Origin of the sequence: Microbacterium murale (assembly GCF_030815955.1) — a bacterium.
GTDB classification, from domain to species: domain Bacteria; phylum Actinomycetota; class Actinomycetes; order Actinomycetales; family Microbacteriaceae; genus Microbacterium; species Microbacterium murale_A.
This window is the reverse complement of sequence record NZ_JAUSXK010000001.1, coordinates 2,373,471-2,431,141: the sequence shown is the minus strand read 5'-3', so window position 1 is coordinate 2,431,141 and position 57,671 is coordinate 2,373,471. Positions and strand designations below refer to the sequence as shown.

Genomic DNA, 57,671 nt, shown 5'->3' with positions numbered 1-57,671 from the left:
ACCTCCGCGACTTCTCGACCTGCCGAACGGGGCTGGTGGTGCTGCACCCAGCCTCCGATGCCGGGCGACGCGTGACGGTGACTCACCCGGACGGCAGGACGGAGCAGACCGCCTTCCCCGTGCGCATCAGCCCGCACCAACCCATCATGGACATCCGTGCACTGGAGCTTCACCTCGCAAGCGAAACGGATGCCGCGACCGCACTCCGTTTCGACGGTGACGTCTTCGAGATGGAGGACCAGCGCAACTGGTCGGATGCCTCGTTCAAGACGTACAGTCGTCCACTCGGCCTCCCCTACCCGTACCCGCTGTCGGCGGGAGAGCGCGTGCAGCAATCGATCACGGTCGAGGCCGTTCGGACGCCGAGCGCCGAGCATCCGGCACCGCAGGAGATCTCCCTCGTCGAAGGCGGGCCATTTCCTGCGGTCGGCGTCGAGGCTTCGACCGCGCCGGATCCCGGACGCCATTGCGCCGATGGCCGCTTCCGTGTCGTCGAACTGAACCTGACCACGCCGACCTGGCCTGCGGCGCTTCTCAGGGCCGCCGCGGATGGGCTGCCCCTGGATGTCCGTCTCGTGATCGGCGAGGAGCCGAAGCCCCTGGCTGATGCCGCGAACGCACTCGCCACGCACCGGCTCGTGGCTGTCACGCCGTTCGACAGCGTGCTGCACGTGAGTGACGAACGCACCGTCGCCAGTACCCGAGCGGCGCTCGGCACGGCGGGCGTGCGCACTCAGCTCAGGGGCGGTGCGCGATCGCACTTCACGGAACTGAACCGTGAGAGGGAGCGCATCCCGAACGACCTCGATGGCATCGCTTTCACGACCACGCCGCTGTTCCATTCGCTCGATACCGAACAGCTCGTCGAAGCCCTGCCGATACAGCGCCTCATCGCCATCCAGGCCGTCGAGATGGCGGACCGGCGCCCCGTGCACATCGGCCCCGTGTCGTTGCGCGCTCGATTCAACAACGTGGCGACATCTCCGGAGCCGGCGCCGACGCTGCCGGATCTGACCGAGGGCTACGGGGCGCAGTTCACCGGCGGGGAGGACGCACGACAGAACTCCACCGAGCTCGCAGCCTGGACGATTGCGAGCGCCGCGGCCCTCGCTGTCCCGGGTGTCGAGAGCCTGTCCTGGTTCGAGACCTGGGGGCCGCGCGGCCTGCGCGATGCGACCGGGGCACCGCATCCTGCCGCGCAAGCCGTCACCGAGCTGGCGATGCTCGAGGGGCGGACCCTGCTCTGGGGGTCGAGCCCGGACGGGCTGCTCTGGGCGATCGGCGCCAGAGCAGACGACGACGACGTCGTGCTCGTCGCGAACCTGGACCGGATGCCGAGGGAATTCGCCGTCGCAGCGGCCGGGCGGCCGACGCTGCGAGGTTCAGCCGACGCCGGCTCGTGGCTGCGTCTCGCGGCGACTACCGGAGCACGCGCGACCTGACGGTATTCCGCGTCAGCTCGCGGTCGACGCGCGCACCACGAGCTCGGGCCGGAAGCGGACATTGCGCTCGTAATCGCCGTCCGGGTCGTCGATGGAGCGCAGCAGGAGGTCCACCGCGGTGTGCCCGATCAGGCGTGCCGGCTGACGGATCGAGCTCAACGGGACGACGGTCGCGGAGGCGAAGTCGATGTCGTCGTAGCCGATCAGGGCGATGTCCTCGGGCACTCGCACCGTACTGAACATGGAGAAGGCCTGCAGCAGTCCGACCGCCAACAGGTCGTTCGCCGCGAAGATCGCTTCCGGTCGTGCCGTGCGTTCGACGATCTGCTCGCCCGCCGTACGACCGTTGAGCACTGTCAGCCCAGGCATCTCGATCACCTCGAGGCTCGCTCCCGGCGTCTCCTCGACTGCTCGCCGCGCTCCGCGCAGGCGGTTCGCGACCTGCACGGTCGATGACGGTCCCCCGACGAAGGCGATTCGGCGCCGACCGATGTCGATCAGATGGCGCACGGCGACGTATCCGCCCTCGACGTCGTCGACAGACACCGAGCAGAATGTGCTCCCCGGCAGCTCATGGTCGACGAGGACGACGGGGATGCCGGCACTCTGCACCCGTTCGAGCTTGTCGATGAGATCGGATGCCGGGCTGATCAGCAGTCCGTTCACGCGCTGCTCGCGGAACAGATCGAGATAGCGGTCCTCGCGGGAAGGGTCCTCATCGCTGTTCCCGAGAAGCAGGGACAGCCGTTCCTCCTCGGCTCTCTCCTCAGCTCCTCGAGCGACGTCCGCGAAGAACGGGTTGCCGGCGTCCGGCACGACGAGGCCGATGCTCCGGCTCCGTCCTGCGCGCAGCTGTCGGGCGGCATCGTTGCGGACGAAGCCGAGGTCTTCGATGACCGCGAGCACGCGTTCGACGGTATCCGCGGCGACCTTGTCACGTCGATTGAGGACGTTCGAGACTGTTCCGACGGACACGCCGGCGGCTGCTGCGACCTCGCGCACACTCACTGCCACCAGCTGCTCCTGCTCTCGGGGGGATCTCGGAGAGTGTACGACATCACCGGCCGCCTCCCGCGCTATCCGCGAACCACGGCGGGAACCCGAACCGTCCAGCGATGGGATCCGGATCCGACATCATGCCGGGTGCCGTCAGGCAGCACCACCTCCGCATCGGTGTTCGCGGGGACGACGGCCTCGACCGTGATGGCGTCGCCGTCGCGCTCCCATCGCACGCTGGCGCGCCCGTACGGAGTGAAGTGCGCGGCTTCGGCGAAGTCGAACCCCTCGAGCGGATGCGGGGCGATGCGCAGCCGCGCGTACCCTGGTGCCGCCGGTGCGAGCCCCGCGACATCGCGATGCAACCAGTCGGCGATCGCACCGAGCGCGTAGTGGTTGAACGAGGTCATCTGGCCGGGGTTGATCGTCCCGTCCGGAAGCATCGAATCCCACCGCTCCCAGATCGTCGTCGCGCCCATCGTCACCGGGTACAGCCACGACGGATTCTCGGTCTGCGTGAGCAGCAGCCGAGCGGTATCGAGGTGCCCGGTGCGTGTCAACGCATCCTGGATGATCGGCGTTCCCACGAATCCGGTGCCGATGCGGTGACCGCTCAGTTCGGTGAGCTCGGCCAGCCGATCGCCCAGCACCTGCTGCTCGTCCTGGTCGACGATGTCGAACACGATCGCCAACGAGTACGCGGTCTGCGCATCGGAGAGCATCCGACCGTCCGCCGTGACGTATGCGGCGAGGAACGCCGCGCGCACCTCCTCGGCGATCCGCGCGTACTCGGCTGCTTCAGCATCCTCGCCGAGCAGGGTCGCAGCCTTGGCGACGAGATCAGCGGAGCGGAACAGATACGCGGATGCCACGAGGTCGGGGTCGGTCTTCGCCTCAGCAGGTCGCTCCGGCGGAGCATCCGGATCCAGCCAGTCCCCGAACTGGAACATCCCCTCCCAGAGCCGTCGGTCTCCGGCGAGCGCGAGGATCGCGTCGGTCCAGCCCTTCATGCTGTCGTACTGGCGGGCCAGCGTGTCGACATCGCCGAAACGTTCGTGCAGCACGGTCGGCACGACGGTCGCGGCGTCCCCCCAGGCTGCCGCCGGACGGGCGGCACCGAGGACGTTGGGAACCACGAAGGGCACGATCCCGTCGACCTGGTCGAGGGAGAGATCCCGCAACCACGAATCCAGGAACCCCCGCACGTCGTAGAGGAAGCTCGCCGTCGGGGCGAAGACCTGGATATCGCCCGTCCAACCCAACCGCTCGTCCCTCTGCGGGCAGTCGGTAGGCACGGAGAGGAAGTTTCCTCGGAGCCCCCACAGGACGTTCTCGTGCAGCTGCCGCACCAACTCGTGCGAGGTGTCGAACCAGCCGGTGCGCTCCATATCGCTGTGGATGACGACCGCTGTGACTCGCGCGGGGTCGAACTCGCCGGGCCACCCGTCGATCTCGGCGTAGCGGAAGCCATGGAAGGTGAATTCCGGCTCCCACGTCTCTTCGCCCCCTCCGGCGAGCGTGTACCGATCTGTGGCGGCGGCGGCGCGAAGCGGGCGGGTGCCCAGCTCGCCGTGCTCGAGGACCTCGGCATGCCGCAGGGTCACGACATCCCCGGCTGCGCCCTTCACCTGGATGCGCAGCCGACCGACGAGGTTCTGCCCGAAGTCGAGGACGGTCTTGCCCGCCGGGGTGGTGATCACCGCTGCGACCGGGCGTTCTTCGATCCGGCGTACGAATGGAGACACGCGGGCCTCCGGGACCGGCAGGTCGGCGACGATGGCGACGGATGCCCAGGCGCCGGCCTCGAAGCCGCTCTCGGAAGGCGTGCGCCCTGCCGCGTCGCGCAATGCGCGGCGCGCGTCATGCGCCTCCCCCGCGTAGAGCCCGCTGGAGATGATCGGCCCCGGCGTACTCACCCAGTCAGCATCGGTCCGCACCGTCTCGACCCGACCGTCCGCGTACTCGATCAGCAACTGGGCGGCGAAGCGCGGCTGGTCGGAGTACACGATCCGGGCCTCATCCCGGAAGCCGTAGCGCTCCGTCGCCCACGCCCCGGCGATCCGCACCGCGATCGCGTTCACACCATCGACCAGTCTGGATGTGACGTCTGTGCTCTCATGCACAGTGCGCTGATCGAACGGCGTCCAGCCGGGTTTGAGCACGTGGTCGTCGACGTCTTCGCCATTGATGGCAGCCTGATAGACGCCGACGGCGGTGGCATAAAGGGTGGCCCGGCGCACGTCGCCATCGACGGTGAACTCGCGCCTCAGTACGGCGGCCTCCGCTTCGACGGCCGGTTCGAGGACGGCGATCGTCTGCGCGTCCCATTCACCGTCGGCGAGGAACCCGGCGACGATGCGCCGCGGCGCGCTCCACTCGGATGCGATGCCGTCCTGACCGGTGACCCGCACGCGCAGCTCGACCTGCTCACGTGGCAGCAGCGGTCGGAACGGCCACGCCACACGGACGGAATCACGCCCGGTCACGACGTGCGTCTGCACCTCGTCCGCCTCGCCGCGCAGTTCGAGTTCGGCGGCGGCCTGCAGCCACCCGCCGCTCACGCTCTGCGTCACCCAGCCGATGGCCGGCTTCGGGTCCGCGACGCTGTCGCTTCCGTAAGGCGCGTCGACACTGATGCGCTCGATGACCGGTGCGGTCATGGTTCATTCTCCTCGTCGTTCATCCCTGCGCGGCGACCGCGGGTGCGGTCACCGTGATCTCGTGCGTTCCGCTGCCGAGCGTCTCGGGTGCCGGAGCGCCGTCGACGGTGACGACGGATTCTGATGTCGTCGGCAGATCCAGCAGCGCGTTGACACCGAACGGCACGTCGAGCGTCGCGTGCAACGCGCCGTCGTCCAGTCGCCAGTCGATCGCCAGACGACCGTAGGCCGTGTCGACCGAGGCCGCAGCATTCTCCAGTCCGACGGCGGGCCGCGGTGCGATCCGTGTCACTCGATAGCCGGGCTCTGCCGGTGCGAGACCGCCGACGGTCCGGTAGACCCAGTCGATCATCGCGCCGTAGGCGTAATGATTGAACGACAGCATGCTGCCGCCGCCCTCGCTGGATCCGGCATCCATGTCCCCGGCGTGGATCCGCCCATCCGGGAGGATCGCGTCCCAGCGCTCCCATACGGTGGTCGCGCCGCGGTCGACCTGATAGAGCCAGCTCGGCGCCTCACGGCGCAGCAGCATCAGGAAGGCCTCGTCGAGGTGACCGGAGTTCGACAGGGCGAAGAGCACGAGGGGCGTGCCGAGGAAGCCCGTCGATATGCGGCCCGCCTCTGCCCGCACGTTCTCCGCCAGCCGGTCAGCGATCGCGGCACGCTCAGCGTCCGGCGCGATCCGGAACTCCAGCGCGAGCGCCGCCCCGGTCTGCGTGCTGATCGCATCGGCGCCCCACTGCTGCCAGGTGACCTCAGCCACCCGATCGGCGAGCGCGTCGTACTCGGCGGCGCGATCCGGATCGCCGACGAGCCGCTCCGCGCGCGCCAGGAGCCGAGCGGAGTGAACATAGAACGCATTGGCGACGTAGTCGCTCGAGACCTTGGCCTTCCACGGCTGCGCGCCCGGCGCGTCGGGGTCGAGCCAGTCACCGTACTGGAAGGGCTCGGTGGGGAGCACCACATCTGCGCCGGCACGGCGGCGCAGATGCTCCACCCAGCGACGCATGCTGTCGAGCTGCTGCACCAGTGCCTCGGTACTGCCGGTGGACTCGTAGACGGCCCACGGCACGATGGTCGCAGCATCCGCCCAGCCCGCGCGTCCCATGTTGTCCACGGTGGGGCCGCCCATGCGCATGTCCTCACGGCGGATGATGTCCGGAACGACGGATGCCACGCCGCCCTCATCGGTCTGATCGGCTTCCAGATCACGCAGCCAGTTCAGCCAGAATGCTTCAGCATCCATCAGCGTGCTCGCGGTGGCGGCGAACGCCTGCGCGTCACCGGTCCAGCCCAGGCGTTCGTCGCGTTGCGGGCAGTCGGTCGGGACCGAGAGGAAGTTGTCGCGCTGCGACCAGAACACGTTCGAATGGAACTGGTCGAGCGCGGGCGACGCCGAACGGAACGAGGAACGCGCGGGCAGATCACTGGAGATCGCGACCGCCGTGGCAGACACGACCTCTGCCGCGCCGTGGACCTCTGCGTGCTGGAATCCGTGGAAGGTGAACTGCGGCTCCAGCGTGTGCTCGCCGTCGCGGTCCAGGGTGTACTCGTCGGTGGCCTTCGCGCTGCGCAGGGCGGCGGTGTGCAGATCGCCGGACGGCTCGAGGATCTCGGCGTGCTTCACGGTGATGACATCGCCCGCGGATCCACGGACCACCAGTCGCACCCAGCCGGAGACGTTCTGTCCGGCGTCGAACTGCACCGTGCGTGATCGGTCGGCGCCCTCTCGCTCCGTGCGCGTCATCTCCCGCTCGGCGACGATGCGGATCGGCGGGGCGGAGCGCGGCTCGAACCGCGAGAGGTCGGACTCGATCACCTCGGCCGTCTGCCACGCGCTGTCGTCGAAGTCCGCACCGTGGACGCCGATGGGCGCCTCGCGGAGGTCAGTGGTCGTGCCGTCGTAGATGCTCGCGGAACGGATCGCCCCGAACCCACCCCGCCATGTCTCATCCGTCGCCGCATGGATGCCGAGCTCGGAGTCGATCTGCGCGATCGCTCCTGAGCGGTCGCCGTAGATCCCCGTGCGGTTCGCGAAGCCCATCCGGCCGCGGTACCAGCCATCGCCGACGACGAGCACGATCGTGTTCTCACCCTCGTGGAGGATGTCGCTGACATCGACCGTGTCCAGCAGCACTCGCTCCTGATAGGAGGTCCACCCCGGCGTGAGGACGGCGCTGGTCGCGCGTCGACCGTTGATCCAGGCATCAACCAGGCCCAGTGCGCTCAGACGCAGTCGTGCCCGCTCCGGGACGGTGCCGATCGTGAAGGTGGTGCGCAGCACGGCGCTCGCCCCCTCCACCGCGGTCGCGATTCCGATGACGGCGGCGCGGATGTCGGCTGATGCGGCTCCGGTCTCGACGATGAGCGGTTCACTCCACTGGGTCCACCCCGCATCCGTCGCCACCCGCACGGCGAAGCTGTGCTGTTCGCCCGGCTCGAGGTCTCCGACCGGTACCGCGACCGACTCCGCGCCGACGACGATGTCGCCGGCGACGAGATCGACCCCGGGCTGCCCCGTGGCGAGCTGGTACGCGACCTGGCCCGCCCCCGGGCGGGTACTGGCGGAACGCCAGGTGAGCCGGAGGCCGTTCCACGGAACTCCCAGCAGTCCATCGCCGTGCTGAGAACGCAGGCCGGTGACGACCGTGTCGGTGTCGAGTCGCGTGCTTTCCGGGGTCGCCGTCATGGCTGGTTTCCTTTCGTGCGTGCTTCATCGCAACACGCGTTCCAAATCCTGAAACGATTCACGACGAAATGTCAAGAACTATTTAAAACGGTTCAATCGACATGCCGTCAATCCTTCCGCGTCCGCGATGACATCTCGGAAGAACCTCGGCTGACACCGTTGACTCTCGACCGAGATCGTCGTACCGTACGGGAAGTTGAATGGATTCAATGCATCTCCTTCAACCGTACATGGCCTCATAGCCGAGGTCGCAACCAGGAGTCAGCTTTTACATGGAGGTAAAAGGATGAACAGCACCCGTACCCGAAGGGTTCTCCTCGCCGCAGTCGGCGTCGCGGCCCTTGCCCTCCCGCTCGCCGCCTGCAGTTCCGGCGGCGACGGCGGCGGTGAAGGCGGCACCGAGATCACTTTCCTCGTGCCCAACGCCGGCACCAACGTCGAGTCAGCCGAGGCGATGATCGCCGCCTTCGAAGACGAGAACCCGGACATCACGGTCAAGGTCGAATCCCAACCCGCCGGCACCGAGGGCGACAACCTGATGAAGACCAAACTCGCGACCGGAGAGATGTCCGACGTCTTCTGGTACAACTCAGGATCCCTGTTCCAGGCGCTGAACCCCGACCAGAACCTTGCGCCACTGTCGGACGAGTCCTGGGTCGGCGACATGCAGGAAGGGATGGCCGCGGTCGTCTCGACGGACAACGGCGTCTACGGCGCGCCGTTCGGTGCCACGCAGGCCGGCGCCGTGGTCTACAACAAGAAGATCTACGCGGACCTCGGGCTCGAGATCCCCACATCCTGGGACGAGTTCGCCGCCAACAACGAGGCGATCAAGGCGGCGGGCATCGCCCCGGTCATCCAGACGTACGGCGACACGTGGACGAGCCAGTTGTTCATCCTCGGCGACTTCGGAAACGTTCTCGCGCAGGACCCTGAGTGGGGCGAGGAGTACACCGCGGGCGAGCGCAAGTACGTGGACGAGCCGGCATCACAGGGCTTCCTCAACCAGCAGGTCGGCTTCGAGTCCGACTGGTGGAACGAGGACTTCGCATCCGCGCTCTACGACGACGGAGCGCGGATGGTCGCCACGGGCGAGGGCGCGCACTACCCGATCCTGACCGGCATCGTCTCGACGTTCCAGCAGAACTTCCCGGATGAGCTGGAGAACATCGGCGTCTTCGCGCTGCCCGCGCAGAAGGCGGAGGACACGAAGCTGACGGTGTGGCTGCCGAACGCCGTCTACATCCCGAAGACGACGGAGGGCGACAAGCTCGAGGCCGCGAAGAAGTTCGTGGCGTTCATCAACTCCTCGGCAGGCTGCGACGTCCAGAACACGGCCATGGTGCCTTCCGGCCCCTACGCGATCGACTCGTGCACCCTGCCCGACGACGTCCCCGGGCTTCTGAAGGACATGCAGGTGTACTTCGACGAGGGCAACACCAACCCCGCCCTCGAGTTCCTCTCCCCCATCAAGGGTCCGAACCTCGAGAACATCACGGTCGAGGTCGGCAGCGGCATCCGTCCCGCCGAAGACGGCGCCGCACTCTACGACGAAGACGTGAAGAAGCAGGCCCAGCAGCTGGGACTCGACGGCTGGTGATCACCCGCTGATCTCGAAGGTGTGGGCGGGCATAGAGCTCGCCCACACCCCGCCAATCGCTTCACTGATCGGAGAGACTCATGACAGCAATCGCAGCACCGCCTGCAGCCAAAGCCGCGCCTCGCGGGCGAAAGGGCATCAGGAGCTCGTATCCGACGTGGTTCTACATCCCGTCGGCAGCGCTCTACATCGTCCTCTTCGCCGTCCCGACCTTCGCCTCGTTCTACTTCAGTCTCACCCGCTGGTCGCTGTTCGACATCGAGTTCATCGGGTTCGACAACTACGTGCAGTTCTTCACCGAACCCATGCTCATCCAGGGCTTCGTGAACACCTTCGTCTACGGCTTCGTCACTTCGGCGCTGAAGGTCGTTCTCGGCCTCGCGCTCGCGCTGCTGCTCACCGGATCGATTCTCGGACGCGGATATCTCCGGTCCACGATCTTCTTCCCCGTGCTCGTCTCGACGGTCGGCATCGGCATCGCCTTCAAGGTGCTGATGGATCCGTTCGACGGACTCATCAACCAGACGCTGGCGACGCTCGGCATCCAGGGGCCCGGATGGCTGACCGATCCCGCATGGGCGCTGCTGTCCGTCGCTCTCGTCGACGTCTGGAAAGGCGTCGGCATCGCAACGCTGATCTTCATCGCCGGGCTCGTGGCCATCCCGCAGGAGTACTTCGAAGCCGCCAAGGTCGACGGGGCGAGTGCGTGGCAGCGGTTCAGGAACATCACGCTGCCGCTCGTGCAGCCCGCGACGGCGACTGTCATCCTGCTCTCCCTCATCGGCGGCCTGCGCTCGTTCGAGCTCATCTGGGCCATGACCAAGGGTGGCCCGGGCTTCACGAGCGACGTGATCGCGTCGGTGATCTACAAGCAGTACCAAGCCGGGTTCTACGGGCTGTCCACTGCGGGCAACGTCGTGCTGTTCCTGGTCGTGACGGCGATCATCGTGCCCATCCAGTACATCCTGAACAAGAGGCAGGTGGAGCAATGACTCTCACGAGAGCGATCACAACGGCCGGCTCGTCGAAGTCGAAGATCTCCCGTGCCGGACGTCGCCCGATGACGGCGCGGCGCTTCTTCTCACGCTATGTGGTCGGCATCATCGCAATCCTTGCTTCGATCATCATCTTCATCGTCCCGTTCGCGTTCATCTTCCTCACCGCTGTGAAGAACCCGGCCGAGGCCTCTCTGTTCGAGTTCTCGCTCCCGGCTCAGGGTTGGTTCCTCTGGGAGAACATCGTCACGGTCCTCGAGACGCGGGACTGGATGCTGGTGACGGCGTTCATCAACTCCACCGTGCTCACGGTCGCGAGCGTGGCGATCATGGTCGTTTTCGCCGCGATGGTCGGCTACATCCTTCAGCGCCGCAAGTCCCGCTGGAACCATGTGATCAACGTGTTCGTGCTGGCCGGCCTCATCGTCCCGCCCGCCGTCGTTCCCACGATCTGGGTCCTGCAGGGCATCGGGCTGTTCAAGACGATGCCGGGAATGATCCTCATCGAGGCGACGTTCGGTCTGAGCTTCTGCATCCTGCTGTTCCGCGCGTTCATCTCCACGATCCCGCGCGAGCTGGATGAGGCGGCCGTGATCGACGGCGCCGGCCCGTTGCGGCTCTTCTTCACCGTGGTGATGCCGCTGCTCAAACCCGTCGCCATCACGGTGATCGTCGTGCAGTCGGTCGCGGTCTTCAACGACTTCACCGGTCCGCTGTACTTCCTGCCGGGAGACGCGAACGCCACGGTGCAGCTGACGCTCTACAACTTCCAGAGCCAGAGCCTGAGCCAGTGGAATCTGCTGTTCATGAACATCCTGCTCATCACGATCCCGCCGCTGGTGATGTACATCTTCTTTAACAGGCAGATCGTCGCGGGCATGACCAGCGGAGCAGTCAAGGGCTGAGTGGTGTCAGAAGTACTCGGCCGGGACTGTCCCGCGCAGCCACGCCAGCTCATTGTCGCGGATGAAGATCGAGAGGGATTCGTCGCGGGACTGTCCTCGGCCGAGCCACTCGTCGAGGACGGCGAGGAGCGCGTTCGCGGTCGCGATGCCCGGCTTCTCCAAGGCCTCGTCCCACGCGACGACGAATTCCGCGGGGCTCGGCACTTCGCGGACCAGCTTGTGGATGTACTTCGGCCCCGGCATCAGCCGGTGCGCCGACGCCAGCGCGGCGCGCGCAGCGGCGAGCAGGAGATGCAGCGAGGCGTGCTGGAGCAGGAACAGGTCACCGTGCTCGTCCGCCTGCCGGAGGAAGTAGCCGCCGTGCAGGTGCGCCTGCGCGAGGTGGGAGCGGATGCGCCCGGCCCAGGCCGCGTCGTCGAGCACGCTGATCGCGGCAACGAGATCCGGGATCTCGTCGGCACGACTGTATGCGACCCTGGCGCCCGCGAACGAGGCGCGCGTCGGATCGTCAGCTCTGAGGACAGCAGTGCGGAGGTAGTCGAGATCGCAGAGCTTCACGTCGATGTACGAGCCCGGGTAGTCGAGACCCTGACGATCGATCCATGCCCATCGGTCGACGGCCGTCGAGCATGCGAACGCCTCAGCCGTCACCACGAGGTAGACATCGACATCGGAGTCCTCGCGTTCGACCCCGCGGGCGAGCGAGCCGATCAGAACGACACCGAGTGTCTCCGGGTCTTCGGCGACCTGCTCCACGTATGCGGCCAGCGCCCGCTCCTGATGTTGCACACCCGCTCCTTCGCGTCGGCTCGAAGACGAAAAGATTCCGCCCGTCGGAGTGAAACCGTACCGCGACCGTCGTCAATGTTGCGCACGACGCCTCATCGATCTATTGTTGAAACGATTCACGCAACCCATTCGGACCAAGGAGCACGTCACCGATGACAGCCGCCACCCGCGTGTGCTTTCAGCTGAGGGTCCGCCCAGAACTGCTCGACGAGTACCTTGCGCGCCATTCCCCCGTCTGGCCCGAGATGCTCGCCGAGATCGCCGTATCCGGTCGCCGCAACTATTCGCTGTTCCTCGGCGACGGCGGCACCCTGGTCGGCTATTACGAGACGGATGACGACGCGGCCGCACAGGACTACCTCGCACGGTCCGAGATCGCCACCCGCTGGGAGGCGGAGATGGCACAGTTCTTCGTCGATCTCGAAGGCCGGCCCGATCAGGCGGCATCCCCACTCACCGAAGTCTTCAACCTCGCGGATCAACTGTCCGCCACCACCACCGAGGTCGCCGCAGCGACCGCGTTCGACGAAGGAAGCAGTGCATCGTGACCACCCTCACCCCCGCCATCCTCTCGGAACTCGAGAAGCAGTCCATCGAACTCCCCTCGTGGGCCTTCGGCAACTCGGGCACCCGCTTCAAGGTGTTCGGCACACCCGGCACCCCGCGCGACCCCTGGGAGAAGATCGCGGATGCCGCGCAGGTGAACAAGTACACCGCGCTCGCACCGGCCGTCGCTCTGCACATCCCATGGGACCTCGTCGACTCCTACGACGACCTCCGCAAGCACGCGGAGGATCTGGGCGTCGCACTCGGCACCGTGAACTCCAACACGTTCCAGGACGACGAGTACAAGTTCGGAGCGCTCACGCATGAGGACGCCGCGGTCCGCCAGAAGGCGATCGATCATCACCTCGCGTGCATCGACGTCATGGATGCGACCGGTTCCCGCGACCTGAAGATCTGGCTCGCCGAAGGCTCGAACTACCCGGGCCAGGCCGATCTCCGCGGCCGTCAGGACCGCCTGAACGAGTCGCTCCAGAAGATCTACGCGCGCCTCGGCGACGACCAGCGCCTGGTGCTGGAGTACAAGTTCTTCGAGCCCGCTTTCTACCACACCGACGTTCCCGACTGGGGAACGTCATACGCCCAGGTGAGCACGCTCGGCGACAAGGCGATGGTGTGCCTCGACACCGGCCACCACGCTCCAGGCACGAACATCGAGTTCATCGTCATGCAGCTGCTGCGCCTCGGCAAGCTGGGTTCATTCGACTTCAACTCCCGCTTCTACGCGGACGATGATCTGATCGTGGGCGCTGCCGACCCGTTCCAGCTGTTCCGCATCCTGTTCGAGGTCATCCGCGGCGGCGGCCTGAACAACCCCGACGTGGCGTTCATGCTCGACCAGTGCCACAACGTCGAGGACAAGATCCCCGGCCAGATCCGCTCAGTGCTGAATGTGCAGGAGATGACCGCCCGAGCACTGCTCGTCGACAAGGATGCTCTGACCGCAGCTCAGAAGTCGGGCGACGTGCTCGCCGCCAATGCCGTGTTCATGGACGCGTTCTACACCGACGTCCGTCCGGAGCTCGCCGCATGGCGCGAGTCCCGCGGCCTCGCCGGCGATCCGATGGCCGCATACGCCGCTTCCGGGTACCAGGCGAAGATCGCGGCCGACCGCGTCGGTGGCGTTCAGGCCGGCTGGGGCGCCTGACCCGATGAGCGCACACATCGAGGTCGCCGAACGCGAGCTGGATGGCCCGCACGGTTCACTCCGGGTCCGCACGTACGCACCGTCCGCAGCCACCGGGCCCGGCCTGGTCTGGGTGCACGGCGGGGGGTTCGCCGGTGGCGAGCTCGACATGCCGGAGGGCGACTGGGTGAGCCGCTCGTTCGCCGAGCGCGGGATCGCCGTCGTGAGCGTGGACTACCACCTCGCTCCGACGTCGGCCGTGCGGAACGACCTGCTCGGCCTACCGGGCCGCGGCGGCGTGCACTACCCGGTGGCGCACGATGAGATCGTCTTCGCGTTCCGGTGGGCGCTCGGCTCCGGTCTCGCCGACGGCGCGTGGGCGCTCGGCGGCGCGAGCGCGGGCGGGAACCTGGCCGCGGGCGCCGCGCTGCGCCTGACGCATGCCGGCGGCCCGGCGCCTGCTCTCGCGGTGCTCGCCTATCCGACCCTCCACGCGGTGCAGGATGCCCCGGATGCCGTGATGCGGGCACTGCTCGATGCCGATCCGGAGTCGGACCGCTTCGGACCTGACGCGGTGCTCGGTATGTACGAGAACTACCTCGGCGGACCCGCTCAGGGTGCTGACGTGTACGCGATCCCCGGCACCGCTTCCACCTCCGAGCTGACCGGGTTCCCGGCGACGATCATGATCAACGACGAGACCGACGAGCTCCGCGTGTCCGGCGAGGCCTTCGCCCGTGCGCTCGACGCCGCCGGTGTCGAGGTCGATGTCTCCACCGAACCGGGCACGACCCACGGGCACCTCAACCGTCCCGAGCTGGCGTCGGCCACGGCATCCATCGATCGGTTCGCCGACCGCATCCGTCGCCTTCCCCACAGCCCCGTCACCGCGCCTGCGGATGACGAGACCCTCGCTCATTGAATCGACCCAAGGACCACGCATGCCTGAATCCACCGCAGCCGCCCTCATCGCGCGCAGCAACCGCCTCGGCGCAGATCCGAAGAACACGAACTACGCCGGCGGCAACACCTCAGCCAAGGGCACCGAGACCGACCCTGTCACCGGCCAGCCCGTCGAGCTGCTGTGGGTCAAGGGCTCCGGCGGAGACCTCGGCACGCTGAAGGAGCAGGGCCTCGCAGTCCTGCGACTCGACCGCTTCCGCGCCCTCGTCGACGTCTACCCCGGAATCGACCGCGAAGACGAGATGGTCGCCGCGTTCGACTACTGCCTGCACGGCAAGGGCGGCGCCGCACCGTCCATCGACACCGCCATGCACGGACTTGTGGATGCTGCACACGTCGATCACCTGCATCCCGACTCCGGCATCGCTATCGCCACGGCCGCCGACGGTGAGGAACTGACCGCGAAGATCTTCGGCGACAAGGTCGTCTGGGTCCCGTGGCGCCGCCCCGGCTTCCAGCTCGGCCTCGACATCGCGGAGATCAAGAAGGCGAACCCGCACGCGATCGGAACGATCCTCGGCGGCCACGGCATCACTGCATGGGGCGACACTTCCGAGGAGGCGGAAGCCAACTCGCTGTGGATCATCGACACCGCCGCCGCCTACATCGACGCGAACGGGAAGACCGACCCGTTCGGCGGCGTGCGGGCGGGATTCGAAGCGTTGCCGGCGGAGGAGCGGCGCGAGCGCGCGGCCGCGCTCGCCGGTACGATCCGCGGCATCGCGTCGACGGACAAGCCGATGGTCGGTCACTTCACCGATTCGGACGTCGTGCTCGACTTCCTGGCATCCGAGAACGCGCCGACCCTGGCCGCGCTGGGCACCAGCTGCCCCGACCACTTCCTTCGCACGAAGGTCAAGCCGCTCATCCTCGACCTTCCCCGCACGGCGTCCGTCGACGAGCAGATCGCGCGCCTGCACGAACTGCACACCGAGTACCGGGCCGGCTACCAGGCGTACTACGACGCGCACGCGACGGCCGAGAGCCCGGCGATCCGTGGCGCCGACCCGTTGATCGTCCTCATCCCCGGCGTCGGCATGTTCTCGTACGGTGCGAACAAGCAGACCGCACGCGTGGCCGGCGAGTTCTACGTCAATGCCATCAACGTCATGCGCGGTGCGGAGGCGCTCTCCACGTACTCGCCCATCTCGGATGCCGAGAAGTTCAACATCGAGTACTGGGCGCTGGAGGAGGCGAAGCTGCAGCGGATGCCGAAGCCGAAGTCGCACCAGGGCCGCATCGCGTTCGTCACGGGCGCGGCATCCGGCATCGGCAAGGCCATCGCCACCCGTCTCGCCGCGGAGGGCGCGTGCGTCGTCGTCGCCGACCTCGACCTCGAGAAGGCGCAGGCCGCCGCCGCCGAACTCGGGGGCACAGACGTCGCGATCGGCGTCGCCGCCAACGTCGCGGATGCTGACGCCGTGCAGGCAGCGCTGAACGATGCCGTGCTCGCCTTCGGCGGCGTGGACCTCGTCGTCAACAACGCCGGGCTCTCGCTGTCGAAGCCGCTGCTGGAGACCACCGAGAAGGACTGGGACCTGCAGCACGACGTCATGGCGAAGGGCTCCTTCCTCGTGTCGAAGGCCGCTGCCAAGGTGCTCATCGACCAGAAGCTCGGCGGCGACATCATCTACATCTCCTCGAAGAACTCCGTCTTCGCCGGGCCGAACAACATCGCCTACTCGGCGACCAAGGCCGACCAGGCCCATCAGGTGCGTCTGCTGGCTGTTGAGCTCGGCGAGTTCGGCATCCGCGTCAATGGCATCAATCCGGACGGCGTCGTGCGCGGCTCAGGCATCTTCGCCTCCGGCTGGGGCGCGAACCGCGCCGCGACCTACGGCGTCGAAGAGAAGGACCTCGGCCAGTTCTACGCGAACCGCACGATCCTCAAGCGCGAGGTCGTGCCGGAGAACGTCGCGGATGCCGTGTATGTGCTCACCGGCCCGGAGCTCAGTCGTACCACCGGCCTGCACATCCCGGTCGACTCCGGCGTCGCGGCAGCGTTCCTGCGATGACAGGGAGCGTCCGCGCGGTCGCGGCAGTCGACCTGGGCGCGACCAGCGGACGCGTCATGATCGGGCGCGTCGGCGACGACGCGCTCGATCTCGAGCTCGTCACCCGATTCCCGAACGGGCCCGTCGAGCGCGAAGACGGCCTGCACTGGGATTTCGACGCGCTCTACGGCCACATCTTGGAGGGCCTGACTGCGGCGGTGAGCCGCGAACCCGCGATCGAGAGCATCGGCATCGATTCCTGGGCCGTGGACTACGGCCTGCTGCGCGACGGCGAGCTGCTCGCGCAGCCGTTCCACTATCGTGATCCGCGCTCTGAACAGGGCGTCACCGAGGTGCACGAGATCGTCCCGTTCAGCGAGCTGTACCAGCGGAACGGACTGCAGTTCCTGCCGTTCAACACGCTGTACCAGTACCGCGTCGATGCACGTCTCGCGGACGCGGACGCTGCTCTGCTCATCCCGGATCTGATCGCATACCTTCTGACCGGTGCTCGTGTCGCCGAGCGCACGAACGCCTCGACGACCGGCCTGCTCGGTGTGCGCTCCGGCGAGTGGGATGCCGAGCTGGCACATCGCCTCGGCATCCCGACCGCAGCGCTCCCGGCACTGGTCGACCCCGGTTCGGCGATCGGGAGGCTGAGCCCTGAACTCGCTGCACGCATCGGCAAGGATCTCCCCGTCATCACGGTCGGCTCGCATGACACGGCATCCGCCGTCGTCGCCGTGCCGATGGTCTCGCCGAACGCGGCGTACATCTCCTGCGGTACGTGGGGTCTCGTCGGCGTGGAGCTCGCCGAACCGGTTCTGACGGATGCTGCGCGCGAGGCGAACTTCACGCACGAACTCGGCGTCGACGGACGCTACCGCTTCCTCCACAATGTCACCGGGCTCTGGCTGCTCAGCGAGACGGTCCGGGCATGGGAGGCGGAGGACGGCGCGGCGATCGATCTGTCCGAACTGCTGAGCTCCGCGTCCGCAGTGACCGGCGCGATCGCCCTTTTCGACGCCAACGACTCGTCGTTGAGTGCTCCCGGCGACATGCCTGCGCGCATCGCCGCGTTGCTGCGCGCTCAGGGCTCGGACGTACCGGAGAGCCGAGCAGCATTCGCCCGCACGATCGTCGAGTCGATCGCCGCCGCCTTCGCCGCAGCGGTTCAGACGGCGGCCGATCTCTCAGAGCGCGAGCTTGACAGCATCCATCTCGTCGGCGGCGGGTCGCTCAACCGGTTGCTCTGCCAGGCGACCGCGGACCGCTCGGGTCTTCCCGTTCTGGCCGGCCCCGTCGAGGCGACCGCGCTGGGCAACGTGCTCGTTCAGGCTCGCGCCCTCGGTGCCGCGCCCGCGACGCTCGAGGAACTCCGCGGGCTCGTCGCACGGACACACGAACCCGAACGCTTCGATCCGCGCTGACTCGTCCCTCTGCCAGACCCGTCAGTCGAAATGCACGGATGGCGGGCGAGATGCACGGATGGCGGGCGAGATGCACGGATGGCGGGCGAGAAACCGTATTCTCGACCGCCATCCGTATTTTCGACGGCCATCCGTACACGGAAAGGGCGCCCGGAGCCGAAGCCCAGGGCGCCCGATACTGAACTCAGTGAGAGCCGACTCAGAAGTCGAAGTCGCCGATGTTGTCCGCGTTGAACTCGAACGGGTCGCCGAGCAGAACGGTGCCGTCCGCGCCGACGGTGTACTCACCGAGGTCACCCGCTTCGAAGGTGTCGCCCTCGGCGCCGGTGATGTCGCCCTGGATGAGTGCGGCAGCCGCGTAGGCGGACAGGTAGCCGAGCTCCTCCGGGTTCCACAGCGCGAACGCGGTGACGGTGCCGTCCTCGACGTATTCGCGCATCTGGTTCGGCGTGCCGAGGCCCGTCAGCGCCACCGTGCCCTTGTAGTCCGAGGTGGAGAGGTAACGTGCAGCAGCTGCGATGCCGACCGTCGTGGGCGAGATGATGCCCTTCAGGTTCGGGTGCGTCTGCAGCAGTGCCGCCGTCTTGTCGAACGAGGTCTGATCGTCGTCGTCGCCGTAGACGGTCTCGACGAGCGTGATGTCAGGGTACTCACTGGCGACATACTCCGTCATCAGGTCGATCCAGGCGTTCTGGTTCGTCGCGTTCGCCGATGCGGAGAGCACCGCGACCTCGCCTGCTCCGCCGATCTGATCGGCGATCAGGTCGACCTGGACCTTGGCGATGCCCTCGGCATCGGCCTGGTTGATGAACAGGTCGCGGCAGTCGGGGTTCGTGTCGGAGTCGAACGTGACGACCTTCACACCGGCGTCGCGTGCCTCATTCAGTGCGTCGCAGATGGCCTGAGGGTCGTTCGCCGAGACGACGAGCGCCCCGACTCCCTGCTGAGTAGCGGTGTTGATGTAACTCACCTGGCCGTCAGGGGTCGCCTCCGCAGGCCCGACCTCGGCGAAGGTGCCGCCGATCTCCTCGACCGCAGTCTTGCCGCCCTTGCTCGAGGTGTCGAAGTACGGGTTGCCGAGGTTCTTCGGCAGGAATGTGATCGTCAGGTTGTCCGAACCGCCCTCTGACCCGCCGCCATCGCCGCCGCCCGTGCCGCCTCCGGTGTCGGCGCAGCCGGTCAACACGAGTGCCGCGGCGACAGCCACAGCAGCGAATGCAGTGACACGCTTGCGTGAAAACTTCATTGTTCTTCCTTTCGTGGAATTCACCGCAGACGGATGCCTGCGGCAAGAGGCTGCCTCATGGTGCGGAAGAGGCTGCAACGCGTGGTCGTGGAGGCCCGGCCTTCGAGCGCAACCGGTGCGCCCAGGCGAGCAGGCTGGCTGCCACGACGGAGAACACCAGCAGGCCACCGGTGATGATGTTGATGACGTCGGACGTGACGCCGGCCAGGCGCAATGCGCTGGAGAGCACGCCGATCAGCAGGACAGCGGCGACGACGCCGTGCAGCTGCCCTCGCCCGCCGAACACCGACACCCCGCCGAGCACGACGGCTGCGATCACCTGCAGTTCGAGCCCGGTGGCGTTGTCGCCTCTGGCGCTGCCGAACCGCAGCGTATAGAAGATGCCGGCGAAGGCGGCCACGGCACCGGCGAGCACGAAGAGGATGAACTTCGTCCGCTCGACGTGCACGCCCGAGAACCGGGCGGCGTCCTTCGAGAGTCCGATCGCGTACACTCCACGACCGAATGGCGTGAAGTGCAGCAGGATGATGAAGATCGCCAGCAGCACGAGGAACGGGATGACGATGTAGGGGATCGTCGTGCCGGCGATCTTCGCCTTGGCCAGGTCCTTCCAGACCTCGGGGAAGTCCGTCACGGCTGTCGTGCCGAGGAGACCGACCGCGAGACCGCGGAACAGTGCGAGCGTGCCGATCGTCACGGCGAGTGACGGCAATCCGACGACCGTGACGAGGAAGCCGTTGACCGCGCCGCCGATGACTCCGACGGCGAGGGCTGCGAGGGCCGCGATCTCGAACGGTGCTCCCGACTGGGTGAGCACGCCGGTGACGACGCTCGCGAGGCCGACCATGCTGCCGACCGACAGGTCGATCTCGCCGGTCACCATGATGAGCGTCATCGGCAGTGCGATGAGCAGGATCGGAGCGATGTCCAGGAAGAGGTAGTTCACCGTGACCGGCTGCGCGAAGCCCTTCAGCGTGACGGATGCGACGAGCACGACGAGTACCAGCAGGGCGATGATCGCCATCTCACGGGTGATCAGGATGCGCCGCCAGAGCGGCCTGTCGTAGTCACGGATGACGCGGGCGGTGGCCGTGGATGCTGTCGCGGTCATGATTCGTCCCTCGCCTCGATGAGCCGCCGTTTCTGCCGGACCGCGAGCACGCGGTCGAGCACGATCGCGCCGATGATGAGCACGCCGACGACGGCGCGCTGCCAGAAGTCGGGGATGCCGAGGATCGGCAGAGCCCGGTTGATGGTCATCAGGAGCATCGCTCCGATCGCGGCACCCCACACCGTGCCGACGCCGCCGGTGATGGCGATGCCGCCGATGACGGCTGCGCCGACCGCATCCAACTCCCAGCCGGAGCCCGCCTGCGAACTGATCGAGCCGTAGCGGGCGGCATAGAAGACGCCGGCGAGACCGGCGAGTGCACCGGAGAGGACGAAGGCGCTGAGTACCCGGCGGGTGACCTGCAGACCGTAAAGCTCCGCAGCAGCCGGATCCGAACCGATGGCGTAGTACTCCCGGCCACCCCTCGTGTTGCGCATGTACCAGGCGGCGAGGGCGAGCACGATCACCGCGATGATCGTCAGTACTGGAATCGTGAGCACCTGCTGGGTGCCGAGGCCGAGGAACTCCTTGGGCATGTCGGAGGCGTTGATCCGGTCGCTGCCGGTCCACAGCACATTGATGCCTCGATAGGCATACAGCGTGCCCAGCGTGATCACCATCGCCGGGACCTTCGCGAAGGCGACGAGCGCGCCGTTGATGAGCCCGAGGAGCGCACCGAAGACCACTGCGGCGATGACGACGAGGACGATCGGGATGCCCGGCACGTCGATGAACAGCCGACCGGTGAGGTAGGCGGTGAGTCCCATCACCGATCCGACAGAGAGGTCGACGTTCCGCGTGATGATGACGATCGCCTGGCCGACCGCGACGAGCATGAGGATCGAAGGCGTGAGCAGCAGGTCGCGCCACCCATCAGCGCTGAACAGGAAGTTCGGGTTCTTCACCGTCGCGGCGATGACGACGACGACGAGGGCGGCGAGGATGCCGAACTCACGAGCGCGGCCGACGCCGCCGAGTGCGTGACGAAGACCGGATGCCGGTGCCTGTGCGGTGGTGGTCACGAGTGCAGCTCCGTTGCGTGTGTCGCGGCGAACATGACGTTCTCGCTGGTCGCCTCCGCGCGCGAGATCTCCGCAGTGATGCGGCCCTCGCGCATGACCAGGACGCGGTCGGCCATTCCGAGGACTTCTGGCAGCTCGGAGGAGATCATGAGGATGCCCATTCCTTCCCCGGCGAGTTGGGAGAGGAGGCGATGCACCTCGGACTTCGTGCCGACATCGATGCCACGGGTCGGCTCGTCGATGATCAGCACCCGCGGGTTCGTGGCGAGCCACTTCGCCAGGACGACCTTCTGCTGGTTTCCGCCGGAGAGGGTCGCAGCGACGGTGTCGAGGGCGTGGGTCTTCACCTCCAACCGCGATGCCCACTCACGGGCGGCCCGATTCTCGATGCCAGTGGTGATGAGGCCGAACTTCGCGAGCTGGCTGCGGATCGCGAGAGTGATGTTTCCACCGACGCCGGCATCGACGACGAGTCCCTGCTTGCGACGATCCTCCGGCACCAGCGCGAGCCCCGCCCGCATGGCCCCGGTGGGATTGTGGCGCGGAACAGCTGCTCCCAGCATCCGCACTTCGCCCTCACGATAGATGTCGACGCCGAACACGGCGCGCGCGACCTCGCTGCGGCCGGCGCCGACGAGCCCCGCAAGGGCGACGATCTCACCCGCTCGGACCGTGAAGGAGATGTCGTGGAAGATGCCGGGGCTCGTCAGGTGCTCGACCTCGAGCAGCGCGTCGCCGATCTCGGCTTCCTGTTTGGGGAAGAGTTCGGTGACGTCGCGTCCGACCATCTGATGGACGAGTTCTTCAACGGTCGTGTCGGCGATCGCCGTCGTGTCGACGTATGCACCATCGCGCATGACGGTGACGGTGTCGCAGAGATCGAAGACCTCGTTGAAGCGATGGGAGATGAACAGTACGGCCCGTCCCTCGTCGCGAAGGCTCCTGGCCACGGCGAACAGCCGCTCGACCTCGACGCCGCTGAGCGCCGCGGTCGGCTCGTCCATGATGAGCACGCTCGCATCCAGGGAGATCGCCTTGGCGATCTCGATGATCTGCTGATCGGCGATCGAGAGCCCCTCCGTGATCCGCTCGGGGTCGAGACCGACGCCGAGTCGCTGGAAGATCGCCTCGACCTCGGTACGCATCGCCTTGCGATCGATGCGTCCGAACCTCCCCGTCGGCTGGCGCCCCATGAAGATGTTCTCCGTGACGGAGAGATCGGGGAAGAGCGTGGGCTCCTGGTAGATGACCGCGACGCCGGCGGCCTTCGACTGAGCGGTGCTGGTGAAGTCGACGGACTCCCCGTGGAGGCGGAACTCACCGGAGTCGCGCCGGTACAGCCCGGCCATGATCTTCACCATCGTCGATTTGCCCGCGCCGTTCTCACCGATCAACGCGTGGATCGAGTGGGATCGCAGAGTGAGATTGGCCGAGCGCAGAGCGACGACAGGTCCGAAGGACTTGACGACACGATGCAGTTCCAGTGCCGTGTTCGGCGAGCTGCGTGTCGGGGCTTCAGCGGCCACAGGCGCACCCTCTCCTTCGAGGTCGGACGGTTTCGGTTCGATATGAACCATGCATGAATCGATTCAGGTTGGTTCAGGCTAGTGTATGTGAGAACGATCAGAGGTCAACAGCGAGTGACTCAATCGTGATCCGCCCGGTCGTTGTCCACCCAGTGTCGAGAGGAGAAGCCAGTGCCCGTGAGCATCCGTGATGTCGCGCTGCGCGCCGGCGTCTCCGTCGGCACGGTCTCCAACGTCCTCAACCGTCCCGAAGAGGTCTCCGCCGATTCGGTGCAGCGGGTGAGTCAGGCGATCGAAGAGCTCGGGTACGTACGCAACGATGCCGCCCGCAAACTGCGCGCCGGCATCAGCACGACAGTGGGATTCGTCGTCCTCGACGGACAGAACCCGTTCTACAACGACGTGGTTCGCGGTGCAGAGGACGAGGCCACCCGCCACGGCATCGCGATCCTGTACGGCAACACCGATGAAGACCCCTCACGCGAGAAGATCTACCTCGATCTGTTCCGGGAGCAGCAGGTTCGTGGACTGCTCATCGCGCCCTACGGCGACGTGATGACGCAGCTGCGCAGCTTCCGCTCCTCGGGCATCGCCACCGTGCTCGTCGACCGTTTCAGCGCCGACAGCGACTTCTCGTCGGTGTCCGTCGACAGTGTCGCCGGAGGTCGCCTAGCGGTCGAACACCTGATCGAGACCGGCCGGCGGCGCATCGCCTTCGTCGGCGGCCCTTTCGACATGCGGCAGGTCACCGACCGACTCGCCGGCGCCAGAGCAGCCGCCGAGAATGCGGCCACCCGCGTCGACCTCGAAGTGATCGCCACCGCAGCGATGACGGTCGAGGAGGGTGCGGCGGCGGGCAATCGCATCCTCGCGCGACCACGCCGTGAATGGCCGGATGCCCTGTTCGCCTCGAATGATCTGCTCGCCCTCGGGCTGCTGCAGTCGCTCGTCTCGGGAGGGCGGATGCTGGTGCCGAACGAGATCGCGATCATCGGATTCGACGACATCCCCTTCGCCGCCGCAGCCGCAGTGCCGCTGTCGTCGATCCGTCAGCCCAGCCGGATGATCGGACGCACAGCGCTGCGGATCGTGCTGGAAGAGGCGGCCGATGTCGCCAGCATCCCCCGTCAGACGGTGTTCCCGCCGGAACTCGTGATCCGTCGCTCGACGACCGGCTGACTCACCCCTTCACCGCGCCCCCCATGCCGACACCGTTCAGGAACAGGCGTTGGAAGACGAGGAAGAGCGCGATCGGGATGATGGTCGAGATCGCGAGAGCGGCGAGGAAGACGTCCAGTTCGATGAACTGCTGGAGCGCGGGTAAGCGGACGGACAGCGGCTGGATCGCGGGGTCGGGCAGCACCAGCATCGGCCAGAGGAAGTCCTTCCACGCGCCGATCACCGCGAACACGGACACCACACCGATGATCGGCTTCGACATCGGCAGCACGACGGACCAGAACAGCCGGTAGTTGCCTGCGCCATCCATGCGCGCCGCTTCGAACACCTCTCGCGGGAGCGAGTCGAAGAACCTCATCACGAGCAGCACGTTGAAGGCGTTCGCCCCCGCCGGCAGCCACACCGCCCAGAACGTGTTGATCAGGGACTGCCCGAGCAACGGCGGGTCGACGATGGTGAGGTACAGCGGCACGAGCAGCACGATGCTGGGCACGAAGAGCGTGGCGAGCACGAGGGCGACGACGACCTTCCCGTAACGAGGACGCAGCACCGACAGCGCGTACCCCGCGGTCGTGGCGACGAGCACCTGCACGGCCCAGACACCGGCCGCGATGAGCACGGTATTCAGAAAGAACTTGTCGATCTCCACGCGGGTCCACGCCGTGATGAGGTTCTCCCAGTCCATGCCGTTCGGCCACAGCGAGAGAGGAGTGCGCAGCGTGTCCTGCGTCGGCGTGATCGCCGACTTGGCCAGCCACAGGATGGGGCCGAGGCCCACGACGAAGAGCGACACCAGCAGGATGACGTGCGTAGCGCGGGTTGCGATGCGGACGCGTGGACGCCGCCAGTCGGCGGGCGAGAGGATGCCACGGTCGGCGCTCATGAGGTGCTCCAACTGCGTGTGAGACGGAAGTAGATCATCGAGAAGACGGCGAGGACGATCGCGAGCATGAGACTCAGTGCTGTCGCTGCACCGTAGTCGCCGCCGAGGCTGTTCTGGAAGGCGTACTTGTAGATGAGCAGCAGCACGGTCATCGTCGAGTTCGCCGGTCCGCCACCCGTGAACAGGAAGGGTTCGAGGAAGACCTGCGCCGTACCGATGATCTGCAGGATGAAGGTCACGAGCAGCACACCGCGCAACTGCGGCATCGTCACGTGCCACACCTTCCGCCAGACGCCGGCGCCGTCGACCTCGGCCGCGTCGTACAGCTCGGGGGCCACGCCGACGATCGCGGCGAGGTAGATGATGATCGTTCCTCCCGCAGCGGACCACGTGGCGAACAGCACGAGGGACGGCATCGCACTGGCCTGATCCTGCAGCCACGGCAGCGGCCCGCCCCCGAACCAACTGAGGATCGTGTTGAACACCCCGGTGGGCGATGCGTCGTAGAAGAACTTCCACAGCAGTGCCGACACGACCGGGGGCACGACGACCGGCAGGTAGGCCAGTGCGCTGTAGAGACCGCGACGACGCCGCACCTCACTCATCAGTACGGCGACGACGAGCGGGATGGGATAGCCGAGCAGCAGCGCTAAGACGGCGAAGTAGAGGGTGTTGACCACCGCAGTTCCGAGCAGTGGGTCCTGCAGCACTCGACTGAAGTTGTCGAACCAGACGAATTCGGGAGCGCTGATCAGGTTCGTCGTCTGGAACGCCATGATCGCGGAGTCGACGATCGGCTTCCACGAGAAGAAGATGAAACTGAACAGCAGAGGCAGCAGGAAGACGAAGGTGCTCACCCCTCCGCCGCGGAACCACTCTCCGACCCGCCGGAGCGGGCCGGTGCGGCGACTGTCCACGGTACGGACGATGCTCGGCGCCGCCTCGGGTGTGTGGGGTGGTGCAGTCACGGGAGAGATCTGCGTCATCGCGATTCCTTCAGTTGCTCGGGTGAGGATCCGGGGACGACAGATCGCCCCCGGATCTCCGGATCACTCCGCCGCTTGGTAGATGGCGTCGGCCTGTGCCTGCACATCGGCGAGAAGCGCCTTGATGTCGGCGTTCTCATCGGTGAGTACTGCCTGGACGACCGTGTCGAGCAGCGCGTACACCTCCTGCGTGGAGACCCGAGGCTCTGGGAGGATCTGCTGCTCGCCGATCTGATCCGTGTACGGAGTCATCTGCTCGACTGGGACGTTGATGTACTCCGAGATCCACTCACGGTTCTGATCGAACAGCTCCTGATCGAACACCGGTAGTTCCGGTGCGCCGACCGGCTGATCGAGGGACGCCGAGAGTTTCGCGGACGCCTTCGCGGCATCTTCATTCGTGATCTTGCCCATGTAGTAGAAGTCGATCCACTTCACCGACGCCGCCTGCTCGGCCGCAGTCGCCTTCGGGTTCACTGCCGCGAGTGTTCCGCCGCCGAGCACTCCGGGGTCATCACCCTGCAGCGGCAGGACGGTGAGGCCATAGTCATCCGGGTTCAGCGCGTTCTGCGTGACCAGGTTCGGGTAGTTCCCACCACCCGAGATGTACATGCCGATCCGCCCTGCGGCGAAATCCTGGTTGATGGTGCCCCAGTCGTAGAGGAAATTCGCCCCCATCGAGTTGTCGTCCCAGCGGAGCTCGTGCAGATATTCCAGCGCCTCGACGACTGCATCGGAATCGATGGTGGGAGCAGTGCTGTCGTCGTTCTCGGTGCGCCCGCCGAACGCGTTCACTGCAGTGGCGAGGATCCACCCGCCTGTGTTCGCCGAAGTCATCGTGGCGTAGCCGGCCTCGCCGGTGGCATCCGCGATCTGCTTGGCGTACTCACGGACTTCATCCCACGTCGTCGGAGGCTTGTCCGGGTCGAGCCCTGCTGCCTCGAACAGCGTGCGGTTGTAGTGCAGCCCCTGACCGTACGCCGAGATGGGCACTGCCCACATGTTGCCGTCCGCGTCCTGCCCGGCCTGAGCGACATTCGGGTTGAACTTGTCGGCGTACGGCAGATCTGCGACGAGACCGCTGATATCGGCGATCTGCTTGCGTTCGATGAGGCCGCGACCGTCGGTGAACGGGATGGGGAAGACGTCCGGCAGGGTGCCTCCGGCGAGTTCGGCGGAGAAGGTGGTGCCGGTCCAGGTGTACTCCTGCGCCTCGATCGTGATGTCGGGGTTCTCCTCCTCGAACTCGGCGGCCCGCGCGTCGAAGGTCTCGCGAGCCTCCGGCTCGAGGCCGGCATCGATGGCGACCTGGATGGTCACCGGCCCGTCGGCTGCGCCATCGTCGCCGGTGCCACCGGCGCAGCCGGCGAGCAGTGCTGCGGTGGAGAGCACGGCGGCGCCGGAGAGGGCGATCCGCTTGATGCGTGACGTCATTGTCTGTCCTTCCATTCCTGTGTTGCAGTCAGGTGATCGGTGCGGGTTACTGCTTCACTCCGGCGGAGTGCTCCGGCGCGGCACGCAGAGCGAGCCAGGCCGTGGAGTCGGGGGGCAGCGCGGCGTCGAGCGGCGCGCTGGAGAGGAGCACCTCGTGGTGTGCGGGGAGCGGGACGGGAGTCGCGCCGAGATTGGTGATGCTGACGAAGTCGTCACCGCGGCGGAATGCGATCACGTCTGCGCCGAGCTCGAGCCATTCCAGTGCACCCGCAGTGAGGTCCTGGGCGCTGCGGCGCAGCGCGATCGCCCTGCGATAGAGGTTCAGCGTGGACGCGGCATCTGCGTCTTCCGCCTCGACGGTGAATGGCGCCCAGCCGTCCGGCTGCGGAAGCCATGGCTCACCGCCGAACCCATACGGAGTAGTCGATCCTGCCCACGGCAGCGGCACCCGGCATCCGTCCCGCCCTGGGTCGACGCCGCCTGAGCGATAGTGCATCGGGTCCTGGATGACCTCGCGCGGCAGTTCGACCTCTGGCAGCCCGAGCTCGTCGCCCTGGTAGATGTACAGACTTCCGGGGAGCGCCGCCGTGAGCAGGGCCGCTGCCCGCGCCCGGCGTTGTCCTCGCTCGGCATCCGTCGGCGTTCCGAATCGCTTGCGGTCGAAGGCGAACGACGAATCGGCGCGCCCGTACCGCGTCGCGGGACGCGTGATGTCGTGGTTGGAAAGCACCCACGTCGCCGGGGCGCCGACAGGTGCGTGCTCTGCGAGGGTGCGTGTGATGGATGCCCGCATGGCCTGGGCGCTCCACGGCCGGGTCATGAAGTCGAAGTTGAACGCGGTGTGCATCTCGTCGGGGCGGAGGTAGCGGGCGAAGCGCTCGGCGTCGTCGAGCCAGACCTCGCCGACGAGCACCCGTTCTCCCTCGTACTCATCGGCGACGGCGCGCCAACTCCGGTAGATGTCGTGAAGTTCGTCACGGTCGAGGTGCGGATGGGTGCCCGGAGCGATGGTCCCGACCGGCAGCGACGGAAACGCCGGATCCTTCACGGGGAGCGCCGCAGAGTCGATGCGGACCCCGGCAACGCCCCGGTCGAACCAGAACCGCAGGATGTCCTCGTGCTCCCGGCGGACATCGGGGTGGTTCCAATTGAGGTCCGGCTGCTCCGGAGTGAACAGGTGCAGATACCAGTCACCCGGTGTGCCATCGGGGTTCGTCGTGCGAGTCCACGTGTCGCCCTGGAAGCTCGAGACCCAGTCAGTGGGCATCTCATCGCCGTTCTCACCGCGGCCCGGGTGGAACCAGAACCGCTCACGCGCTGCGCTGCCAGGACCTGCGGCGAGCGCCTGCCGGAACCACTCATGCTGGTCGGAGATGTGGTTGGGGACGATGTCGATGATGGTGCGGATGCCGAGCTCGAGCGCCTCTGCGATGAGTTGCTCCGCCTCGTCCAGCGTTCCGAATCGCGGATCGATGTCGCGGTAGTCCTGCACGTCGTAGCCACCGTCTGCGAGCGGGCTGGGGTACCAGGGGTTGAACCAGATCGCGTCGATGCCGAGCGCCTTGAGGTAGCCGAGGTGCGCCCTGACACCGGCGAGATCGCCGATGCCATCGCCGTTCCCATCGGCGAAGCTGCGCACGTACACCTGATAGATCACGGCATCGCGCCACCAGCCCGCGTCAGTCGGCGGCGTCACCGTGCTGATACCAGTGCTGGTACGCGTGCTGGTGCTTGCGCTCGTCAGGACTTCGGTGTCCACTTCGCTCCTCGACATCGGGGGTTGGATGTTTGAAATGTAGCTTCATCGATAAGAATTTGCAAGAACATGATGAATCATTGCAATTTTACGATTCCATGCCCTCGCGCTGAATCACGCCCGGGGCGGGCGGCGTGAGATCGAACTCAGGCGACGGGCGCAGTGGAGGAACGCAGCACGAGCTCGGGCTCGAACAGCAGCTCGTCGCCCGTCTGCCTCGTACCGGCGATCTGCGACAGCAGAAGTTCGATCACGGTACGGCCCATCGACTCGATCGGCTGCCGCACAGTCGTCAGCGGCGGCTCGGTACAGCTCATCAACGCAGAGTCGTCGAAGCCGACCACGCTGATGTCCTGCGGCACGCGGAATCCAGCGCGACGGGCGGCACGCACGGCGCCGAGCGCGATCGGATCGCTCGCACAGACAATCGCGGTCGCACCGGCGGCGATCAAGCGGGTGGCGCCGGCCTGGCCGGACTCCAGCGAGTACAGTCCGCGCACGATCATGTCATCACTGAGCGGTGCACCGAGTTTCTCCAACAGGAGACGACCTGCCGCGAGCTTGCGCTGAGACGGGATGTGGTCGGTCGGGCCGAGGAGCATCCCGATCTTCCGGTGTCCCAGCTGGTGCACGTGCAGCAGAGCCTGCTCCGCCGCTGCTGCATCGTCGGTCGAGACGGTCGGAAAAGCGAGCTCGGGGATCCGCGCGTTCACCAGCACGGTCGGCAGGTTCACCTGGCGCAGGCGCTCATAGTGTTCGTGCGGCGCATCCGCTTGGGTGTAGTTGCCGCCGAGGAAGATCACACCGGAGACCTGTTGCGCAAGCAGAAGGTCGACGTAGTCCGACTCCGTCACCCCACCGGCGTTCTGCGTGCACAGCAGCGGTGTGTACCCGTTCTGCGTGAGACCACCGCCGATGATCTCGGCGAGCGCGGGGAAGATCGGGTTCTGAAGCTCGGGCAGCACAAGGCCGACCAGCCTTGCGCGCTCCCCCCGCAGTTTCGTCGGACGCTCATAGCCGAGCACATCCAGCGCAGTGAGCACGGCCTGACGGGTGCCATCCGACACCCCGGGCTTGTCGTTGAGTACGCGGCTCACGGTGGCCTCGCTCACGCCGACCTTTTGGGCAACCTCCGCCAGACGCTTCGACATGGGGTCAGTGTACGCAAGAACTTGCGTGATCACGCAACCACCTGACAAGATCGGCCGATGCGCGCCCACCCTGCCAGGATGGCTGGATGCGCCCGCTCAACCGCTCGTTGATCGTCGACTCTCCCCTCACCGCTGCGGCGTTCTCGGGGCTGCTCGGGCTGTTGACGACGGGGGCTGCGCAATCGCTTCTCCCACCTGTCGCCCTCTCCTGGCTCTGGGCATTCCTCTTGAGTGCCCTGGTGTGGCTGGCCGCACTCTGGGCCGTGAGCGCAGCCCTCTTCCCTCGAGTGCTGGTCGATAGGGCCGCCGCGAAACTGCGCGTGCGCGGACGGGAGTACCCCGCATCCGCTCTCGTCTCGGCGACACGAAGCGTCAGTGCGAACGCCACGGCGGCGTATCTGACCTATCGGTTCACCCTCGATGACGGTCGCCGCTTCCGTGTACTCGTCGCCGGACGGCCGTTCCACGGACTCGGTCCCGACGGGCTGGCGCGCCTGAGGACACTCGTCGAGGGATCGCGACTCACCGATCCGGATGGGTTCACCGCCGAGCAGCAGCGGGTCAGCTCCAACCTGCAGCAGAACCACCGAGCCACCCCTGTCGGTCGAAACGCGATCCTTCGAGACACCGAAGATCTGCGAGGTGCACCCGTTGCGCCCGATGCGAGCCCTCTTCTCCAGGCCGACGTCGCCCGCATGCGCACGGCGGACGCCGACGCCGGGGCACTCATCCAGCGCAAGACGGGCACGCTCGTCAGGTCGCGGCGCGTCCTCGGATGGATCAGCATTCTCGGCGCAGTGGCACTCGTGATCCTGCTGATCTCATTCGTGATCGACGAGGGTTCGGACATCCCCGACTGGTCACCGCAGAACCGTCTGGTCCCTGCCATCGCCATCCCCGCGACTGTTCTCGCCGCGGGTGGTGCCGTCGCCTGGGCGATCATCGCCGATGTCTGCGTTCGCCGAGTGCGCAGGCTCGGCGACGCGTGGTGGGATGCCGCGCCTCCCGCCGATCGTCGACTCGGCCTTCCGAACGAGTACCTGATCGCCGACGCGAGCGGCGCCAGACGAGGGTTCACGATCCTGGCCTATGCGGCGTCGATCGCGGGCGTCATCGCAATCGGAATCACAATCGGTGCTCTGTTCGACGATGAGTTCCGGGCCGGGTGGCCGTTCGGCCTTATCGCGTCGGTTGTTCTGGTCGCACTGAGCATCTACGGCTGGCGGAGCATCCGCCGCGACTCACGCGCCAGCGCCGAGCGAATGGCGCTGCGTGGCGGTATCCGTCTCGGCGTCGACGGCTGACCACTGTTCAACGCGCTGTGATCGTGACCGTGGACGGCGCGGATTCCGGCGCCGTCGCCGTCACCCGGAGTTCGCCGGGTCCGTTCGGCCGCACGATCGCGAGCACGCGCCCATCGCAGGTCGTGTACGACGGCCCTGAGAACGACTCCTCGGTGCGAGCTCGCGCCGAGCCGATCCCTGCAAGTTCTCCTCCGGTGACTTCAACGGTCACCGGGCGATCTGCATCGCAGACGAGCGTGCCCTCGGCATCCTCGATAGAGATCACGACGTAGGCGAGTCCTTCTCGGGCGTCGACCTCGTTGCTTTCCGCCTGGGCGACGAGGCGCGGCTCACCCGCGGTGCGCAGCGACGCACGCGCGATCTCCACTCCGTCGGAGTACGACACGGCGATGAGCTCGCCCGGCCGGTACTCGGTCTCGAAACGCGCGATCAGCGGCAGCGGATCGCCGACGACCGTGCGGGCGAGCAAAGCGCCGTTCAGGTACAGAGCGACCTCGTCGGCATCCGCATAGACGTCGACCGTCACGGGCGAGCCCTCCGCGACACCCCATGTCCAGCTCGTCACCACGTCGTCCCACGACCACGGCGTCTTCGCCGTGGGACGGCCGTGGTGCTGCGGGCGGTGCACGGCGATCGCAGGCTCGACCCGCAAGCCGTAGGCGATCTCGCGGTAGTGCGACGCAGGCAGGCGATATCCGGTGATGTCGATATCCCCGCATCCCGCGAGCAGGTACGGGAAAGGACCTGCGGTGCCCGTGGGCTCATAGTCCTCGACATCGGTGTAGTCGACGCGACCGATACCCGCTTCGCCGATGTAATCCCAGCCCGTCCAGGTGAAGTCACCGATCAGATGCGGAAGCCGACGCACATCCGCCCACAACGACGCGATGCGATCCGGGAAGGTCTCCGAACCGACGATGATGCGGTTCGGGAAGAGCTCAGCATCGAGTTCGTAGCGTGAATCGGCGTAGTTGAACCCGACGACATCCAGCACGGCCGCCGATTCCTCGGTCGATTCCGTCACCAATGACGACGCATTCATGAGCGCCATCTTCTCTCCCATGCCGGCCATCATCGTGTTGGGATCCGCTGACTCGGCCTCCGCCATCGCGTCGCCCATCCGCCCCAGGTTCGCAATGATGCCGTTGATGCCGTTCGTCACGAATCGCGTCGGATCGAGCCTGCGGAACTCCTCGGCGAGACGCCGACTCCAGGTTGCGCCATGCGGGGTCGCCAGCTCGAGGATCTCGTTCCCGATCGAGTAGAGCACCACGCTGGGATGGTTGATGTCCTTCCGGACTAGCGCTCCGACGTCGCTCTGCCACCGCTCGTCGAAGCCGATGGAGGCGTCGAAAGCGGTCTTCGACTTCGTCCAGACGTCGGTGAGTTCGTCCATCACGATCATCCCGTGCACGTCGCAGGCATCGAGCAGCGCGCGACTGGCGGGGTTGTGAGAACTGCGGATCGCGTTGAACCCGGCAGCCTTGAGCAGGCGGATGCGGCGATCCTCCGCCGCGGCGATCGATACGGCTCCGAGGGGTCCGTTGTCATGATGGATGCACGCACCGCGCAGGTCGATGGAAGCACCGTTGACCCGTAGGCCGTGCGTCGTGTCGAGCTGCAGACGACGGATGCCGAAACGCATCTCTTCCTCGTCCAGGACGCCGTTCTCCCCCGAGCTCTCCGCGCCGGTCAGCACGGTGTGCACGCGGTAGAGGTGCGGCTCCTCCGGACCCCACAGGCGCGGATGCGCCACGGGCAACCGCGCTCGTGCGACGCTGCTCGTGCCGGGCAGCACCGTGATCGGAGACGTTCCCGACGCCACCACCGACCCATCGCCGTCGCACACGGTCCAGGTGAGCCGACGCACGGCTGTGTGCCTGGTCTGGTTCTCGACGCGTGTCGCGATCTCGACGAGGGCGCGCTCCTCATCGATGTCCGGAGTCGTGGCGACCGAACCATCGAGAGCGATGTGCACGGGGTCGCTGACGCTGAGGTGCACCGGACGGTAGATGCCGCCGCCGGTGTACCAGCGGCTGTCCCTGTGCACGCGCGCTTCCACGGTGATGGTGTTCGTCTCGCCGAAGCGGAGGAACGGGTCGGCCTCGATGGTGAATGCTGCGTAGCCGTTCGCCTCGTGTGCGACGAAGTCGCCGTTCAGATAGACGGTCGCGTCGCGGTAGACACCCTCGAACTCGATCCGCACAGTCTTGTCCTGCCAACGGGCCGGAACTTCGAACGTCTTCGTGTACTCGAAGACGCCGCCGGGAACGTATCCGCTGTGCACGCCCTGGACGCTGTCCGCCGATCTCGGCAGATCGCGCAACGCGTCATGCGGAATGACCACAGGCACGGCCGCGGTCGAAGCGTCCCGAGCTTCGAACGCGCCCAGTTTCGGCCCGACGCTCCAGCCGTCGACGAACGGGACGCGGATCATGCGGACGTCTCCTCGACGGAGTCGACAACACTCCAGTCGATGTCGACGAACACGGAGAACAGACGCCGAAGCTCTTCGGCCATGTCCACCACGCTGCGGTCGAGCAACCACTGGACCTGCAGTCCGTCCATCATCGCGATGAGAGTCACGGCACCGCGGTTCGGCGTCATGCCTGCTTTCAACCGGCCCTCGGCTTCGAGCGCGGCGAACGCTTCCTCGACATGGGTCCGGGTGTACTCGTATCGGCGTACGAAGTAGGCGTGCGCCGGGTGATCGGGGGAGGTGGCCTCGGCGGACAGCGTGCAGAAGAGTTCGACGACGCCTGGGATCGACGCGTTATGAGCAGCGAGCCGCACGAGGCCGCGAAGTACCGCCGCGCCGTCTTCCGACTCGATCGGAACCAACTCACGAGCTTTGTCGTCGCGGTGCTCCAGCACCGCCTCCAGAAGAACCACCTTGTTGCGGAAGTGATGCAGCAGCCCTGCCTCGCTCATCCCGACTCGCTGCGCGACCTCGCGCAGCGACCCTGACCGGTAGCCGGCTTCGGCGAACACCTCGAGCGCGGCGTCGAGGATCGTCTGCCGCCTCTCGCGCGTCTTGGCGTACTCACCGCGCGCCCGGCGCGGGCTGTGCAGGGGCTCCGTGGTGTTCGTCATCGGTGTCACCGTATCCCAGCTCACGTCCCCGTTGGTCAAGAGCCGAGGACCTTTCACCTCAGTTCTATAACGAATACCGAGTGATTCCTAGTTATTTGGCGTAAAAACCTAGTAACCGTTCGATTTTGATGCTAACTTCGCTCCGCAGAGGTGATCCGCAGGGGCATCACCGCAATGAAGGGACCAAGGATGTTCCGTTGGAAGGCCACAGCAGCCACCATCGCCATCGCCGCTCTCGCTCTCACCGGCTGCGCCGGGGGATCAGAGGACGGGAGCGGGGGCGGCACGAGCGGAGGCACGCTCACACTCGGTGCGATCACACCGCCCACCACGTTCGACCCGGCGGGATCCGAATGGGGAAACCGCTCCCCCTTCTACCAGGCGGTGTTCGACACGCTTCTTCTCGCCACTCCAGAGGGAACCATCGAGCCCTGGCTGGCGACGGAGTGGTCGTACAACGACGACAACACCGAGCTCACTCTCACGCTGCGCGACGACGTCACTTTCAGCGATGGGTCGAGCCTCACCGGCCAGGTCGTCGTCGACAACCTGCAGCGGTTCAAGGAGGGCACCTCGCCCGACGCGAGCTACTTCGCTGGGGTGACGAGCTTCGCAGCACCGGATGACACGACCGTCGTGATCACACTCGGCGCGCCGGACCCGGCCATGCTGAACTACCTCACGCGCGATCCCGGCCTCGTCGCGAGCGGTGAATCGCTCAGCAACGACGACCTCGCCACAGACCCGATCGGATCCGGTCCGTATGTCCTCGACGCCGCAGCCACGGTGACCGGCACGAGCTACACGTACACGAAGAACCCGGACTACTGGAATCCAGACGTCCAGCACTACGACAAGCTCGTCATCAACGTGCTGCAGGACGCCACGGCTTCCCTGAACGCGATCAAGGCCGGTGAGGCCAACGGTGTGAAGCTCGCGAACAACGACAACCTCACCGAAGTCGAGGGCGCCGGATGGACGGTCAACGCGAACGAGCTCGACTTCCAGGGTCTCCTCCTGCTCGACCGTGCGGGGACCATGAACCCCGCCCTCGCCGATGTGCGAGTGCGCCAGGCACTCAACTACGCGTTCGATCGCGAGGGACTCCTGGAAGCACTGCAGCTGGGCAACGGCACCGTGACGACCCAGGTGTTCCCCGCGGGCTCCGCGGCATACGATGCCGACCTCGACGACTACTACAGCTACGACCCCGAGAAAGCGAAGGAGTTGCTGGCCGAAGCCGGTTACGCCGACGGCTTCACACTGTCGATGCCTTCGTCGACGGTGCTGGGCGCCACCACCTACACGCTCATCGAGCAGCAGCTGGCCGACATCGGCGTGACCGCCGAGTACACCGATCCTGGCAACAACTTCATCGCGGACATGCTCGCGCCGAAGTTCCCAGCGGCCTTCATGGCGCTCGAGCAGAACCCCGACTGGCAGTTGATCCAGTTCATGGTCGCGCCGACCGCGATATTCAACCCGTTCCACTCCGAGGACCCGAAGGTGAACGAGTACATCGAGCAGATCCAGTTCGGCGACGAGGCGACCCAAGCCTCGGTGGCGAAGGAACTGAACACGTACCTCGTGGAGCAGGCGTGGTTCGCCCCGTTCTACCGCGTCCAAGGCAGCTTCGCCACCGACGCGAACACGACGGTCGAGCCGCTCCCTACGAATGCCTACCCCGCCATCTACGACTTCCAGCCGAAGCAGTAGGCCCGTTGCCGGCCCGTCTGCTTCGGCGGGCGGGCCGGATCCCCATACCTCTCATCACAGGAGCGCAGCATGCTCATGTTCATCGCGCGCCGGATCCTCGCCGGCGTCGTCTTGCTCTTCGTCATCTCCGTCGTGACGTTCGGGCTTCTCTTCCTCGACAGCGCGAACATCGCGCGTCGGATCCTCGGCCAGAACGCGACGGAGGAACTCGTCGCGCAGAAGTCCGCCGAGCTGGGCCTTGACCGTCCGCTCGCGGTGCAGTACTGGGACTGGCTGACCTCCGCACTGACCGGCGATCTCGGTCGCTCCTGGTTCAACGGCCAGCTCGTGTCGGTGAGCCTCGGGGGAAGACTTAGCGTCAGTCTGTCCTTGGTCATCGGCGCGACGGTGATCTCCGCCGTCCTGGCGATCGTCCTCGGCGTCCTCGCGGCGCGCCGCGGTGGCTGGATCGACGCGCTCGTCCAGTTCGTCTCGGTCCTCGGCTTCGCGATCCCCGGCTTCCTCATCGCGCTCTACCTCGTGCTGTTGTTCGCGATCAATCTGCACTGGTTCAAGGCGACCGGGTACATCCCGATCACCGACTCTTTCAGCGGCTGGTTGACCTCGGTGACCCTGCCGATCGCGGCGCTCTCATTCGGCGCGATCGCTGCGGTGGCACAGCAGGTGCGCGGATCCGTCGTCGACGCGATGTCGCGCGATTACGTTCGCACGCTTCGCGCCCGTGGCCTGTCCAGCAACAGCGTCGTCTACAAGCACGTCCTCCGCAACGCCGGCGGCCCAGCACTCGCTGTGCTCGCCGTGCAGTTCATCGGACTCCTCGGCGGAGCGGTCATCGTCGAGCAGGTCTTCGCCCTGCCAGGGATGGGCCAGCTCACGGTCTCCGCGACCACGCAGGGCGACATCCCCGTCGTCATGGGAGTTGTGATCGCGTTCGCGGTGATCGTCATCATCGTGAACCTCGTCATCGATCTCGCGCAAGCCGCGCTCAACCCGAAGGTGCGACTCTCATGACCGCTATCGAGGTTCCCTCCGTCATTCCGACACCTGCGGCGAAGACTTCGCTGCTTCGTCGCCTGATGAGACGGCCGGTGTCGCTCGTCTCCCTGATGTTCCTGGTGCTCGTCACGATCATCGCGATCATCGGCCAGTGGATCGCACCGTTCGATCCGAGCGCGGCGTCGTTGCAACTGGTGCTCGCTCCGCCGAGTGCAGACCACCCACTGGGTGCGGACAGCGCGGGTCGAGACGTGCTGTCGCGTCTCCTCGCCGCGACGCAGATCACCCTCGCCGCCGCGCTCGTCGCTGTCCTGACCGCGCTGCTGCTCGGCGTCGTCTCCGGCCTCATCGCCGGCTACTACCGCGGGTGGTTCGACTCCGTCGCGTCCTGGATCACCTCACTGGTCATGGCGCTACCCGGGATCGTCGTGCTGCTCGCGGCGCGTGCCGTGCTCGGCCCGAGCGTATGGCTGGCGATGCTCATCTTCGGCATCCTGCTCGCCCCCGCCTACTACCGCCTCGTGTACGCGGCCGTGTCCGGCGTACGCGGCGAGCTCTACGTCGACGCCGCCCGCGTCTCCGGCCTTTCAGACATGCGCATCATCGGCCGCCATATCCTGTCGGTCGTCCGCGCACCGATCATCATCCAGTCGGCGATCATCGCCGGCATAGCGATCGCCATCCAATCCGGACTGGAGTTCCTCGGCCTCGGTGACATGAGCGTCCCTACCTGGGGCGGAATGCTCAACGACGGCTTCGCGAACATCTACAAGCAGCCCCTTCTCATGCTGTGGCCGTCTCTCGCGATCGCTCTCACGTCGGTGGCCCTGACTCTGCTGGCCAACGGGATGAGGGATGTCCTGGAGCGCACCGTGGCACCCCGCCGTCGCCGCCGTCGTGCAGTGACGACTGCGACGGGATCCATCGCCGCGGTGACCACATCGATGAGCCTTTCCGGAGGCGACATCGATGCGCTCGAGGATTCGGCACCGATACCCGTGATCGGCGAGACGATCGTGCACCCGGATGACGAGCGCACTGCGCAGCTTCCCTCCGCAACCGTGCTGTCCGTCTCCGACCTGCGCGTGGGCTACGAGCAGACCGACGGCCCGGACATCGAGGTCGTGCACGGCGTGTCCCTGCAGATCCGCAAGGGTGAGGTCCACGGTCTGATCGGCGAGTCGGGGTCAGGCAAGACGCAGACCGCGTTCGCCGTGCTGGGCCTGCTGCCACGGGGCGGCCGCGTCACGGCGGGGTCGATCGAGTACGAGGGAACGCAACTGGCAGATGCCTCGGAGCGCGTCTACTCGGCCATCCGAGGCAAGCGCGTCGGCTATATCCCGCAGGAGCCGATGAGCAACCTCGACCCGTCGTTCACGATCGGGTATCAGCTGGTCGAACCGTTGCGCAAGCACCTGGGGTTGTCGAAGAAGGACGCCACCGACCGGGCGCTCGGGCTGCTCGACCGTGTCGGCATCCCGAACCCGAAGCGAACCTTCGACGCCTACCCGTTCGAGGTGTCAGGCGGGATGGCTCAGCGTGTCCTCATCGCGGGCGCCGTCTCGACGGATCCCGATCTCATCATCGCTGACGAGCCGACGACGGCGCTCGATGTGACAGTGCAGGCCGAGGTTCTCGACCTGCTGCGCGACCTGCAGCGCGAGCGCCAGATGGCGATGCTGCTCGTCACGCACAACTTCGGTGTCGTGGCCGACCTGTGCGACCGGGTGACCGTCATGCAGCAGGGCCTGTTCGTTGAACAGGGTCCCGTGCGCACCATTCTGGGCGCTCCGGCGCACGCATACACGCAGAGTCTGCTGGACTCGATCCTCGATGAGGGTCCGGCCCGCGGCTCGCTCACCAGCACAGCAGGAGGACGATCATGACCACGCTCCTCGAGGTCGAAGACCTCCACGTCAGTTATCCGGGAAAAGGCTTCCGCGCCCAGCCCTTCCACGCCCTCAAGGGCGTCTCGCTCGACATCCGCCCTGGGGAGACCGTCGGCCTGGTCGGTGAGTCCGGCTCAGGCAAGACCACCCTCGGTCGCGCCGTGCTGGGTCTCGCTCCGATCAAGCAGGGTTCCGTGCGGTACGACGGGCAGGAGATCGGACATCTGGGACGCAGAGAGCGTCGCGCGCTCGCCAGCGAGATCCAGGTCGTGTTCCAGGATCCGTACTCGTCGCTGAATCCTTCTATGACGATCGCTCAGATCCTCGCTGAGCCGCTCACCGCGCGCGGCGTCCCGGCCAAGCAGGCGAACATGCGCGTCGCAGACCTGCTCGATCGCGTCGGCCTTCCGGCGGATGCTGCCCGTCGGCTGCCTCGCGAGTTCTCGGGTGGGCAGCGCCAGCGCGTGGCGATCGCCCGCGCGCTGGCGCTGGATCCCAAGCTCATCGTCTGCGATGAGCCGGTATCTGCCTTGGATCTGTCCACACAGGCGCGTGTTCTCGACCTGTTCATCGAGATCCAGGAGCGCACCGGTGTCGCATACCTCTTCATCTCTCACGACCTCGCGGTCGTCCGTCACATCAGCCACCGAGTGGCAGTGATGTACCAGGGTGAACTCGTCGAGACCGGCGACGGCGATCAGGTCACCGCGCGTCCCCAGCACCCCTACACGCAACGGCTGTTCCTTGCCGCTCCCGTCCCCGACCCGGATGCCCAGCAGAAGCGTCGTGTCGACCGCCGCGCGCTCATCGACGCGCAGAAGAACTCAGAAGGATCAGCCGCATGACCGCCGCACACCCGGAGACAGCCGCTCACCTCGTGCCGCTGCTCGAGCGTCTCACCCTGGAGCAGAAGGCCGCCCTCGTGCAGGGGGCCGACTTCTGGACGACCGTCCCCGTGCCGGAGATCGGGCTCCGTTCCCTCACTCTCTCCGACGGCCCCGCCGGTGTACGCGGGCCACGATGGGACGAGCGCGAGCCTTCTCTCAACATGCCATCGGGATCGGCTCTGGCCGCCTCCTGGGATGTCGAACTGGCTTATCGCTACGGCGCGGCCGCCGCTGCCGAAGCTCGCCGCAAAGGAGTCGATGTCGTGCTGGGTCCGACGATCAACCTCCACCGATCCCCCCTCGGTGGCAGGCATTTCGAGTGCTTCAGTGAAGATCCTGAGCTGACCGCGGAACTCGCCGCCGCCTATGTTCGGGGTCTCCAGGACAATGGCGTCGCCGCGACTCCCAAGCACTACATCGGGAACGACTCCGAGACGGACCGGTTCACGGTCGACGTGGAGATCGACGAACGCGCACTGCGTGAGCTCTACCTCGCCCCCTTCGAGCGTGCCGTCGAGGCCGGAGCGTGGTCGATCATGAGCTCGTACAACGCGGTCGACGGGGTGACGATGACCGAGAACGATCTGTTGGAGTCGCCGCTGAACAGTGAATGGGGCTTCGACGGGGTCGTGGTGAGCGACTGGACCGCGGTGCGGTCGCTCGATGCCGTGGCCGCGGCTCAGGATCTCGCGATGCCCGGCCCTGCGCCGGCGTGGGCCGACCTGGTCGCAGCCGTTCGCGACGGTCGCGTCCAGGAGGCGGATATCGACCGGAAGGTGCTGCGCATCCTGCTTCTCGCCGAGCGCGTCGGCGCGCTCGAGGGCGGCCGGAAGATCGACCCCGCACCCGTTGACGGTCCGGCATTCGTGCGCGCAGCGTCGGCTGAGGGATCGGTACTGCTGCAGAATGACGGCATCCTTCCTCTGCAGACCGGTGCTCGTTCCATCGCCGTGATCGGCCACAACGCCCGCGAGGCGCGTACGCAGGGTGGCGGCTCGGCGACAGTGGTTCCCGAAGAAGTCGTCTCGCCGCTCGATGCGATCCGTGATGCCTTCGCCGGTGCCGACGTGCACTACGAACTCGGCGCCGTCGTGCAGGAGGGTGTCTCCGAGATCCCGCTGACCGCGATCGTCAATCCGATCACGGGTGAACCTGGTCTGCGCGTGACCTTCCGCGACGCGAACGGCGATGCGCTGTTCGCGGAGGATCGCCGCGCAACGGCGCTGGTCTGGTTCGGCGGCGATGCTCCGATCGGAGCAAGTCGCACTGTCGTGCTGGAGACGAGATACACGCCCGCGGAGACCGGAGAGATCCAACTCGGGTTCGCCGGCGCCAACCCTGGGCGGCTGTTCGTCGATGGCGCGTTGGTCCTCGATGATTCACCGGTCCTCGAGGGCACGGATCTCGGCGCAGCGTTCCTGAACCCGCCGTCGCTGACCACGCCGGTTCAAGTGCAGGCGAACCGCACGATCGACATCCGCGCGGAGTTCACCCGCGCGTCGCGGGGCGCACTCGACGGCGCGCTGAGCGTGACGCTCGGTATCGCCCCCGAACGCACCAACCCCGATGAACTCATCGCACGCGCAGTCAAGACGGCGGAGTCCGCCGAAGTCGCGATCGTCGTCGTGGGAACGAACTCGAAGGTCGAGTCCGAGGGGTACGACCGCGTCGACCTCGATCTTCCCGGTCGCCAGGACGATCTGGTGCGCGCCGTCGCGGCGACCGGAACACCGACGGTCGTCGTCGTCAACGCCGGCTCCCCCGTCGTCCTGCCCTGGGCGAGCGAGGTCGCGGCGATCGTGCAGGGATACTTCGGCGGGCAGGAGTTCGGTCACGCGATCGCCGACGTCCTGAGCGGTGCGGCCGAGCCCGGCGGCCGTCTTCCCACGACTTGGCCGGCTTCGCTCGCCGACGTCCCGGTGTCAGAGGTCACCCCGACCGATGGGCGATTGGTGTACCGCGAAGGACTTCATATCGGTTACCGGGCATGGCTCAAGGATGCTGTCGAACCCGCTTTCCCGTTCGGCCATGGACTCGGGTACACCTCGTGGGCATGGGGAGCGGCGCAACGTCAGGGCGACACAGTCGAGGTGACGCTGTCCAACACCGGGCAGCGGCCCGGCAAGCAGGTCGTCCAGGTCTATGCCGAAGCACCCGATTCCGCTGTGGAACGCCCCGCGCGCTGGCTCGTCGGCTTCGCGGTCGTCCACGCCTCACCGGGGCAGACGGTGACGGCCACTGTGCCCGTGCCCTCTCGCCGTCTTGCCCATTGGGCGGGAGAATGGGTGGTCGAGCCGGGGCTCTACACGCTGCGAGTCGGCTCCTCCGTCGCCGAGCTCCCGATCAGGATCGACTGGAATGCCGCATGACCACGCTCTACAACCCGCTCGTGAACGGCTTCCATCCCGACCCCTCCGTCGTGCGGGTCTCCGCTGACGATGGCGACGAGTGGTACCTCGCGACCTCGACGTTCGAATACCTGCCGGGCATCCCGATCCATCGGTCCCGCGACTTCGAGACATGGGAACTCATCGGCCATGTCGCCACTGCCCCCGGTCAATTGGCCGTCGAGGACGTGCCGACGGCGGGAGGCGCGTGGGCGCCGACCATCAGGCACCGAAACGGAATCTTCCATCTCGTCATCACGGACGCCATGGGCCGAGGCATGCTGCACTTCACGGCTGCCGACGCCGCCGGCCCGTGGAGCGACGGCGACCTCATCCTGAAGCAGGACGGGTCAGGATCGATCGACGGCATCGACCCTGATATCGCCTGGGATGCGGACGGCACCGTCTACATCACGTACTCCGGGCTGATCCTCGGTGGTGAGAACTCCGGACAGCACCTCGGCATCCAGCAGGTGACGGTCGACCTCGATCGACACGTCGCGCTGGAAGAGCCTCGATCCGTCTGGTCCGGCACCGGCGGGCAGTTCCCCGAAGCTCCGCACCTCTACGAGGTCAACGGACTCTGGTACCTCATGATCGCCGAGGGCGGCACGGAACGCGGACACGGCATCTCGATCGCGCGTGGAGACTCCCCCGCCGGCCCCTTCGAGACCGCACCGCAGAACCCGCTCGTCTCTGCACGTTCGACGATCCGCCCCGTGCAGAACACCGGGCACGGCGACCTCGTCGTCGGACCGGACGGCGATTGGTTGTGCGTGCTGTTGGGCGTGCGACCGCGCAGCATGACCCGCGCATTCTCGGCGTTGGGTCGCGAGTCCTTCGTGACGACGGTGCGCTGGGAAGACAACGGTTGGCCGGCGATCGATCCTGTGCATCTGAACGCCCGTCCCGGCACACGTGTGGACGTGGACTTCGGGTCTGAGCAGCCCCTCGACGGCGAATGGATCGCTGTGCGCGCGACACCGGCATCCATCGCCGATCTCGATTCCCGCCCCGGCAACCTCGTCCTCCACGGCACTGGCCGGACCCTCGATGACTCTCACCCGGTCTTCCTCGGCCGCCGCCAGGAGCACCTCACGAACGCCGCCACCGTGCGCGTTGATGTGAGTGCGGGCGTCGGCGGCGTGGCTGTGCGTTACGACGAGCGTTTCCATGTCGAGGTCGAGGCAGGCGATGGGACACTGACAGCCCGCGCCGTCGTCGCCGGCCTCGTCCAGGAGTGGACAGTGCCGCTGACGACGACAGCACTCGACCTGCACATCGATTCACGAAAGCCGGAGGCCGCAACGGGATTCCCGCGCACCAGTGACGTGTTCCACCTCGGTGCGACAATCGACGGTGAGCGCATCGAACTCGCGCAGATCGACGGACGCTTCCTCTCCTCCGAGACGTGCGAGTCCTTCACCGGACGAGTCATCGGCGTCTACGCGGTCTCGGGAGACGTCGCGGTGGAGCACTGGACTGTTGAAGGAAACGACGAATGACCGCTGCCGCACACATCTCGGGGCTGCGTGCGGAGCTCCGTGACGACACCGCCTTCGTCGCGACCCGCACGCCTCGTCTCACCTGGACGGTGACGGACGATGCGGACGGCTGGCTGCAGGCGGGGGCAGAACTGAGCGACGGCCGAGAGACCATCACGCTCGAGGGACGGGACAGTGCGCTGATCGCGTGGCCGTTCATGCCGTTGTCTGCCGGCGAGGTCCGCACGGTGCGGGTGCGCGCTCGCGCCGCATCCGGTGCAGAGACCGACTGGAGCGACCCGTTGCGAGTCGAGTCCGGATTCCTCGACGACGGAGAGTGGGTGGCGCGGCCCATCGGGCTGGCCGCGCCGGAACGAGAAGCACAGCCCGCAGTCGTGCGCACGTCGTTCCGAATCGATCGACCGATCGATCGGGCTCTGCTGTTCTGGACGGCACTCGGCGTCGCCGAACCCGAGATCAACGGCACAGCGGTCTCCGAAGACGTCCTCTCGCCGGGTTGGACCTCATATCGCGACCGCCTCGTGCACGAGACGGTCGACGTCACAGCCCTCGTCCGCGAGGGTGAGAACCACCTCGCTGCCACCATCGCGGGCGCCTGGTACACCGAGAAGTACGGTTTCTACGTCTTCACCAACCGGTTGTACGGCACTCAGCCTTCCTTCCTGGCCCAGCTCCGAGTGACCTATGCCGATGGCACCACCGCGACGATGGCGGCGACCGGTGAAGACTGGCAGGCGGCCGGCGACGGCCCCGTCATCGACAGCGGGATCTATGCCGGCGAGCATCAGGACCTGCGACGAATCGCCTCGCGCTGGGCGCCCGTCAGGGTCGGCGCCGCAGCGCTGCCCGGCTACGAGAACGTACCGGTCCCGGAGTCGAGGATCGCTCCTCCGGTGCGACGCATCGAGTCCATCGCCGTTGCCGACGTCATCACCACCCCATCCGGCAGGCGCATCCTCGACTTCGGTCAGAACCTTGTCGGCCGTCTGCGCATCCGCGTGCGCGGCGAAGCCGGGGATCGCCTGATCGTCCGCCATGCCGAGGTTCTCGAGGACGGCGAGTTGTCGCTTCGGCCGTTGCGAAACGCCGCAGCGACGGCGACGTTCGATCTCTCCGGTTCGGACGACGTACTCGAATCGCGGTTCTCCTTCTACGGCTTCCGGTACGCGCAGCTGAGCGGTGTCGACGTGGATCCAGCCGACGTCGAAGCCGTCGTCCTGCACACCGACATGACGCGTACGGGATGGTTCGAGACATCCGATCCGCTGCTGAACCGCCTGCACGAGAACGTCGTCTGGGGCATGCGCGGAAATTTCCTCTCGATCCCCACTGACTGTCCTCAGCGCGACGAGCGCCTCGGCTGGACGGGCGACATCCAGGTCTTCTCGCCCACTGCGAGCTTCCTGTACGACTGCAACGGGTTTCTCACCTCTTGGCTGCGCGACCTCTCCCACGAGCAGAAGCATCACCATGGATCGGTGCCCCTCGTTGTGCCGGCCGCACTGCCGGGTTTCGGAAGCGCCGACAGCGCCACTCCTGCCGCCTGGGGAGATGCCGCCACCGTCGTGCCGACGGTGCTGTTCGAGCGTTTCGGAGACCGTGACGTGGTCGCCGGCCAGTATGCGAGCATGCGCGACTGGGTCGATGCCGTCCTCCGGGATGCCGGAGACAGCGGGCTCTGGGCAGGAAGGATGCAGCTGGGCGACTGGCTCGACCCTGCAGCTCCTCCGGACAAGCCGGGCCAGGCGAAGACCGATTCCGACATCGTCGCGACCGCGTATCTCGCCCGATCTCTCCGCCAGGTCGCCGACGCGGCGGCGCTGCTCGGATTCGATGAGGACGCAACCATCTACGACGCCCTCGCCGAGCGCAGCCGTTCGGCATTCGTGGCCGAGTACGTCACCCCGGGCGGTCGTATGATGAGCGACGCCGTCACCGCCTACGCGCTGGCGCTGGAGTTCGATCTGGTGACAGATCCCGACTTGCGCCACGCGCTCGGCGAGCGTCTCACGACACGCGTCCGCGAGGGCGGCTACCGCATCGACACGGGTTTCGTCGGGACCCCCCTCGTGACGGACGCCCTCACCGGGAGCGGGCATCTCGCCGCCGCAGAACGTCTTCTGCTGCAGACCGAATGCCCGTCGTGGCTGTATCCCGTGACGCAGGGCGCGACGACGGTGTGGGAACGTTGGGATTCGCTGCTGCCGGACGGTACGGTCAATCCGGGCGAGATGACCTCGTTCAACCACTACGCGCTGGGTGCTGTCGCCGACTGGCTGCATCGCACCGTGGCGGGGCTCGCCCCCGCCGAACCGGGGTACCGTCGCCTGCGGATCGCCCCACGACCACTCGCCGCGCTGACGCATGCAACCGCACGTCACCGGACACCGTATGGAACAGCATCCGTCTCCTGGCGTCGAGGGGCCGGCGACTCGGGCGAGATCGTCGTGACCGCCGTCGTCCCCGCCAACACGACAGCCGAGGTGTCGGTGCCTGGCGCCCCGGACGAGGTCGGCGCGGGAACGCATGAGTGGCGCTATCGGGCGGAGCGTGCGCCCTTACGCCCTTCATTGCCCGGACTCGATGCGCCGCTGTCGGAAGTCATCGACGATGAGCGGGCGTACCGCGCCCTGCTCGACACCCTCGCCGAGGTCGACCCGACGCGGGCCGAAGCCGTGCGCGTCGACACGGTCTGGGGCGCCGGACGCACCTTGGCCGGCGCCCTCATGTTCACCCCACCGGACGTGCTCGCGCGCGTCGACGCCGCCGTGCGCACCGCCACCGCCTGACCAGAGGATTCTCATGTTCGATCGCGCCTCCACTCTCGGCGACACACTCGACAGCCCCGTCGGCCGTGCCGTCATCGAGCGCCACCTTCCCGGCATCGCCGCGTCGCCGATGGCGCAGCAGTACCGCGGTGTGCGCCTGGGCCAGCTCATCGCGCTCGTGCCGGAATTGGAGGATCCCGCCGCGCGCGAGCGACTGTGGACAGCACTGGCAGAAGTAGGCGACGGCGAGGAGCGAGCGCCGTACGCTCCGGCGATCACCGCAGATGCCGCGTACGAAGGCGACGCGGTCGCCCGGGGCTCCGCTGCCCTCACGCCGCCCGCATCCGTCGCGCTGTGGGATCCACTGGAGATCCGGATCGTCGGCCCGTCGCACGGCAATCCGTTCGTCGACGTCGAGCTGGATGCCGTTTTCACGCGCGGCGGCGAGCAGGTGCGGGCGGGCGGCTTCTACGACGGCGATGGCGTATACGTCATCCGTGCGCTCGCGGATCACGAAGGAGAGTGGACGTTCGAGACGCGATCGACCGCCAGATCGCTGGATGGGATCACCGGCACCGCGACGGTCGGGCCCGCGCGCGATGGGTCGCACGGGCCTGTTCGCGTCGCCGGCTTCCATTTCCGGCATGCCGATGGCACACCTCACCGCCCGCTCGGAACCACCGCGTACGCCTGGACGCATCAGCCGGAAGCACTCCAGGAGCAGACTCTCGCGACACTGGCCGATGCACCTTTCACGAAGATCCGCATGTGCGTGTTCCCCAAGTCGTATCTGTACAACGCGAACGAGCCGGACGACTTCCCGTTCGCCGGCTCGCTCGCCGACGGCTTCGATCTCGAACGATTCGACCCCGCGCACTTCCGTCGGCTCGAGAAGCGCATCGCCCAGTTGGGAGCTCTCGGCATCGAGGCCGACCTCATCCTGTTCCACGCCTACGACCGCTGGGGTTTCGCCGACCTCGGCCCGGCGGTCGACGAACGCTATCTGCGCTACGTCGTGCGACGGTTGTCCGGCTTCGCGAACGTGTGGTGGTCGATGGCGAACGAGTACGACCTGCTGTGGTCGAAGGACACCCCCGACTGGGAGCGCCTGGCCGCCATCGTCGGGGAAGAGGATGCTTTCGGACATCTGAACTCGATCCACAACTGCCGCCCGTTCTACGACTACAACGCTCCTTGGATCACGCATGTCAGCGTGCAGCGCGTCGATGTGTACCGCACGGCCGAGAACACCGATGAGTGGCGCGAACGCTGGGGAAAGCCCGTCGTCATCGACGAGTGCGCCTATGAGGGCGACATCGATCAGGGCTGGGGCAACATCACCGGCGAGGAGATGGTGCGCCGATTCTGGGAGGGCGCTGTCCGCGGCGGATACGTCGGACACGGCGAGACATACCTGCCGGACGCGCTCGGGCTCGACGACGACGTCTTGTGGTGGTCCAAGGGTGGCGAGCTGCATGGGAGCTCACCTGAGCGCATCGGCTTCCTCGAACGGCTCATCGCCGAGGCACCGGCCGGAGTATGGGACCCGCTTCCCAGTGACTGGGATGTGCCGTGGGGTGGTTCCGACCGTGTTCGCGTGGGCTACTTCGGCTTCAACCGTCCACGGTTCCGCAATCTCGTGCTGCCTGAGGGACAGTGGAGGGTCGAGGTGATCGATACCTGGAACATGACGATCGAGCAGGTTCCCGGTAGGCACCCCGCCGGGTCCGTGCGCGTGGAGCTGCCCGGTCGGCAGTTCATGGCCGTTCGGGCGACCCACGTCGACGACGCACGCTAGGCGCGGCGCCCTACTCGCGGACGTTGCCGTTCGAGCAGGTCTGCTGTGCGGCCGAGTTGCCCTTGATCGAGTCGGGCAGTGCCACTGCCGTATCCGTCGGCGCCGGCGCTTCCGTCGCTGTCCCATCGGGAGCGGGGGCCACGGGCTCCTGCACCACCACACCGTCGTTCTCGGTGTTCTCGTGGGTGATCTGCAGCTGCTGGTTCGCGTTGATCGCGTCCCACATCAGCTGGGCAGAGGTCGTGTCAGCGACGACCTTGTTGGGGTCGTCCGGGTCCTCGTAGGTCGGATACTGCAGGAACACGATGTCTTCGAACGGCACGTCCTTCACCGCGAGGGCGATCTGCACGATCGTCATCGGGTTGGTCAGCGAAGTGCTGGCCTCGAGGTTGCTGAGCGCGGTGTTCGCCAGCCGGAGCATGGTCGGCACGTTGCCGAGAACCTCGCCGCTGATGAGCTTGCGGGACAGACTCGACATGTACTGCTGCTGGTTGCCGATCCGTCCGAGGTCGCTGCCGTCGCCGACGCCGTGTCGCGTCCGCAGGAACTGCAGTGCTTCAAGGCCCATGATGTTGTGAGTGCCGGCCGCCATGTCGAGGCCGGTGTAGCGGTCCTTGATCGGCGTCGCGAGGCAGACGTCGACGCCGCCGATGGAGTTGGTGATCTCGATCACGCCGCCGAAGGTGACGGATGCCGCGAACTCGATGTCCTGGCCGGTCACGTTCGAGATCGTCTTGGCGACGCAGTTCAGGCCACCGTCCATGTATGCGCTGTTGAGGGGCTGCTTGCTCATCGCCGAGGTCGTGCTGCCATCGGCACGCGTGCATTCGGGGATCTCGAGCATCAGGTCGCGGGGGAAGCTCACCGCGGTGATGCGACGAGGCTCTTCCGAGACGTGCAGCAGGATGTTCACGTCGTTGAGGTTGCCTTCGGCGTCATCGCCGGAGCACCGGTCGCCGAACAGCTGAGCGTATGCCTCTTCACAGGTGTCGGTGCCGACGAGCAGCATGTCGAAGCCGCCCTCGAACTCGCTGATGTCCGGCGGGATCGGCTTCTGGTCCTCGAGTTCCACCGCATCCGCGGTGGCAGTGCCGTACAGGTCGCTCACGACGAAGGCGCTGACGCTCACGCCGCTCACCAGCACGACGGCGAGCGCGACGCCGATGATCTTGAGGAGCTGGCTGATCGGGCCCGGGGACCGCAGCTGACCGTGGCGGGCCACAGTCCTGCGGCGACGGATCTTCTCGCTCACTCAATGCCTTTCGAATCTGAAGCGGTGCTCGGGTACCGCAGTCAGGTATCTGCGGAGGGTGTGGGATTCGAACCCACGAGACATCTCTGCCCACTGGTTTTCAAGACCAGCTCCATCGGCCACTCGGACAACCCTCCATCGACGGACGAATCCGTCGATCAGTGGTCGAGTCTAGCCGGTTTCATTCTCTCGTCCCCACCTGAGGGACCGCTGGACGACCCCAGCAGCGATTCCAGGGCGGTCGCGAGTCCGCCGTCGGCGACGTCTCCGGTCACCTCGCCTGCAGCTTCCTTGACCTCGTCGACCGCTTGGCCCATCGCCACCGCGCGGCCGCCGACGCCGAGGGCCCAGCCGAACATCCCCAGGTCGTTGCGACCGTCTCCGGCGACGAACACGTTGCCGCCTTCCATGCCGAGTTCGGCATGGACGCGCTCCAGTGCCGTCCCCTTGTCAACGCCCTGCGGCGCGATGTCGAGCCACGCGGTCCAGCCGATGGCATACGAGACCTCATTGAGTCCGGCATCCGCCACCAGCCGGTGGAAGTCGTCCTCGCTGTGGCCCGGTGACACCACGACCACGCGCGACACCGGCTCAGCGCCGAGTTCGTCGAGCTCGACCAAGCGCCCGCCGTTGAGCGTCCAGTCATCGAGCTCACCAGTGAAGAGGCGCTGCCCTGTCGCGAGTTCCACCATGTAGTGCGCCTCCGGCAGTCGCTCGGTCAGCAGCGCGAGCACCGCCGTCGGATCGAACGTCTCGACGTGCCAGCGTTCCCACGCGTCGCCCACGCGACGCATCGTGACAGCGCCATTGGAGCACACCACGAACTCCGGCGTGATCTCGAGTGCGTCGACCCAGCGCTCGGTGGCCATCCAGCTGCGCCCGGTGGCGATCGTCACGAAGTGACCGGCGTCGCGCACGCGCGCGACCGCCTTAGGTACGCCGGGGCTCATGGTCTCGTCCTGCAGGATGATCGTGCCGTCGACGTCGAGGCCGACGAGCCAGGCAGTCGTCACTTCACTGCCTGCCGAACCGAGCCCTGGGCCTGTCGCAGCGTCGGCTCCAGCACTTCCAGCCCGCCGAGGTAGGGCCGCAGCGCCTCTGGAACGAGCACGGAGCCGTCGGGCTGCTGGTGAGTCTCGAGCAACGCCACGATCCAACGCGTCGTCGCGAGAGTGCCGTTCAGCGTTGCGACATGCTGCGTCTTCGCAGTCGCGCCGTCTTCCATCTCGGGACGGTGCCGCACATCGAGGCGGCGCGCCTGGAAAGTGGTGCAGTTCGAGGTAGAGGTGAGCTCCCGGAACGCATCCTGCGTCGGAACCCACGCCTCGATGTCGTACTTGCGCGCGGCGCTCGATCCGAGGTCGCCCGCGGCGACGTCGATCACCCGGTACGACAGTCCGAGAGAGGTGAGCATCTCCTCCTGCAGGGCGACGAGGCGCAGGTGCTCCGCCTCGGCATCCTCCGGGGTCGTGTAGACGAACATCTCGAGCTTGTTGAACTGATGCACGCGGATGATGCCGCGGGTGTCCTTGCCGTAGGAGCCCGCCTCGCGGCGGTAGCAGGTCGACCAGCCCGCATAGCGCAGTGCGCCGCCGGTCAGGTCGACGATCTCGTCCTTGTGATATCCGGCGAGCGCGACCTCGCTGGTGCCGACCAGATAGAGGTCGTCGTCCTTGTCGAGGTGGTAGACCTCATCCGCATGCTCGCCGAGGAATCCGGTGCCCTGCATGATCTCCGGGCGCACGAGGGTGGGGGTGATCATCGGCACGAAGTCGTTCTGCAACGCCTTGTCGAGTGCCATGTTCATCAGCGCGATCTCGAGGCGCGCACCGATGCCGCGGAGGAAGTAGAACCGCGAGCCGGAGACCTTCACGCCGCGTTCCATGTCGATCGCGCCGAGCAGTTCGCCGATCTCGAGGTGGTCCCTCGGTCCGTTCGGGAAGGAGGCCGGGTCGAAGGTCGGTGCTTCGCCGACGCGGCGCAGCTCGACGAAGTCCGCCTCGCCGCCGGCCGGCACGCCGTCGATCACGACGTTCTCGATGAGGGCGAGGGCGGATGCCGCAGCATCCGCCGCCTCGTTCGCCGCCTGCTGCGCCTGCTTGACGCGTTCGGCGAGCTCCTTCACCTGGGCGACCAGAGCAGCCTTCTCCTCCTTGGGCGCCTTGGCGACCTGCTTGCCGAAAGCGTTCTGCTCCGCACGCAGATCCTCGAACGTGCTCAGGGCGGCCCGACGCGATCGATCGGCATCGATCGCCTGGTCGACGGTGGCGGCATCGTGGCCGCGCGCCACCTGCGAGCGGCGGACGAGGTCGGGCTGGTCGCGGAGAAGAGCGAGGTCGATCATGACCCAAGTCTAGAGCGCGTGCTCGAACGTCATTCCCGGCCCGTCAGCTCCCGCCAAGCCCGAGCGAGACGTGCGACGCCCTCGGTGAGGTCATGCTCGCCCACCTCCGAGTACGACAGTCGGGCGAACCCTCGGAACGCGTCGCCGGTCGTGGCGAACCACTCCCCTCGCTGATAGGTGACGCCCAGATCCTGTGATCGCTCGAACAGCTGCGCGAAGTCGATGTCGCCCGCGAGCCGCACCCAGGTGAAGAACCCGCCCTGCGGTTCGGCGATCTCGACCCCGTCGGCGAACTCCTCGCGGAGCGCCGTCGTCAGCGCCTCCGCCTTGCGGGCGTAGCCCGCACCGGCCGCGATGATCGACGCGTCGAACCGCTCATCGGCCAGCATCCGATCGACCACGGCCTGCAGCACGCCGCTGGTCTGGCCGTCGAGGCGATTGCGCAACCAGGTGACGCGCTCCGACATCGCGGCAGGGAGCACGATCCATCCGAGGCGCAGGCCGGGGCCGAGCGTCTTCGAGAACGTGTTCACGGCGAACACACGGTCGGAGTCGCGGAAGGCGCTGCGCTCGGGAACCTCGGTCCAGGGGAACGCGATGGCGCGGTAGGGGTCATCGGCGATGATCACGAAGCCGTACTGCTCCGCGAGCGCGACGAGGGCGGCCTCGCGTTCAGCGCTCAGGGTGACGCCGGACGGGTTCTGGAACGTCGGCACTGTGAACAGCGCCTTCGGACGGAGGCCGTCGCGGAGACGGTGCTCGAGCTCGTCGGTGTCTATGCCGTCGGCGCCCACCCGCACCGGGGTGACGTCGACGCCGATCAGATCGAGCACGCGCAGGAAGAGCGGATACACCGGGTCGTCGACGACGACCACATCTCCGGGATCGAGGAGGCTGAGCACGGCGAGCGCGAGGCCGTGAGCGCCGCCGTTCGTGATGAGCACACGATCCGCTGCGACGCCCTCGCGGGCGGCGATCGACGCGCGGAGCGACGGCAGGCCGGACGCAGGCGAGTACTTGAGCAACGGGGCGAAGCCGTCGCTCTCGGTCACCTCTCGGAATGCATCGCGGTAGACGTCGAGCGGGAGCAGATCGGTCGCGGGGTTGCCACCGCCGAGGTCGATCGATCCGGCGGCGAGTCGGATGAGCGTCGCGTCGCCGAATCCCTGGCGCGCGGGGAGTCCGGCCAGCAGGGCGCTCGAGGTGAGGACGGTGTCCGTCATGGGGTGTCCGATCGGGTCAGGGGCGGAAAGCGGCGAGGCGGGGGTCGGGATCGCCCTGCAGATCTCGGGCGATCAGCTCGGCGAGCAGCGGCGCCAAGGTGATGCCGCTGTGCGTGAGCGCGACATACACATCCTGCGTGACGCGGCCGATGCAGGGCAGACCGTCGGCGGCGTGGGGTCGGATCGCGTGGTCGACGCGGACGCCCGCGTCTTCGGGGATGCGCCACCCCAGTGCGCCCTCGATCTCGGCGCGCAACGCTGGCCAGACCGTTCCGACCGATGCCGTGGCGCCGGTGCGACGCAGTTCGGCCTCGATGCCGAGGCTCTGCACCGCGATCCGCCCTGGACCATCCGGGCGCACCTGCAGACCGGCGAGCGAGCGGATGCGGTCGAGGGGGTGCTCATCGACGTCGATCCTCGCGAGGAAGCCGTCGTCACCCGCCGACGTCGCGAGCCGCGGGCAGGGCGTCACCGTGCGCAGCAGCGCGGCGGTGCCGGCCCCCGCGGCGACGAGGATCAGGTCGACCGGACCGAGGAGTTCGCGCACGTGGTCGAGCGAATCCGCGGCGATGCCGTCACGCAGCATTCCTCCGGCCGCGCGGAGATCGGCGAGCTGCGCGGCGAGGAACGCACTGGTGTCGACCCATCCGTCGTCGGGGTACTGGACGCCGTCGATCTCGGCGCCGGTCCGCGCGAACCACTCGGTATCGTGCGCATCCGAACGCTCGGCGTGCACCCTGCGGCCGTCCTCGTTGAGTCTTCGATACTGCTCCGGCCGTTTCCCGTGCGCATTGACCCAGGCGAAACTCGCCCGCGACACCGGTGTGCTGCCTGCGGCGGCGGCCGAGATCAGCACGACCTCGATGCCGCGCTCGGCGATGCGCGCCGCGGCGGATGCCCCGACAGCACCAGCGCCGACCACCGCGATCCGGCGAGGAGATGGAATCACCGCAGCCGTCATCCGTCGATGAAATGTCGCGCGATGCGGTTGCCGATGAACTGCACCAGCTGCACCAGGGCGATCAGCACGATGATGATCAGGATCATCACCGCATAGTCGAAACGCTGATAGCCGTAGGTCAGGGCCAGGTTTCCGAGCCCGCCACCGCCGACCGCGCCGGCGACGGCTGTCGCATCGATCAGGGCGACGAAGATGAACGTCAGCGAGAGCAGCAGCGGGCCGAAGGCTTCCCGCACCACGAAGCCGAACAGGATGTGCAGCGGCGAGGCTCCGAATGCCTTCGCCGCCTCGACGACACCGGGGTCGACCGCCACGAGATTCGACTCGGCGACGCGCGCGATGCCGACGGATGCCGCGATCGTCAGCGGCAGGATCGCGGCGGCCGGCCCGATGCTCGTGCCGATCAGCGCCCGGGTCAGCGGTGTCAGCGCGATGAGCAGGATGATGAACGGGATCGGGCGCAGCGTGTTCACGACGATGTTCAGGATCGTGTGCACCACTCGGCTGTGCAGCAGCTGGCCGGGTCGCGTCGCATACAGGAAGATGCCGAGGATCAGTCCGATGATGGATGCCAGGAAGAAGGCGACCGTCACCATGAACAACGTCTCACCGAGGGCACGCGCGACCTTCGGGATCACGACATCGAGGTCGAGCAGCGCGACGGTCACCATGTCGTGACCGTCGTCCGGGTGGAGAGCTCGGCGAGGAAGCGATCGATCGCGGCATCTTCTCCGTGCAGCGCAAGGCTGAGCTGTCCGTATGGCAGGTTCTTCACGCGCGCGACACCGCCCTGGATGATCGAGAAGTCTACGGAGTGGGCACGAGCGAGCGAGGAGAGCAGCGGGCCCTCTGCGATCACGCCGTCCATCGCGACCGAGATGCGCCTGCCTGCGAACTGGGAGGAGAGCTCGTCGCGATCCTTGTCGCTCAGGAAGGTGCGCGTGTATGAGCCGACGAGGTTCGCCGTCACCGGATGCTGCGGTCGGGCGAGGATCTGGTGGATGTCGCCCGACTCCACGACCCGACCGTCGCTGAGGATCGAGACCCGGTCGGCGAGCTGGCTCATCACATCCATCTCGTGCGTGACCACGACGATGGTGATGCCGAACTCCTGATTCACCGAGCGGAGCAGGTCGACGATCTCCGTGGTGGTCTGCGGGTCGAGCGCGCTCGTCGCCTCGTCGGCCAGCAGGACCGACGGCTTCGCGGCGATGGCGCGTGCGATCCCGACGCGCTGCTTCTGCCCGCCGGAGAGCTGCCGCGGGCGCGCGAAGGCCTTCCCGTCGAGTCCCACGAAGTCGAGCAGTTCAGCCACGCGACGCGAGATATCGTCGTCCTTCCATCCCGCGAGCTTGAGCGGCGTGGCGATGTTGCTGAAGACCGTGCGCGAGTTCCAGAGGTTGAACTGCTGGAAGACCATCCCGATGCTGTGGCGCAGGGTGCGCAGCTCTGCCGGGGGCAGCGCGTGCACGTCGACACCGTCGACCAGCACGCGTCCCTCGGTCGGTGTCTCGAGCCCGTTGATCAAGCGCAGCAGCGTGGACTTGCCCGCCCCCGAACGACCGATCAGCCCGTAGACCTCACCGGCGTGCACCGAGATGTCGATGTCGCGGAGCACGCGGACGGGCTCGCCCTTTCCTCGCCCGGGGTAGTCCTTCGACACTCCGGACACTTGGATGCGCTCTGTCATACGATCCTCGGTCTGACCGTGCGGGCTGTCCGCACTGCGGGTGCTACTGCGCGACGAGCTCGGCGAGTGCCGCGCGCAGGTCGTCGACGGGCAGCTCGACGATCGTGGCCTCGCCGCGCTTCTCCTCTTCCAGGGCGGCGACGACGCGCTTGTCGCGGTAGGTCTTCTCGAGGAGCTCCCATGCCGGGTCATCGGCACGGTCGGCGGTGGTCGCGACCACGATCACGTAGGGGCTCGACGTCGTCGCCGAAGAATCCTCGAGCACGAGAGCATCTTCACTCGTGATCTCGAGCGCCGGGTCGAAATCATCAGTCGCGATCACGACAGCCGAGATGGTCGGGTCGCTGTAGCTGGTCTGCACGGACTCGTGGGCGATGCGCACGAGCTCGATCCCGCGCGGGTTGGACGTGATGTCCTCCTCGGTGGGGAAAACGCCGGCGTTCTCGTCGACCTCGATGACGCCTGCGGTCTGCAGGATGAACAGCGAGCGCGAGAAGTTGGCCGGGTCGTCCGGCACCGCGACCTTCGCGCCATCGGGGATGCTGTCGGCGGAGTCGAGGTCGTCGGAGAAGAGCCCCCATGCGGAGATCACGGTCGAGAACACCGGAGTGATGTCTGAGTCGTTCTCCTTGTTGAACTGGCTGAGCCAGGCGACGTGCTGGAAGGAGTTGCCGTCGACCTCGCCCTCGACGAGCGCGGTGTTCGGAAGGTAAGGGTCATCGAAGTTCACGAAGGTGAGGTCGAGACCGTTCTCACGACCGACCTCGACGATCGCATCCTGGAAGTCGCTCTGTGCGGTGTCGGCGATGGTCAACGGGATCAGCTCATCGTCGCCCGCGGCCTCGGGCGCGGCGTTCTGCACGACGATCGGCGTGATGATCGCTGCTGCGACGACGACCGCAGCGACGGCGCCACCGACCAGCCACAGCCGCTTGCGCTTCTTCTGCTGCGCGAGGTGCGCGTCGATCTCGTTCTGGGTGTGGCTCTGCTCTGACATGTGAGGGCTCCTGCAAGGCGAGGCGGGCGGATCGTCGGCACTGCGTCCATCCGCGAGACGGCGCGCGTCGCATATCTGAAGGACTGCGGGATGACTTCCGATGTTAGCGACGGAGCACTCAGGCGCACGAGCAGCACGGTAACGTGCCGACATACTGGCCTGTCGTCCACCGGGAGGTCCGACCGGCGAATGGCGGGGTTAGAGTAGCGCCATGACGACGCGTGCCACCCGACGCGAGGCCGCCCTCGTCTACAACCCCATCAAGGTCGACGAGAAGCGTCTGCGAGCAGCTGTGCGCGAGCTGTCGAAGGATGCGGGGTGGTCGCCACCGTCCTTCCACCAGACCACCATCGAGGATGCCGGGCAGGGAGCCGCGAGGGCGGCCATCGCTCATGGCGCCGATGTGGTCCTCGT

The 57,671-nt window shown here is 66.9% G+C and carries 43 protein-coding genes and 1 tRNA gene (2 of these 44 cut by a window edge); 20 read left to right on the top strand and 24 right to left on the bottom strand.

All coding sequences use genetic code 11. The features are described from left to right. On the top strand, window positions 1-1,442 hold the 3' portion of the coding sequence (locus QFZ46_RS11805; protein ID WP_307361645.1) for a hypothetical protein. It extends 310 nt beyond the left edge of the window; 1,442 of the gene's 1,752 nt are visible here — the last part of the coding sequence; its start codon lies beyond the left edge, outside the window; its stop codon occupies window positions 1,440-1,442. Between the two features lie 12 nt (window positions 1,443-1,454). Here the strand turns inward: QFZ46_RS11805 and QFZ46_RS11800 are convergent, their stop codons facing one another. The 3 genes from QFZ46_RS11800 to QFZ46_RS11790 form a co-directional block, all read right to left on the bottom strand. Further along, a complete protein-coding gene (locus QFZ46_RS11800) occupies window positions 1,455-2,456 on the bottom strand; it encodes a LacI family DNA-binding transcriptional regulator (RefSeq protein ID WP_307361644.1) in 1,002 nt (333 codons plus the stop codon). 62 nt (window positions 2,457-2,518) lie between these two features. Beyond that, the gene (locus QFZ46_RS11795; protein ID WP_307361641.1) at window positions 2,519-5,098 is read right to left on the bottom strand and encodes an alpha-L-rhamnosidase; all 2,580 of its coding nucleotides are present in this window, start codon (window positions 5,096-5,098) and stop codon (window positions 2,519-2,521) included. A gap of 19 nt (window positions 5,099-5,117) precedes the next feature. Then, complete coding sequence (locus QFZ46_RS11790) at window positions 5,118-7,787, bottom strand: alpha-L-rhamnosidase (protein ID WP_307361639.1); 2,670 nt, start codon at window positions 7,785-7,787, stop codon at window positions 5,118-5,120. Window positions 7,788-8,073: 286 nt separating this feature from the next. Between QFZ46_RS11790 and QFZ46_RS11785 the strand changes: the two genes are divergently transcribed. From QFZ46_RS11785 to QFZ46_RS11775, 3 genes are all read left to right on the top strand, one after another. Then, complete coding sequence (locus QFZ46_RS11785; RefSeq protein WP_307361636.1) at window positions 8,074-9,387, top strand: ABC transporter substrate-binding protein; 1,314 nt, start codon at window positions 8,074-8,076, stop codon at window positions 9,385-9,387. Window positions 9,388-9,467: 80 nt separating this feature from the next. Then, a complete protein-coding gene (locus QFZ46_RS11780; RefSeq protein WP_307361634.1) occupies window positions 9,468-10,379 on the top strand; it encodes a carbohydrate ABC transporter permease in 912 nt (303 codons plus the stop codon). Window positions 10,380-10,447: 68 nt separating this feature from the next. Beyond that, window positions 10,448-11,287: a carbohydrate ABC transporter permease gene (locus QFZ46_RS11775; protein WP_307364594.1), complete on the top strand. Its 840-nt coding sequence runs from the start codon at window positions 10,448-10,450 to the stop codon at window positions 11,285-11,287. 6 nt (window positions 11,288-11,293) lie between these two features. Here the strand turns inward: QFZ46_RS11775 and QFZ46_RS11770 are convergent, their stop codons facing one another. Beyond that, window positions 11,294-12,076, bottom strand: a complete 783-nt coding sequence (locus QFZ46_RS11770; protein WP_307361632.1) for a nucleotidyltransferase domain-containing protein — start codon at window positions 12,074-12,076, stop codon at window positions 11,294-11,296. Window positions 12,077-12,228: 152 nt separating this feature from the next. Between QFZ46_RS11770 and QFZ46_RS11765 the strand changes: the two genes are divergently transcribed. Genes QFZ46_RS11765 through QFZ46_RS11745 form a run of 5 tightly spaced genes read left to right on the top strand, consistent with a single transcriptional unit; the run spans window position 12,229 to window position 18,153 of the window. Continuing rightward, window positions 12,229-12,624, top strand: a complete 396-nt coding sequence (locus tag QFZ46_RS11765) for an L-rhamnose mutarotase (protein ID WP_307361630.1) — start codon at window positions 12,229-12,231, stop codon at window positions 12,622-12,624. Continuing rightward, window positions 12,621-13,787, top strand: a complete 1,167-nt coding sequence (gene rhaI / locus QFZ46_RS11760) for an L-rhamnose isomerase (RefSeq protein WP_307361627.1) — start codon at window positions 12,621-12,623, stop codon at window positions 13,785-13,787. The genes QFZ46_RS11765 and rhaI overlap by 4 nt, the downstream gene beginning before the upstream one ends. Before the next feature lie 4 nt (window positions 13,788-13,791). After that, a complete protein-coding gene (locus tag QFZ46_RS11755) occupies window positions 13,792-14,688 on the top strand; it encodes an alpha/beta hydrolase (RefSeq protein ID WP_307361626.1) in 897 nt (298 codons plus the stop codon). Window positions 14,689-14,707: 19 nt separating this feature from the next. Continuing rightward, window positions 14,708-16,744, top strand: a complete 2,037-nt coding sequence (locus tag QFZ46_RS11750; protein ID WP_307361623.1) for a bifunctional aldolase/short-chain dehydrogenase — start codon at window positions 14,708-14,710, stop codon at window positions 16,742-16,744. Further along, a complete protein-coding gene (locus QFZ46_RS11745; protein ID WP_307361620.1) occupies window positions 16,741-18,153 on the top strand; it encodes a rhamnulokinase in 1,413 nt (470 codons plus the stop codon). Before QFZ46_RS11750 ends, QFZ46_RS11745 begins: the two co-directional genes overlap by 4 nt. Before the next feature lie 199 nt (window positions 18,154-18,352). Here the strand turns inward: QFZ46_RS11745 and rhaS are convergent, their stop codons facing one another. Genes rhaS through QFZ46_RS11725 form a run of 4 tightly spaced genes read right to left on the bottom strand, consistent with a single transcriptional unit; the run spans window position 18,353 to window position 23,058 of the window. Next, the gene (gene rhaS, locus QFZ46_RS11740; protein ID WP_307361617.1) at window positions 18,353-19,399 is read right to left on the bottom strand and encodes a rhamnose ABC transporter substrate-binding protein; all 1,047 of its coding nucleotides are present in this window, start codon (window positions 19,397-19,399) and stop codon (window positions 18,353-18,355) included. Between the two features lie 55 nt (window positions 19,400-19,454). Continuing rightward, entirely contained in the window at window positions 19,455-20,510 is a 1,056-nt protein-coding gene (locus tag QFZ46_RS11735) for an ABC transporter permease (RefSeq protein WP_307361615.1), read from the bottom strand. Beyond that, window positions 20,507-21,532: an ABC transporter permease gene (locus tag QFZ46_RS11730; protein WP_307361613.1), complete on the bottom strand. Its 1,026-nt coding sequence runs from the start codon at window positions 21,530-21,532 to the stop codon at window positions 20,507-20,509. The genes QFZ46_RS11735 and QFZ46_RS11730 overlap by 4 nt, the downstream gene beginning before the upstream one ends. Then, window positions 21,529-23,058 (bottom strand): sugar ABC transporter ATP-binding protein, encoded by a 1,530-nt coding sequence (locus QFZ46_RS11725; protein WP_307361612.1) that lies wholly within the window; start codon window positions 23,056-23,058, stop codon window positions 21,529-21,531. Before QFZ46_RS11725 ends, QFZ46_RS11730 begins: the two co-directional genes overlap by 4 nt. Window positions 23,059-23,229: 171 nt before the next feature. Here QFZ46_RS11725 and QFZ46_RS11720 point away from each other — a divergent pair, with 171 nt between their 5' ends. Then, window positions 23,230-24,237 (top strand): LacI family DNA-binding transcriptional regulator, encoded by a 1,008-nt coding sequence (locus QFZ46_RS11720; RefSeq protein ID WP_307361609.1) that lies wholly within the window; start codon window positions 23,230-23,232, stop codon window positions 24,235-24,237. Between the two features lies 1 nt (window position 24,238). Here the strand turns inward: QFZ46_RS11720 and QFZ46_RS11715 are convergent, their stop codons facing one another. From QFZ46_RS11715 to QFZ46_RS11695, 5 genes are all read right to left on the bottom strand, one after another. Continuing rightward, the gene (locus tag QFZ46_RS11715) at window positions 24,239-25,120 is read right to left on the bottom strand and encodes a carbohydrate ABC transporter permease (protein ID WP_307361607.1); all 882 of its coding nucleotides are present in this window, start codon (window positions 25,118-25,120) and stop codon (window positions 24,239-24,241) included. After that, window positions 25,117-26,106 carry a carbohydrate ABC transporter permease gene (locus QFZ46_RS11710; RefSeq protein WP_307361605.1) on the bottom strand — a complete coding sequence of 330 codons (990 nt, stop codon included), beginning with the start codon at window positions 26,104-26,106 and terminating at the stop codon, window positions 25,117-25,119. The genes QFZ46_RS11715 and QFZ46_RS11710 overlap by 4 nt, the downstream gene beginning before the upstream one ends. A 63-nt stretch (window positions 26,107-26,169) precedes the next feature. Then, window positions 26,170-27,540 carry an ABC transporter substrate-binding protein gene (locus QFZ46_RS11705; protein ID WP_307361602.1) on the bottom strand — a complete coding sequence of 457 codons (1,371 nt, stop codon included), beginning with the start codon at window positions 27,538-27,540 and terminating at the stop codon, window positions 26,170-26,172. 46 nt (window positions 27,541-27,586) lie between these two features. After that, the gene (locus tag QFZ46_RS11700; RefSeq protein WP_307364592.1) at window positions 27,587-29,245 is read right to left on the bottom strand and encodes a glycoside hydrolase family 13 protein; all 1,659 of its coding nucleotides are present in this window, start codon (window positions 29,243-29,245) and stop codon (window positions 27,587-27,589) included. 197 nt (window positions 29,246-29,442) lie between these two features. After that, window positions 29,443-30,447 (bottom strand): LacI family DNA-binding transcriptional regulator, encoded by a 1,005-nt coding sequence (locus tag QFZ46_RS11695; protein ID WP_307361600.1) that lies wholly within the window; start codon window positions 30,445-30,447, stop codon window positions 29,443-29,445. 86 nt (window positions 30,448-30,533) lie between these two features. Between QFZ46_RS11695 and QFZ46_RS11690 the strand changes: the two genes are divergently transcribed. After that, complete coding sequence (locus tag QFZ46_RS11690) at window positions 30,534-31,751, top strand: hypothetical protein (RefSeq protein ID WP_307361598.1); 1,218 nt, start codon at window positions 30,534-30,536, stop codon at window positions 31,749-31,751. Window positions 31,752-31,758: 7 nt separating this feature from the next. Here QFZ46_RS11690 and QFZ46_RS11685 read toward each other — a convergent pair whose 3' ends face one another. Further along, complete coding sequence (locus tag QFZ46_RS11685) at window positions 31,759-34,188, bottom strand: glycoside hydrolase family 2 TIM barrel-domain containing protein (protein WP_307361596.1); 2,430 nt, start codon at window positions 34,186-34,188, stop codon at window positions 31,759-31,761. Then, a complete protein-coding gene (locus QFZ46_RS11680) occupies window positions 34,185-34,844 on the bottom strand; it encodes a TetR/AcrR family transcriptional regulator (RefSeq protein WP_307361594.1) in 660 nt (219 codons plus the stop codon). Before QFZ46_RS11680 ends, QFZ46_RS11685 begins: the two co-directional genes overlap by 4 nt. Before the next feature lie 189 nt (window positions 34,845-35,033). Between QFZ46_RS11680 and QFZ46_RS11675 the strand changes: the two genes are divergently transcribed. From QFZ46_RS11675 to QFZ46_RS11640, 8 genes are all read left to right on the top strand, one after another. Beyond that, window positions 35,034-36,560 carry an ABC transporter substrate-binding protein gene (locus QFZ46_RS11675; protein WP_307361592.1) on the top strand — a complete coding sequence of 509 codons (1,527 nt, stop codon included), beginning with the start codon at window positions 35,034-35,036 and terminating at the stop codon, window positions 36,558-36,560. A 69-nt stretch (window positions 36,561-36,629) separates the two neighbouring features. Further along, window positions 36,630-37,571, top strand: coding sequence for an ABC transporter permease (locus QFZ46_RS11670; protein ID WP_307361589.1), 942 nt, complete (start codon window positions 36,630-36,632; stop codon window positions 37,569-37,571). Then, window positions 37,568-39,442 (top strand): dipeptide/oligopeptide/nickel ABC transporter permease/ATP-binding protein, encoded by a 1,875-nt coding sequence (locus QFZ46_RS11665; RefSeq protein ID WP_307361586.1) that lies wholly within the window; start codon window positions 37,568-37,570, stop codon window positions 39,440-39,442. Before QFZ46_RS11670 ends, QFZ46_RS11665 begins: the two co-directional genes overlap by 4 nt. Then, window positions 39,439-40,290 carry an ATP-binding cassette domain-containing protein gene (locus QFZ46_RS11660; protein WP_373457646.1) on the top strand — a complete coding sequence of 284 codons (852 nt, stop codon included), beginning with the start codon at window positions 39,439-39,441 and terminating at the stop codon, window positions 40,288-40,290. Before QFZ46_RS11665 ends, QFZ46_RS11660 begins: the two co-directional genes overlap by 4 nt. After that, entirely contained in the window at window positions 40,287-42,701 is a 2,415-nt protein-coding gene (locus QFZ46_RS11655; protein ID WP_307361584.1) for a beta-glucosidase, read from the top strand. Before QFZ46_RS11660 ends, QFZ46_RS11655 begins: the two co-directional genes overlap by 4 nt. After that, the gene (locus QFZ46_RS11650) at window positions 42,698-44,224 is read left to right on the top strand and encodes a glycoside hydrolase family 43 protein (protein WP_307361583.1); all 1,527 of its coding nucleotides are present in this window, start codon (window positions 42,698-42,700) and stop codon (window positions 44,222-44,224) included. Before QFZ46_RS11655 ends, QFZ46_RS11650 begins: the two co-directional genes overlap by 4 nt. Continuing rightward, a complete protein-coding gene (locus tag QFZ46_RS11645) occupies window positions 44,221-47,013 on the top strand; it encodes an alpha-L-rhamnosidase (RefSeq protein WP_307361581.1) in 2,793 nt (930 codons plus the stop codon). The genes QFZ46_RS11650 and QFZ46_RS11645 overlap by 4 nt, the downstream gene beginning before the upstream one ends. A 13-nt stretch (window positions 47,014-47,026) precedes the next feature. After that, window positions 47,027-48,790: a DUF5605 domain-containing protein gene (locus QFZ46_RS11640; RefSeq protein ID WP_307361578.1), complete on the top strand. Its 1,764-nt coding sequence runs from the start codon at window positions 47,027-47,029 to the stop codon at window positions 48,788-48,790. A gap of 10 nt (window positions 48,791-48,800) precedes the next feature. Here QFZ46_RS11640 and QFZ46_RS11635 read toward each other — a convergent pair whose 3' ends face one another. The 9 genes from QFZ46_RS11635 to QFZ46_RS11595 form a co-directional block, all read right to left on the bottom strand. Further along, window positions 48,801-50,042 (bottom strand): LCP family protein, encoded by a 1,242-nt coding sequence (locus tag QFZ46_RS11635; protein WP_307361576.1) that lies wholly within the window; start codon window positions 50,040-50,042, stop codon window positions 48,801-48,803. 52 nt (window positions 50,043-50,094) lie between these two features. Beyond that, a tRNA-Ser gene (locus tag QFZ46_RS11630) sits at window positions 50,095-50,179 on the bottom strand. A gap of 21 nt (window positions 50,180-50,200) precedes the next feature. Then, window positions 50,201-51,055 carry an HAD family hydrolase gene (locus QFZ46_RS11625; protein ID WP_307361574.1) on the bottom strand — a complete coding sequence of 285 codons (855 nt, stop codon included), beginning with the start codon at window positions 51,053-51,055 and terminating at the stop codon, window positions 50,201-50,203. After that, window positions 51,052-52,386, bottom strand: coding sequence for a serine--tRNA ligase (gene serS / locus QFZ46_RS11620; protein ID WP_307361571.1), 1,335 nt, complete (start codon window positions 52,384-52,386; stop codon window positions 51,052-51,054). The genes QFZ46_RS11625 and serS overlap by 4 nt, the downstream gene beginning before the upstream one ends. Window positions 52,387-52,415: 29 nt before the next feature. Continuing rightward, entirely contained in the window at window positions 52,416-53,609 is a 1,194-nt protein-coding gene (locus tag QFZ46_RS11615) for an aminotransferase-like domain-containing protein (RefSeq protein ID WP_307361569.1), read from the bottom strand. Window positions 53,610-53,625: 16 nt separating this feature from the next. Beyond that, the gene (locus tag QFZ46_RS11610; RefSeq protein WP_307361567.1) at window positions 53,626-54,570 is read right to left on the bottom strand and encodes an FAD-dependent oxidoreductase; all 945 of its coding nucleotides are present in this window, start codon (window positions 54,568-54,570) and stop codon (window positions 53,626-53,628) included. Continuing rightward, the gene (locus tag QFZ46_RS11605) at window positions 54,567-55,241 is read right to left on the bottom strand and encodes a methionine ABC transporter permease (RefSeq protein ID WP_307361563.1); all 675 of its coding nucleotides are present in this window, start codon (window positions 55,239-55,241) and stop codon (window positions 54,567-54,569) included. Before QFZ46_RS11605 ends, QFZ46_RS11610 begins: the two co-directional genes overlap by 4 nt. After that, window positions 55,235-56,260, bottom strand: a complete 1,026-nt coding sequence (locus QFZ46_RS11600) for a methionine ABC transporter ATP-binding protein (RefSeq protein ID WP_307361560.1) — start codon at window positions 56,258-56,260, stop codon at window positions 55,235-55,237. Before QFZ46_RS11600 ends, QFZ46_RS11605 begins: the two co-directional genes overlap by 7 nt. A gap of 43 nt (window positions 56,261-56,303) precedes the next feature. Further along, the gene (locus QFZ46_RS11595; protein WP_307361558.1) at window positions 56,304-57,257 is read right to left on the bottom strand and encodes a MetQ/NlpA family ABC transporter substrate-binding protein; all 954 of its coding nucleotides are present in this window, start codon (window positions 57,255-57,257) and stop codon (window positions 56,304-56,306) included. A gap of 211 nt (window positions 57,258-57,468) precedes the next feature. Here QFZ46_RS11595 and QFZ46_RS11590 point away from each other — a divergent pair, with 211 nt between their 5' ends. Next, window positions 57,469-57,671, top strand: partial view of a diacylglycerol/lipid kinase family protein gene (locus QFZ46_RS11590; protein ID WP_307361556.1) — the 5' end (the start) only. The gene runs 793 nt beyond the window's last position; the window shows 203 of its 996 coding nt (coding positions 1-203); its start codon is at window positions 57,469-57,471; its stop codon lies off the right edge, out of view.

Excerpts from the sequence above, each read along its gene's own strand:
- QFZ46_RS11595 (WP_307361558.1), bottom strand. The coding sequence starts at position 57,257 with ATGTCAGAGCAGAGCCACACCCAGAACGAGATCGACGCGCACCTCGCG.
- QFZ46_RS11745 (WP_307361620.1), top strand. The coding sequence starts at position 16,741 with ATGACAGGGAGCGTCCGCGCGGTCGCGGCAGTCGACCTGGGCGCGACC.
- QFZ46_RS11660 (WP_373457646.1), top strand. The coding sequence starts at position 39,439 with ATGACCACGCTCCTCGAGGTCGAAGACCTCCACGTCAGTTATCCGGGA.
- QFZ46_RS11715 (WP_307361607.1), bottom strand. The coding sequence starts at position 25,120 with ATGAGCGCCGACCGTGGCATCCTCTCGCCCGCCGACTGGCGGCGTCCA.
- QFZ46_RS11675 (WP_307361592.1), top strand. The coding sequence starts at position 35,034 with ATGTTCCGTTGGAAGGCCACAGCAGCCACCATCGCCATCGCCGCTCTC.
- QFZ46_RS11785 (WP_307361636.1), top strand. The coding sequence starts at position 8,074 with ATGAACAGCACCCGTACCCGAAGGGTTCTCCTCGCCGCAGTCGGCGTC.
- QFZ46_RS11680 (WP_307361594.1), bottom strand. The coding sequence starts at position 34,844 with ATGACGAACACCACGGAGCCCCTGCACAGCCCGCGCCGGGCGCGCGGT.
- QFZ46_RS11735 (WP_307361615.1), bottom strand. The coding sequence starts at position 20,510 with ATGACCGCGACAGCATCCACGGCCACCGCCCGCGTCATCCGTGACTAC.
- QFZ46_RS11650 (WP_307361583.1), top strand. The coding sequence starts at position 42,698 with ATGACCACGCTCTACAACCCGCTCGTGAACGGCTTCCATCCCGACCCC.
- rhaS (WP_307361617.1), bottom strand. The coding sequence starts at position 19,399 with ATGAAGTTTTCACGCAAGCGTGTCACTGCATTCGCTGCTGTGGCTGTC.
- QFZ46_RS11610 (WP_307361567.1), bottom strand. The coding sequence starts at position 54,570 with ATGACGGCTGCGGTGATTCCATCTCCTCGCCGGATCGCGGTGGTCGGC.
- QFZ46_RS11665 (WP_307361586.1), top strand. The coding sequence starts at position 37,568 with ATGACCGCTATCGAGGTTCCCTCCGTCATTCCGACACCTGCGGCGAAG.
- QFZ46_RS11640 (WP_307361578.1), top strand. The coding sequence starts at position 47,027 with ATGTTCGATCGCGCCTCCACTCTCGGCGACACACTCGACAGCCCCGTC.
- QFZ46_RS11710 (WP_307361605.1), bottom strand. The coding sequence starts at position 26,106 with ATGACGCAGATCTCTCCCGTGACTGCACCACCCCACACACCCGAGGCG.
- QFZ46_RS11705 (WP_307361602.1), bottom strand. The coding sequence starts at position 27,540 with ATGACGTCACGCATCAAGCGGATCGCCCTCTCCGGCGCCGCCGTGCTC.
- QFZ46_RS11695 (WP_307361600.1), bottom strand. The coding sequence starts at position 30,447 with ATGTCGAAGCGTCTGGCGGAGGTTGCCCAAAAGGTCGGCGTGAGCGAG.
- QFZ46_RS11795 (WP_307361641.1), bottom strand. The coding sequence starts at position 5,098 with ATGACCGCACCGGTCATCGAGCGCATCAGTGTCGACGCGCCTTACGGA.
- QFZ46_RS11755 (WP_307361626.1), top strand. The coding sequence starts at position 13,792 with ATGAGCGCACACATCGAGGTCGCCGAACGCGAGCTGGATGGCCCGCAC.
- QFZ46_RS11780 (WP_307361634.1), top strand. The coding sequence starts at position 9,468 with ATGACAGCAATCGCAGCACCGCCTGCAGCCAAAGCCGCGCCTCGCGGG.
- QFZ46_RS11645 (WP_307361581.1), top strand. The coding sequence starts at position 44,221 with ATGACCGCTGCCGCACACATCTCGGGGCTGCGTGCGGAGCTCCGTGAC.
- QFZ46_RS11670 (WP_307361589.1), top strand. The coding sequence starts at position 36,630 with ATGCTCATGTTCATCGCGCGCCGGATCCTCGCCGGCGTCGTCTTGCTC.
- QFZ46_RS11605 (WP_307361563.1), bottom strand. The coding sequence starts at position 55,241 with ATGGTGACCGTCGCGCTGCTCGACCTCGATGTCGTGATCCCGAAGGTC.
- QFZ46_RS11685 (WP_307361596.1), bottom strand. The coding sequence starts at position 34,188 with ATGATCCGCGTCCCGTTCGTCGACGGCTGGAGCGTCGGGCCGAAACTG.
- QFZ46_RS11600 (WP_307361560.1), bottom strand. The coding sequence starts at position 56,260 with ATGACAGAGCGCATCCAAGTGTCCGGAGTGTCGAAGGACTACCCCGGG.
- serS (WP_307361571.1), bottom strand. The coding sequence starts at position 52,386 with ATGATCGACCTCGCTCTTCTCCGCGACCAGCCCGACCTCGTCCGCCGC.
- QFZ46_RS11790 (WP_307361639.1), bottom strand. The coding sequence starts at position 7,787 with ATGACGGCGACCCCGGAAAGCACGCGACTCGACACCGACACGGTCGTC.
- QFZ46_RS11655 (WP_307361584.1), top strand. The coding sequence starts at position 40,287 with ATGACCGCCGCACACCCGGAGACAGCCGCTCACCTCGTGCCGCTGCTC.
- QFZ46_RS11765 (WP_307361630.1), top strand. The coding sequence starts at position 12,229 with ATGACAGCCGCCACCCGCGTGTGCTTTCAGCTGAGGGTCCGCCCAGAA.
- QFZ46_RS11690 (WP_307361598.1), top strand. The coding sequence starts at position 30,534 with ATGCGCCCGCTCAACCGCTCGTTGATCGTCGACTCTCCCCTCACCGCT.
- QFZ46_RS11775 (WP_307364594.1), top strand. The coding sequence starts at position 10,448 with ATGACGGCGCGGCGCTTCTTCTCACGCTATGTGGTCGGCATCATCGCA.
- QFZ46_RS11615 (WP_307361569.1), bottom strand. The coding sequence starts at position 53,609 with ATGACGGACACCGTCCTCACCTCGAGCGCCCTGCTGGCCGGACTCCCC.
- QFZ46_RS11750 (WP_307361623.1), top strand. The coding sequence starts at position 14,708 with ATGCCTGAATCCACCGCAGCCGCCCTCATCGCGCGCAGCAACCGCCTC.